At 70.5% G+C, this 57,671-nt stretch carries 48 protein-coding genes (1 of these 48 running past the window's edge); 20 read left to right on the top strand and 28 right to left on the bottom strand.

From position 1 onward, the window contains the following. Positions 1-734: the 3' portion of an SDR family NAD(P)-dependent oxidoreductase gene (locus ACSDR0_RS35010; RefSeq protein WP_435293217.1), read on the top strand. The gene continues 64 nt to the left of window position 1, outside the view; the window shows 734 of its 798 coding nt (coding positions 65-798); its start codon lies beyond the left edge, outside the window; the stop codon is at positions 732-734. 322 nt (positions 735-1,056) lie between these two features. Here ACSDR0_RS35010 and ACSDR0_RS35005 read toward each other — a convergent pair whose 3' ends face one another. Genes ACSDR0_RS35005 through ACSDR0_RS34995 form a run of 3 tightly spaced genes read right to left on the bottom strand, consistent with a single transcriptional unit; the run spans position 1,057 to position 3,618 of the window. After that, a complete protein-coding gene (locus tag ACSDR0_RS35005; RefSeq protein WP_435293244.1) occupies positions 1,057-1,251 on the bottom strand; it encodes a ferredoxin in 195 nt (64 codons plus the stop codon). Positions 1,252-1,256: 5 nt separating this feature from the next. Then, positions 1,257-2,450, bottom strand: a complete 1,194-nt coding sequence (locus ACSDR0_RS35000; RefSeq protein ID WP_435293216.1) for a cytochrome P450 — start codon at positions 2,448-2,450, stop codon at positions 1,257-1,259. A 25-nt stretch (positions 2,451-2,475) separates the two neighbouring features. Next, a complete protein-coding gene (locus ACSDR0_RS34995; RefSeq protein WP_435293215.1) occupies positions 2,476-3,618 on the bottom strand; it encodes a cytochrome P450 in 1,143 nt (380 codons plus the stop codon). 169 nt (positions 3,619-3,787) lie between these two features. Between ACSDR0_RS34995 and ACSDR0_RS34990 the strand changes: the two genes are divergently transcribed. Then, positions 3,788-4,969 (top strand): nucleotide disphospho-sugar-binding domain-containing protein, encoded by a 1,182-nt coding sequence (locus ACSDR0_RS34990; RefSeq protein WP_435293214.1) that lies wholly within the window; start codon positions 3,788-3,790, stop codon positions 4,967-4,969. 42 nt (positions 4,970-5,011) lie between these two features. Continuing rightward, the gene (locus ACSDR0_RS34985; protein WP_435293213.1) at positions 5,012-6,037 is read left to right on the top strand and encodes a methyltransferase; all 1,026 of its coding nucleotides are present in this window, start codon (positions 5,012-5,014) and stop codon (positions 6,035-6,037) included. Between the two features lie 287 nt (positions 6,038-6,324). On the opposite strand, the gene ACSDR0_RS34980 is transcribed toward ACSDR0_RS34985, so the two are convergent. The 6 genes from ACSDR0_RS34980 to ACSDR0_RS34955 form a co-directional block, all read right to left on the bottom strand. Beyond that, on the bottom strand, positions 6,325-7,020 hold the full coding sequence (locus ACSDR0_RS34980; RefSeq protein WP_435293212.1) for an SDR family NAD(P)-dependent oxidoreductase: 696 nt from the start codon (positions 7,018-7,020) through the stop codon (positions 6,325-6,327). After that, positions 7,017-8,543, bottom strand: coding sequence for a peptide MFS transporter (locus tag ACSDR0_RS34975; protein WP_435293211.1), 1,527 nt, complete (start codon positions 8,541-8,543; stop codon positions 7,017-7,019). Before ACSDR0_RS34975 ends, ACSDR0_RS34980 begins: the two co-directional genes overlap by 4 nt. Before the next feature lie 52 nt (positions 8,544-8,595). Then, positions 8,596-10,698, bottom strand: a complete 2,103-nt coding sequence (locus ACSDR0_RS34970; RefSeq protein ID WP_435293210.1) for a KedN5 family methylcobalamin-dependent radical SAM C-methyltransferase — start codon at positions 10,696-10,698, stop codon at positions 8,596-8,598. 130 nt (positions 10,699-10,828) lie between these two features. Next, positions 10,829-12,178 carry an acetyl-CoA carboxylase biotin carboxylase subunit gene (locus tag ACSDR0_RS34965; protein ID WP_435293209.1) on the bottom strand — a complete coding sequence of 450 codons (1,350 nt, stop codon included), beginning with the start codon at positions 12,176-12,178 and terminating at the stop codon, positions 10,829-10,831. After that, on the bottom strand, positions 12,153-12,695 hold the full coding sequence (gene accB / locus ACSDR0_RS34960; protein ID WP_435293208.1) for an acetyl-CoA carboxylase biotin carboxyl carrier protein: 543 nt from the start codon (positions 12,693-12,695) through the stop codon (positions 12,153-12,155). The genes ACSDR0_RS34965 and accB overlap by 26 nt, the downstream gene beginning before the upstream one ends. Further along, positions 12,692-14,365, bottom strand: a complete 1,674-nt coding sequence (locus ACSDR0_RS34955; RefSeq protein WP_435293207.1) for an acetyl-CoA carboxylase carboxyltransferase subunit alpha — start codon at positions 14,363-14,365, stop codon at positions 12,692-12,694. Before ACSDR0_RS34955 ends, accB begins: the two co-directional genes overlap by 4 nt. Positions 14,366-14,602: 237 nt before the next feature. On the opposite strand from ACSDR0_RS34955, the gene ACSDR0_RS34950 reads away from it, so the two are divergent. Next, on the top strand, positions 14,603-15,955 hold the full coding sequence (locus ACSDR0_RS34950; protein ID WP_435293206.1) for a nucleotide sugar dehydrogenase: 1,353 nt from the start codon (positions 14,603-14,605) through the stop codon (positions 15,953-15,955). 4 nt (positions 15,956-15,959) lie between these two features. Next, positions 15,960-16,940: an NAD-dependent epimerase/dehydratase family protein gene (locus tag ACSDR0_RS34945; protein ID WP_435293205.1), complete on the top strand. Its 981-nt coding sequence runs from the start codon at positions 15,960-15,962 to the stop codon at positions 16,938-16,940. A 23-nt stretch (positions 16,941-16,963) separates the two neighbouring features. On the opposite strand, the gene ACSDR0_RS34940 is transcribed toward ACSDR0_RS34945, so the two are convergent. Next, positions 16,964-18,094, bottom strand: a complete 1,131-nt coding sequence (locus ACSDR0_RS34940) for a DegT/DnrJ/EryC1/StrS family aminotransferase (RefSeq protein WP_435293204.1) — start codon at positions 18,092-18,094, stop codon at positions 16,964-16,966. A 390-nt stretch (positions 18,095-18,484) separates the two neighbouring features. On the opposite strand from ACSDR0_RS34940, the gene ACSDR0_RS34935 reads away from it, so the two are divergent. Both ACSDR0_RS34935 and ACSDR0_RS34930 read left to right on the top strand, forming a co-directional pair. Beyond that, entirely contained in the window at positions 18,485-19,099 is a 615-nt protein-coding gene (locus ACSDR0_RS34935; protein WP_435293203.1) for a class I SAM-dependent methyltransferase, read from the top strand. A gap of 11 nt (positions 19,100-19,110) precedes the next feature. Further along, positions 19,111-20,103, top strand: coding sequence for an amidohydrolase family protein (locus ACSDR0_RS34930; RefSeq protein WP_435293202.1), 993 nt, complete (start codon positions 19,111-19,113; stop codon positions 20,101-20,103). 474 nt (positions 20,104-20,577) lie between these two features. On the opposite strand, the gene ACSDR0_RS34925 is transcribed toward ACSDR0_RS34930, so the two are convergent. Then, positions 20,578-21,138, bottom strand: a complete 561-nt coding sequence (locus ACSDR0_RS34925; protein WP_435293201.1) for a hypothetical protein — start codon at positions 21,136-21,138, stop codon at positions 20,578-20,580. A 429-nt stretch (positions 21,139-21,567) separates the two neighbouring features. On the opposite strand from ACSDR0_RS34925, the gene ACSDR0_RS34920 reads away from it, so the two are divergent. The 3 genes from ACSDR0_RS34920 (at position 21,568) to ACSDR0_RS34910 (ending at position 25,174) form a co-directional block, all read left to right on the top strand. Next, complete coding sequence (locus ACSDR0_RS34920; protein WP_435293200.1) at positions 21,568-22,632, top strand: methyltransferase; 1,065 nt, start codon at positions 21,568-21,570, stop codon at positions 22,630-22,632. Positions 22,633-22,810: 178 nt separating this feature from the next. After that, on the top strand, positions 22,811-23,830 hold the full coding sequence (locus ACSDR0_RS34915; protein WP_435293199.1) for an LLM class flavin-dependent oxidoreductase: 1,020 nt from the start codon (positions 22,811-22,813) through the stop codon (positions 23,828-23,830). Between the two features lie 327 nt (positions 23,831-24,157). Continuing rightward, on the top strand, positions 24,158-25,174 hold the full coding sequence (locus tag ACSDR0_RS34910) for an aldo/keto reductase (protein WP_435293198.1): 1,017 nt from the start codon (positions 24,158-24,160) through the stop codon (positions 25,172-25,174). Here the strand turns inward: ACSDR0_RS34910 and ACSDR0_RS34905 are convergent. Both ACSDR0_RS34905 and ACSDR0_RS34900 read right to left on the bottom strand, forming a co-directional pair. Further along, a complete protein-coding gene (locus tag ACSDR0_RS34905; RefSeq protein WP_435293197.1) occupies positions 25,104-26,297 on the bottom strand; it encodes a sensor histidine kinase in 1,194 nt (397 codons plus the stop codon). The two genes, ACSDR0_RS34910 and ACSDR0_RS34905, sit on opposite strands and share 71 nt — an antisense overlap. Further along, a complete protein-coding gene (locus ACSDR0_RS34900) occupies positions 26,294-26,947 on the bottom strand; it encodes a response regulator transcription factor (protein WP_435293196.1) in 654 nt (217 codons plus the stop codon). The genes ACSDR0_RS34905 and ACSDR0_RS34900 overlap by 4 nt, the downstream gene beginning before the upstream one ends. 88 nt (positions 26,948-27,035) lie before the next feature. On the opposite strand from ACSDR0_RS34900, the gene ACSDR0_RS34895 reads away from it, so the two are divergent. Next, entirely contained in the window at positions 27,036-28,406 is a 1,371-nt protein-coding gene (locus ACSDR0_RS34895; protein WP_435293195.1) for a S41 family peptidase, read from the top strand. 100 nt (positions 28,407-28,506) lie between these two features. Here ACSDR0_RS34895 and ACSDR0_RS34890 read toward each other — a convergent pair whose 3' ends face one another. The 4 genes from ACSDR0_RS34890 to ACSDR0_RS34875 are packed head-to-tail and all read right to left on the bottom strand — an operon-like array spanning position 28,507 to position 32,011. Further along, the gene (locus tag ACSDR0_RS34890; RefSeq protein WP_435293194.1) at positions 28,507-30,009 is read right to left on the bottom strand and encodes a hypothetical protein; all 1,503 of its coding nucleotides are present in this window, start codon (positions 30,007-30,009) and stop codon (positions 28,507-28,509) included. A gap of 60 nt (positions 30,010-30,069) precedes the next feature. Then, positions 30,070-30,318, bottom strand: coding sequence for a hypothetical protein (locus ACSDR0_RS34885; protein WP_435293193.1), 249 nt, complete (start codon positions 30,316-30,318; stop codon positions 30,070-30,072). A 37-nt stretch (positions 30,319-30,355) separates the two neighbouring features. Then, the gene (locus tag ACSDR0_RS34880) at positions 30,356-30,694 is read right to left on the bottom strand and encodes an ABC transporter permease (protein ID WP_435293192.1); all 339 of its coding nucleotides are present in this window, start codon (positions 30,692-30,694) and stop codon (positions 30,356-30,358) included. A gap of 57 nt (positions 30,695-30,751) precedes the next feature. After that, a complete protein-coding gene (locus ACSDR0_RS34875) occupies positions 30,752-32,011 on the bottom strand; it encodes an RNA-guided endonuclease InsQ/TnpB family protein (RefSeq protein WP_435293191.1) in 1,260 nt (419 codons plus the stop codon). A 32-nt stretch (positions 32,012-32,043) separates the two neighbouring features. Between ACSDR0_RS34875 and tnpA the strand changes: the two genes are divergently transcribed. From tnpA to ACSDR0_RS34860, 3 genes are all read left to right on the top strand, one after another. Beyond that, positions 32,044-32,472: an IS200/IS605 family transposase gene (gene tnpA / locus ACSDR0_RS34870; RefSeq protein ID WP_435293190.1), complete on the top strand. Its 429-nt coding sequence runs from the start codon at positions 32,044-32,046 to the stop codon at positions 32,470-32,472. 530 nt (positions 32,473-33,002) lie between these two features. Continuing rightward, positions 33,003-34,226 carry an SfnB family sulfur acquisition oxidoreductase gene (locus tag ACSDR0_RS34865; RefSeq protein ID WP_435293189.1) on the top strand — a complete coding sequence of 408 codons (1,224 nt, stop codon included), beginning with the start codon at positions 33,003-33,005 and terminating at the stop codon, positions 34,224-34,226. A 71-nt stretch (positions 34,227-34,297) separates the two neighbouring features. After that, positions 34,298-35,467 (top strand): LLM class flavin-dependent oxidoreductase, encoded by a 1,170-nt coding sequence (locus ACSDR0_RS34860; protein ID WP_435293188.1) that lies wholly within the window; start codon positions 34,298-34,300, stop codon positions 35,465-35,467. A gap of 13 nt (positions 35,468-35,480) precedes the next feature. Here ACSDR0_RS34860 and ACSDR0_RS34855 read toward each other — a convergent pair whose 3' ends face one another. Beyond that, positions 35,481-36,464: a helix-turn-helix transcriptional regulator gene (locus tag ACSDR0_RS34855; protein WP_435293187.1), complete on the bottom strand. Its 984-nt coding sequence runs from the start codon at positions 36,462-36,464 to the stop codon at positions 35,481-35,483. A 57-nt stretch (positions 36,465-36,521) separates the two neighbouring features. Between ACSDR0_RS34855 and ACSDR0_RS34850 the strand changes: the two genes are divergently transcribed. Both ACSDR0_RS34850 and ACSDR0_RS34845 read left to right on the top strand, forming a co-directional pair. Continuing rightward, on the top strand, positions 36,522-37,280 hold the full coding sequence (locus tag ACSDR0_RS34850; RefSeq protein WP_435293186.1) for a DeoR/GlpR family DNA-binding transcription regulator: 759 nt from the start codon (positions 36,522-36,524) through the stop codon (positions 37,278-37,280). Between the two features lie 150 nt (positions 37,281-37,430). Next, positions 37,431-38,600 (top strand): MFS transporter, encoded by a 1,170-nt coding sequence (locus tag ACSDR0_RS34845; protein WP_435293185.1) that lies wholly within the window; start codon positions 37,431-37,433, stop codon positions 38,598-38,600. Between the two features lie 68 nt (positions 38,601-38,668). Here ACSDR0_RS34845 and ACSDR0_RS34840 read toward each other — a convergent pair whose 3' ends face one another. Further along, complete coding sequence (locus ACSDR0_RS34840) at positions 38,669-42,115, bottom strand: AAA family ATPase (RefSeq protein ID WP_435293184.1); 3,447 nt, start codon at positions 42,113-42,115, stop codon at positions 38,669-38,671. A gap of 102 nt (positions 42,116-42,217) precedes the next feature. Between ACSDR0_RS34840 and ACSDR0_RS34835 the strand changes: the two genes are divergently transcribed. After that, positions 42,218-43,483: a GTPase family protein gene (locus ACSDR0_RS34835; protein ID WP_435293183.1), complete on the top strand. Its 1,266-nt coding sequence runs from the start codon at positions 42,218-42,220 to the stop codon at positions 43,481-43,483. A gap of 165 nt (positions 43,484-43,648) precedes the next feature. Here ACSDR0_RS34835 and ACSDR0_RS34830 read toward each other — a convergent pair whose 3' ends face one another. The 6 genes from ACSDR0_RS34830 to ACSDR0_RS34805 form a co-directional block, all read right to left on the bottom strand. Further along, entirely contained in the window at positions 43,649-45,214 is a 1,566-nt protein-coding gene (locus ACSDR0_RS34830) for a glycoside hydrolase family 13 protein (protein ID WP_435293182.1), read from the bottom strand. A gap of 40 nt (positions 45,215-45,254) precedes the next feature. Then, a complete protein-coding gene (locus ACSDR0_RS34825) occupies positions 45,255-46,235 on the bottom strand; it encodes a carbohydrate ABC transporter permease (protein ID WP_435293181.1) in 981 nt (326 codons plus the stop codon). A 16-nt stretch (positions 46,236-46,251) separates the two neighbouring features. Further along, a complete protein-coding gene (locus tag ACSDR0_RS34820; protein ID WP_435293180.1) occupies positions 46,252-47,169 on the bottom strand; it encodes a carbohydrate ABC transporter permease in 918 nt (305 codons plus the stop codon). A gap of 71 nt (positions 47,170-47,240) precedes the next feature. After that, on the bottom strand, positions 47,241-48,614 hold the full coding sequence (locus ACSDR0_RS34815) for an ABC transporter substrate-binding protein (RefSeq protein WP_435293179.1): 1,374 nt from the start codon (positions 48,612-48,614) through the stop codon (positions 47,241-47,243). A 498-nt stretch (positions 48,615-49,112) separates the two neighbouring features. Next, positions 49,113-50,147 (bottom strand): LacI family DNA-binding transcriptional regulator, encoded by a 1,035-nt coding sequence (locus ACSDR0_RS34810; protein ID WP_435293178.1) that lies wholly within the window; start codon positions 50,145-50,147, stop codon positions 49,113-49,115. A gap of 608 nt (positions 50,148-50,755) precedes the next feature. Continuing rightward, complete coding sequence (locus ACSDR0_RS34805) at positions 50,756-51,214, bottom strand: MarR family winged helix-turn-helix transcriptional regulator (protein ID WP_435293177.1); 459 nt, start codon at positions 51,212-51,214, stop codon at positions 50,756-50,758. A 135-nt stretch (positions 51,215-51,349) separates the two neighbouring features. Here ACSDR0_RS34805 and ACSDR0_RS34800 point away from each other — a divergent pair, with 135 nt between their 5' ends. The 3 genes from ACSDR0_RS34800 (at position 51,350) to ACSDR0_RS34790 (ending at position 54,805) form a co-directional block, all read left to right on the top strand. Next, positions 51,350-52,564 (top strand): MFS transporter, encoded by a 1,215-nt coding sequence (locus tag ACSDR0_RS34800; protein WP_435293176.1) that lies wholly within the window; start codon positions 51,350-51,352, stop codon positions 52,562-52,564. Between the two features lie 374 nt (positions 52,565-52,938). After that, positions 52,939-54,315, top strand: a complete 1,377-nt coding sequence (locus ACSDR0_RS34795; RefSeq protein ID WP_435293175.1) for an FAD-dependent oxidoreductase — start codon at positions 52,939-52,941, stop codon at positions 54,313-54,315. 202 nt (positions 54,316-54,517) lie between these two features. Next, complete coding sequence (locus ACSDR0_RS34790; RefSeq protein ID WP_435293174.1) at positions 54,518-54,805, top strand: Fe-S cluster assembly protein HesB; 288 nt, start codon at positions 54,518-54,520, stop codon at positions 54,803-54,805. 178 nt (positions 54,806-54,983) lie between these two features. Here the strand turns inward: ACSDR0_RS34790 and ACSDR0_RS34785 are convergent, their stop codons facing one another. The 3 genes from ACSDR0_RS34785 to ACSDR0_RS34775 form a co-directional block, all read right to left on the bottom strand. After that, a complete protein-coding gene (locus ACSDR0_RS34785) occupies positions 54,984-55,457 on the bottom strand; it encodes a hemerythrin domain-containing protein (RefSeq protein ID WP_435293173.1) in 474 nt (157 codons plus the stop codon). 152 nt (positions 55,458-55,609) lie between these two features. Then, positions 55,610-56,557, bottom strand: coding sequence for a TIGR03557 family F420-dependent LLM class oxidoreductase (locus ACSDR0_RS34780; protein WP_435293172.1), 948 nt, complete (start codon positions 56,555-56,557; stop codon positions 55,610-55,612). A 57-nt stretch (positions 56,558-56,614) separates the two neighbouring features. Next, positions 56,615-57,529, bottom strand: coding sequence for an alpha/beta fold hydrolase (locus ACSDR0_RS34775; protein WP_435293171.1), 915 nt, complete (start codon positions 57,527-57,529; stop codon positions 56,615-56,617). Positions 57,530-57,671: the final 142 nt, after the last annotated feature.

The following is a 57,671-nucleotide window of genomic DNA, read 5'->3' as shown; positions in this document are numbered from 1 at the left end:
ATCTCGCCGGCGCGTTCGCGGCCGAGGGCGCCAAAGTGGCGATCACGTACCACCGCAACAAGGACGGCGCGCTCCAGGTGGCGGAGGATGTCATCAAGCAGGGCGGAGAGGCTATCACCGTCCAGTACGACCTGACCGACCCCGAATCGATCCGCGCCGCGTTCGACACGGTCACCACGAAATGGGGAGGTGTGGACGTACTCGTCGTCAACGCCTCGGCCATTCCGGGGACGAAGGTCGACCCGGTCGCCTTCGAGGACATCTCCGTCGAGGAGTGGCAGTCGTCACTGCGCGCCGACGTGGAGGGCTCCTTCCACACCGTGCAGGCCGCCCTGCCGGGCATGAAGGAGCGGGGATGGGGACGGATCGTCTTCATCTCGGCCAACATCGTCCAGCGCGGCGGCGCCGGCGACGAGGCGTTCGTGGCGAGCAAGATGGCCATGCACGGCCTGAGCAGGACGCTGGCCACCGAGCTGGCGCCCGAGGGCATCCTCGTCAACGTCGTCGCCCCCGGCCCCACCGTCACCAAGGGATTCCTGGCGCGGGTTCCCGACGAGTACAAGCAGGACCTCGCCGGCAAGACCCCCGAGCAGATCAAGCGCTTCCTGAACAGGGGCAAGCCGGCCGGTCACATCTCCTCGCCACAGGACGTGGCCGGTATCGTCCTCTACTTCGCCTCCGCCACCAACGGCAACGTCACCGGCAGCGTGGTCCACGTCGCCGGCGGCAACTAGCGGCGGCCCGCGGCGGGGCGTGGCCCTGACCGGTACGGTCCGGGCGGGCCTGCCCGCCCCGGACTGACCGCGTGACCGCGTGGCCTCACGGCCGCGTCATCACGGCCGCATGGCCACGTGGCCTCACCGCCACATGGCTTCACCGCTTCACGGCCGGAGAACGGCTTCACAGCCGGAGAACGGTCTTATCGCTTCACGGCTTCACGGCCGGAGGGCCGCTGCGCGGCGGCTCCCGGCCTGGCACCTCCCCGGGACCGACGGCTCGACCGTCGATCCCGGGGATTTTTCATCCCTTTTCCCGCTCTGCGTCCTTCCTGCGTCCTCAGTCCCGCACCTCGATCGTCCCGGTGGGGCAGCGCCGCGCGGCGGCGCGGACCCTGTCGTGCAGCGCGGCCGGCGGCTCGGGGACGAGGACCAGCACGACGCACTCCTCCTCGTCCTGCCCGAACACCTCGGGCACCGAGAGCGCGCACAGCCCGCTGCTACAGCACTTCTCTGGGTCGACGGAGACGAGCATGGCGCTCACCAGGCGATCGGGATCTCGACGAGCCCCTCGATGAGGGTGCCCTCGGTGCGCTGCAGTTCCTCCGCCGGGATCGCCAGGCGCAGGGTCGGGAACCGCCGGAGCAGGGTCGCCAGCGCGATCTCCAGCTCCACCCGCGCCAGCGCGGCGCCGATGCAGAAGTGCGGGCCGACGCTGAAGGTGAGGTGGGGGTTCTCCCTCCGGGTGATGTCGAGGTCGTCGGGCCGGTCGATGACCCGCTCGTCCCAGTTCGCGGACTCCACCGCCGGGATGACCCCGGACCCCTTGGGGATCGTCACGCCGCCGACCACGATGTCCTCGGTGACGTAGCGCAGCATCGACAGCGAGCCGCTCATCAGCTTCCAGCGCAGCAGCTCCTCCACCGCGCCCGAGAGCAGCGACTCGTCCGCGCGCAGCAGCTTCAGCTGCTCGGGCTCGGCGAGCAGCTTGGCCACGGTCAGGCCGAGCTGGCTGGCGGTGGTCTCGTACCCGACGAGCAGCAGCAGCCGGCACCACCAGTGCAGCTCGTACTCGCTCAGCCGGGTGTCGTCCTCGTCGTGCACGTTGATCAGCGCGCTGACGAGGTCGTCCGCCGGGTTCTCGCGCTTGGCCTTGATCAGCGCGGCCATGTACTCGTTCAGCTCGCCCAGCGCGCCGTGGATCTGCTCCCTGGTGTACTTGCCCGTGGACAGGAAGTGGTCCGTCCAGCGGCGGAAGCGGTGCTGGTCCTGGGTCGGCACCCCCAGCAGGTCGCAGATGACGCGGATGCTGAGCGGGAAGGACAGCTCCTCGGACACGTTCACCGGCGGCGTCTTGGCCGCCATCGCGTCGATGAGCTCGTTGGTGATCTCCTGCACGCGCGGGCGGAGCCGCTCCACCCGCGTCGCGGTGAACGCCTTCATCACCAGCCGCCGCACCCGGGTGTGCTCGGGCGGGTCGGGGTCCATCTTCGAGTCCTGGAACATCATGTTGTTCTTGGAGACCCGGGGGGCGTCGGGGCGGTTCAGGTTGCGGCTGACCCGCAGGTCGGTCAGCACGCTCTTGACGTCCTCGTGCCGCGTCACCAGGTAGGCCTCGTCCCCGCTGGGGAGGACCACCCTCACCACAGGTTCGTCGCGCAGCGCGCCCAGCTCCTTGGGCACGGCCAGCGGGCCGGGGCGGCGGAACGGGTACGGGATGGGATTGGCGGTCATGGCTGCCTGCCTTCTGTTGAGTCGTTCACCACGCGACGGGAACCTCGCGGAACCCCAGGTCCAACGGGCTGTCGTGGTGGCGCAGCTCGCTCGCCGGAACGGCCAGGCGCAGCGTGGGCACCCTGCGTATCAGGACCTCCAGCGCCACCTGCAGCTCCAGCCTGGCCAGCGCCGCCCCCATGCAGAAGTGGGGCCCGGCGCTGAAGACGAGGTGCTGCTTGTCCGCCCGGGTGATGTCCAGCCGCAGCGGGTCGGGGAAGACCGTCTCGTCGAAGTTGGCGGACTCCAGGACCGGGATCAGCCCGGACCCCTTGGGGATCGTCACGCCGCCGATCTCGATGTCGTCGGTGACCAGGCGCAGCATCGACAGCGAGTGCCCCGCGATCTGGCACCGCAGCAGCTCCTCCACCGCGTCGGGGATCAGGGCCGGGTCCTCGCGCAGCAGTTCGAGCTGGTCCCGGTGGGTGAGCAGCAGGACGGCGCTGCCGCAGAGCTGCGTCGCCGTCGTCTCGAACCCCGCCAGCAGCAGGATCACACACCACACGTGGAGTTCGTGGGCGCTCAGCCGTCCGTCGTCCTCGTCGTGCACCCCGATCAGGGCGCTGATCAGGTCGTCGCCGGGGTTCTCGCGCTTGGCCTCGATCAGCTCTCCCATGTACTGCCACGCCTCGTTCAGCGAGCCGCGGAACCGCCCCTGGTCCTCGAGCGGCACCCCGAGCAGGCCGCAGATGACCTGGAGGGTGAGCGGCACGGCGAACGCCTCGTGCAGGTCGGCCGGCGGGGTCCGCTTGAGCAGGTCCGTGACCAGCTCCTCGGCCACCCGCATCACGTGCGGGCGCAGCGCCTCCACGCGGGTCGCGGTGAACGCCTTGGCCATCAGCCGCCGCATGCGCGTGTGCTCGGGCGGGTCCCGGTCGATCTTGGGGTTCTGGAAGACCTTCGTCTTCTGCTCGGTCATCCGCGGCGCCCCGGGCCGGTCCCGGTTGCGGCTCAGCCTGGGGTCGGAGAGCACCCGCCGGATGTCCTCGTACCGCGTCACCAGGAACGCCTCGTCCCCGCTGGGCAGCGTGACCCGGACCACCGGCTCCTTGCGCAGCGTGAGCAGCGCCTCCGGCGGGCCGGCCGCGGCCGGCCACTCGAACGGGAACTGCGGCGCCGAGGACTTCATGAATCGTCTCCCCATCGATGATGGATCACCGTGATCACCCCATCGTCGGGGGCGCCGCTTGAGGCCGGGCCGAGAAGCGCTAGAAGTGCGGGCGGTCGCCTCCAGCCGTCTTCTAACGGCCCCTGACATGGTGGGCGCAACCAAGCATGCGTGAGCAGGGAAGGTGCCTATGCGCGTCTTGTTCGTCACCACGAACTGGGGATCGCACTACTACCATCTCGTCCCGCTCGTATGGGCGATGCGCGCCTCCGGTCACGAGGTGTACGTGAGCAGCGAGCCCTCCTTCACCGACACGATCGTGCGCTCGGGGGCGACCGCCGTTCCGACGAGCCGGGACGTCGACCAGGCCGAGCTGAGGAAACGGGTGCTGGCCGACCCCCCTGACTGGCCGGAGGCCGCGCCGGAGGGCGTGTCCGACGAGGAGTGGAAGGGCGGCTGGCGAGACGTCTCGCGGCGGGCCTTCCCGATGTTCGCGGCGCTGGCCGGGGAGCTCGCCGACGACCTGATGCGGCACGCCCGCGCGCTGCGGCCCGACCTGATCGTGTACGAGCCGACCAGCTTCGCCGCCCCCCTCGTCGGCGCGGCGCTGGGCATTCCGGCCGTCCGGCACGTGCTGGGTGTGGACGTCATCTACATGGCGCGCAACATCGTGCCGCCGCTGCTCCGGCCGCTGGCCGAGCGGCTCGGCGTGGACGACGTGGACATCCTCGGCCAGGCCACGATCGACAACTGCCCGCCCAGCATGCAGCTGCCCTCCGAGGTCAACCGGATCATGACGCGCTTCGTGCCGTACAACGGCCCCGGGGCGTTGCCGGACTGGCTGCTCGAACCGGCGCCGCGGCGCCGGGTCTGCGTCAGCTGGGGCCTGTGCGCCTCCGACCGCGGCCGCGGCTTCCTGGTCCCCGATCTCGTCAAGGCGCTCTCCGACCTCGACGCCGAGATCGTCGTCACGCTCTCCGCGGCCGACCGCAAGAACCTGCGGGAGGGCGAGCTGCCGGACGACGTGCGGGTGATGGAGGCCCTTCCGCTGCACCTGCTGATGCCGACCTGCGGCGTGATGCTGCACCAGAGCGGGATCAGCACGATGCTGACGGCGCTGTACTACGGCGTCCCCCAGCTCGTCGTGCCGCAGATGCCCGACGAGCTCATGGAGTCCCGGCCGCTCATCGCCGCGGGCGCGGGCATCGCGGTGGCCCCGGAGGCCGATCTCGACACCTTCGCCGAGCGCGTCGCCGAGCTGCTCACCGTCCCCTCCTACCGCGACGCCGCCATCGGGCTGCGCGAGGAGATCCGGCGGCAGCCCGCGCCCACCGAGACCGTCAGGGAGCTCGAAGCCTTCGCCAGGACCTGAGCGTCCCGCCGTCCGTCAGCCTCGAATTGAAGGTGGTCAGCCGTGATCGAATCGAACCAGAAACCCGCGTCTCCCGCCGAGGCGGTCTTCCGCCTCTCCACCGGCATGTCCGCCGCGGCCATCGTCCTGGCCGCGGCCCGGCTCAGGATCGCCGACGCCGTCAGTGACGAGCCCATGGCCGTGAGCGACATCGCGGTCAAGCTCGGCGCCGACCCGGACGCCCTGACCCGGATGCTCCGCGCGCTGGCGGCCTTCGGCATCTTCCGCCAGGTCGATCCGACCACGTACGAGCACACCGATATGTCGCTGGCCATGCGCACCGACCATCCGGAGCGGGTGCACGACAGGCTGCTGACCGGCGGCGACTGGGGCTGGACGATGTGGAGCAAGCTCCCCCAGGCGATACGCACCGGGAAGAGCGCCTTCAAGGAGGAGTACGGCGCCGACTTCTTCTCCTACCTCGACGCCAACCCCGACGCCCAGGACATGATCTACCGGGGTGTGACCGCGTGGTCGGACCCGATGCTCCCGAGCATGGTGGACGCGCTCGACCTGACCGGGGTGCGCACGTTCGCCGACATGGGAGGCGGCAGGGGCGCCCTGCTGCGCCTGGTGCTCCAGCGGAACCCGCACATGAACGGCCTGCTCTTCGAGGACGAGCGGACGCTGCGCGTGGTGCTGGACGACCTCAGGACGGGTGAGCTGGCCACGCGGTGCCGGCTGGTCTCCGGAGACTTCTTCGAGAAGGTCGAGTACCCGGCCGACCTCTACTTCTTCAAGCTCACCCTGCACATGTACGACGACGAGTGGGTCGCGCGAGCCCTGCGCAGCTGCGCGGAGGCGGCGGCCCCCGGCGCCCGGATCGTCATCGCCGACCCCCTGCTGACCGATCCCCCGGTCCACCCGTTCGCGTCGAGCATGGACCTGCACATGCTCCTGGTCATGGGCGGGCGCGAGCGCACCGAGGACGGTTACCGGGCCGTGTTCGAGCGGGCCGGGCTGCGCTTTCGCGGCGTGACCCCCACGGAAGGCGTGCTGCACCTCGCGGAGGGCGAGGTCGTGGCCTGACATTCGAAAGCGGCGCACAGCGCGGCCGGCGGCCGGTCCCCCGCGATCATCGGGGGGCCGGCCGCCGGCCGTATGTCGTCGGGGGGCGCGCGTGTCACGGAGGGTCGGCCGTCTGCCGCGTGCCGCCCGGCAAGCGGGTGCGTCACGTCAGACACTGGGGGCCCTGGAAGCGCGGCGTCACGGAGGATCAGACACCCGGAAGCCCGGGAGGCGCGGGCGTCACGAAGGATCGGCCGCCCGACGCGTACCGCCCGGGAAGCACGCGTGCCGCCCAGGAGGCACGGGTGTCACCAGGGGATGGGCCGCCGGGCGCGGAGGAACGTTCCGGTGGGCCCGTCCTCGGGGAGCGTCGCCGCCCAGGCGATGTCCACCGCCGCGTCCCGCGGCGTCTGCTCCGCGCTCGGGTACATGCGCGTGCGCACCCTGCCGGGGTTGACCGCGTTCACCAGCACGCCGCGGTCGCGGGTCTCCCCGGCGAGCAGCACCGTGACGGCGTTGAGCGCGGCCTTCGACACCGAGTAGGCGGGGGCGCCGGGGAAGAGGCCGTTGCTGAACGCGCCGGTGCCGCTGGAGACCATGACGATCCGGCCCCAGCCCCGCTCCAGCATGTCCGGCAGGAACGCCTGGCTGACCCTCCAGGCGCCCACCGTGTTCACCCGCAGGTGCCGCTCGACCAGATCGGGCGGCACCGACGACGGGGACGTCCCGCCGTCGAGCAGGACGCCCGCGTTGTTGACCAGGATGTCCACCGCCCCGGCCCGTTCCCGGCAGCGGCGCACGCTCTTGTCGTCGGTGACGTCGAGCGCCACGGCCAGCGTGTCGCCGCCGATCTCGGCGGCGACACGCCCGGCCTCCCGCTCGTCCCGCCCCGCCACGACCACCCGGTGCCCCAGGTCTGCGAGGACCTCGCAGACCGCCCTGCCGAGACCGCGGTTGGCCCCCGTGACGAGGGCCGTTCTCCGCGGCGCCGTCGTCTCGCTCACGCGGGCCCGGTCTTGCCGGCGACGGGTCCGGTCCTGTCGGCGACGGGCCCGGTCTCGGCGGTGGGCTCAGCCTGGGCCTCTGCGGCGTTGGAGAAGCGCAGGCCGCGCCCGAGGCCGGCCACCAGGAGCCCGACGCAGACGACGAGCAGGCCCAGGCTCAGGTAGTAGAACTGGTCCGGTATCACGTCGGCGAGGTGCACGACCTGGCTGCCCAGACCGGCGCCGAGGGCGCTGAAGAGCCAGACCAGGCCGATGGTCCGCCCGATGAACGCCGAGGAGGTGACCTCCGCCGCCGCGGCGATTCCCACCGGGCCGATGATGACCTCGCCGCAGGCCACCAGGAAGAACACCGCCAGCAGCCAGAGGGCCGACACCTTTCCGCCGTCGGAGGCCGACGCGGCGGCCCCGTACATGACGACGAAGGCGGTGCCCACGAGCAGCAGCGCCGCCCCGAACTTGGTCGGCGAGCCGATCCTGTCGTCGAACCGCACCCACAGCCAGGCGAACACCGGGGCGGAGACCAGGATGAAGAACGGGATCACCGACTGGAACCAGCTTCCCGGCAGGGTGAAGCCGAACAGGTCGCGCTCGGTGGAGTTCTTGGCGAACAGGTTGAGCATCGACCCCGACTGGCCCGCCAGCATCCAGAACATGGAGAACGACAGCAGCAGCCAGAAGAAGGCGCGCAGCCGCCGCTTGCCGCCCTCGCCCATCGCGGGGTTGCGCGACAGCACCCGGAAGTAGACGAACGGCGCCGTCAGGGCGACGAGGCCGAAGGCCGCGACGAGATGCATGATGGTGAAGGTGCCGGCCACGACGTCCAGCGCGATCAGGGCGGCGAGCACCAACACGATCGTCACCGTCCAGCGGAGCACCTTCGCCCGCTCCCGGTCCCCGGCCGGATGCGGCGGCACCTTGCCGATCTCGCCGAAGTGCCGGCCGCCCATCGCGAACTGCGCGACGCCGAAGGTCATGCCGACGCCCGCGGCGGCGAACCCCCAGTGCCAGCCGAGGGTCTCCCCGAGGAGGCCCACCACCAGCGGGGCGATCAGCGCGCTGATCTGGATGCTGACGTAGAGGATGGAGAACGCGGCCTCGCGCCTGGCCCGCTCCCCCGTGCCGAAGAATCCGCTGATCAGCGCGAACATGTTGGGCTTGAGCAGGCCGGTGCCCAGCGCGATGAGCAGCAGCCCGAGGTAGGAGGTCGCGTCGCTCGGGATCGCCATGCTGTAGTGGCCGAGCGCGATCAGGATCCCGCCCCACAGCACCCCCCGCCAGGCGCCGAGGATCCGGTCCCCGAGCCAGCCGCCCGGAAGCGACAGCACGAAGACCAGGCCGATGTACGAGCCGTACATGGCCGACGCCTCGGTCATGCTCAGGCCCAGCCCGCCCTCACTCCTGTCGGCGGCGGCGTACAGCGTCAGGATCGCCATCATCCCGTAGAAGCTGAAACGCTCCCAGATGTCGGTGAGGAAGATGGTCGCGAACCACCGCGGATAGCCGAAGGTTGCTTTCGTACTCATTTCGATCTCCAGGCGGCATACTTGAGGGGGTGATCCTGATCGGTTCAGGAGTTCACGAACAGCCGCCGTGATCCCGGAGGATCGTCAGGTAGCGGTTCGGGTCGGTGGGGGTCGGGGCGAGCACCGGTTCGACGCCGTCGGGAGCCACGACCACGACGGTCTCGGTCCCCTCGGGGGACACGACCACGACGGTCTCGTCCCCGTCGGCCACGACCACGACGGCGGTCTTGGTCCTGGTGGCGGTGACCTGTTCCCGGGTCATGCCCATGAAGTAGACGATCTCCTCGTGGTTCGTCGTCTCCGCGAAGTTCTCGAATCCCGTCTTGTAGTAGAGGTCCACCCTGGTCGGCGCGGGCGACAGATCAGGCTCGCGGTCCGCGCGCAGGTCGGCGACGATCTCCGGGATGGGGAAGCCCAGCTCGACACCGGCCCGCATGTGATACTTCTCGCCCTCCACCTCGACCAGGGGCAACGGGACGGCGTCCTCCGCGGGGTCGTCCTCCCTGTGGTAGATCGGCCGGGTGAGCAGGTCGTACCGGAAGATCTCGTCGAGCACCGGGGTGACGTCGGCGGGAAGCACGGGACGCATCGACTCGCTCCACCATCGCTGGAGGAGCCGCATGGCGTCACCGCTGCCGTAGAGATAGCCCAGGGCGGGCCCGTAGGAGTCCTGGTCGGCGGCCGCCAGGGACTGCGCGGTCAGCAGCGGCGCGGCGCGCGGGTCGTCGGTCCCCTCGATCCACTCCTCGAAGTTGCGCAGGACCTGGGACTGCGTCATCCCGGCCAGCTTGAGGGCCGGGACCCAGAGGTGGCGCAGGATCATGTACTCCGCCATCAGCCGCGCCCAGAAGAGGAAGCGCTGCATGCGCTTGTTCTCTTCGAACGTCATCGTGTTGTGGCTGAGGACGTACTCGAAGTCGTCGGTGTCCCCGCGGACCGAGACGATGCCGTACTCCGCCTTCTTCTCGGAGTACTCCGTGTTGGGCAGCATCAGCAGCGGATACACCGCGATGCGCGAGACCTTGCGCGCCAGCCGGTCATACCCCTCGAAGAAGGTCTCGATGGTCTCTCCCGGCGCTCCCCACAGGAGCTCGGCGTAGCATTCGAGACCCTCCTCGCTCAGCCACGCGGCGAGGTCCTCCCAGGCGTTGACCTTCATGTTCTTGCGGTTCATCTCGCGCAGGGCGGTGTCGCTCAGCGTCTGCAGGGCCAGCGTGAACGAGCTGCGCAGCCCCGCCTGCTTCATCTTCCTGACGATGGAATAGAAGACCTTCGACTTGTTCTTGGCCCACGAGCTCTCCAGGGCCTTCGGGTAGCCGTATTTCCGGCGGATCTCGATCAGGTCGTCGACGAACTCCTCGTCGATCGGGAGCAGTCCGAAGTTGGCGTCGCACAGCGCGATCGTGTGCACGTTCATCTTCGCGAAAAGCTCCAGTTCGGCCCGGAGCCGTTCCCGGGAGAAGGCCCGGACCCGCTGTCCCGTCGCGCCGCCCCAGTAACAGAACGAGCATTTGTAGGGGCACCCGCGGTTGGTCTCCATGATGGCCACGTCGTACAGGAACTTCCCGTTCCCGTCGGTGAGCTCTATGGCGCCGCTGAGCACCGGGGACGGGATGACGTCGAGGTCGTCGATCCGTTCCCGCGCCGCCGTCGTCACCGTGTCGCCGGCCGCGTCCTTGAAGGAGATGCCGGTGATCTCGTGGAGATCGTGACGCGACTGGCCGTCCAGGTAGGCGTTGAGGAGCTCGCGGAAGACGAGCTCGCCCTCGCCGTTGACGATGACGTCGACCTCGGGGAACATCCCGAAGACCCGCTCGGCCTGGTTGGCCACGTGCGTTCCGCCGAAGACGACCCAGCCGTCGGGGTTCATCTGTTTGAAGGTCTCCGCGAGCGTCCCGAAGGCGCGGTAGTTCCAGCCCAGGACGGAGCACGCGAGAATGTCCGGCGGATCCCCCCGGAAGAAATCGGCGGCCATTTCCGGAAGAGTGACGGCTCCCCGGTAATTGCAGATCTTGATGTCCGCCCGGGCCGCTATCCGCTCGTCCGCGTAAGCGGTTGACTTGAGATATCCGGCCGCTAGCGGCATGGATTCAAGGGGCATTTCCCAGACGCCCTGCTGCAGAATATTTACGAGGATCCGACCATCAGCCTTCACGTAGATCTCCTAACGTGATCTACCCACTAAATGTCGACATGGTTTCATTTTCCGCTCGTCGAATCCTCGCGGGTACCTGGAATCGAACTGATACGACTATCGAGTGCGGCACCATCGGAGCCGACTTCACTCACCGCACATCCATTTCGTCGATCAGCGCGGTGGTGTGTTTCGCGGCCCGATAGACCGGGTGCTCCAGAACTTCCCGAAGAAAGTCGCGGGTCGTGCACACGCCCGGACCCTCGACATGGAACTCCCCGAGCGCGCGGTCCGCGCGGGCGATGGCCTGGCGCCGGTCGGGCGCCCAGACCACGACCTTGGCGAGCAGCGGATCGTAGTCCGGCGTCACCCGCATGCCGGATTCCCCGTGGGTGTCCACCCGGACGAAGGGCCCGGCCGGCGGCACGAATTTGTGGATGGTCCCCGGGGTGGGCAGGAACCCCCGGCGCGGGTCCTCGGCGTTGACGCGGCACTCGATGGCCACCCCGCGGGGGACGACGTCCTCCTGCCGGATGGTCAGGCCGTATCCGGCGGCCACGTGGAGCTGCTCGCGGACCAGGTCGACGCCGGTCACCATCTCGGTCACCGGGTGCTCCACCTGGATCCGGCAGTTGACCTCCATGGCGTGGAAGCCGTCCTCGTCGTCGACGAGGAACTCGTACGTCCCGGCGCCGGCGTAGTCGATGGCGCCTGCCGCCTGCACGGCGGCGGCGCAGATACGGTCCGCGAGCTCCCGGGACAGGCCGGGCGCCGGCGTCTCCTCGAGCAGTTTCTGCCGCCGCCTCTGCACCGAGCAGTCCCGTTCCCCGAGGTGGATCACGTTGCCGTGGCCGTCCCCGAGAATCTGCACCTCGATGTGGCGGGCGTTCTCCAGGAACCGCTCAAGGTAGACCCGGGAGTCACCGAACGCCGTCTGGGCGCCCGCCCTCGCCTGGGCGTACTCGCGTGCGAGGTCGCGGGGGTCGCGCACCACCCGCATGCCCCGGCCGCCGCCCCCGGCGACGGCCTTGATGATGACCGGGTAGCCGACCTCGGCGGCGATCGACCGCGCCTGCGCCAGCGTCGCCAGCGGCTTGGAGCTGCCCGGCAGGACCGGAAGCCCCGCCGCCGTGGCGATGTTGCGCGCCTCCGCCTTGTCGCCGAGCCGGGCCAGCAGCGCCGCCGAGGGCCCGATGAAGGTCAGCCCGGCGTCCTCGCAGATCTCGGCGAAGTCGGGGTCCTCGGACAGGAAGCCGTAGCCGGGGTGCACGGCGTCGGCCCCGACCTGCAGCGCCGCCGTGACGACCGCGGCGGGGTTGAGGTAGCTGCGGCGTGCCTCCGAGGGGCCGATGCGGATGGACTCGTCGGCGAAGCGGGCCACCGTGGAGTCGCGGTCGCTGTCGGAGCAGACCGCCACCGTGCGGATGCCGAGCTCACGGCAGGTACGCGCGACGCGCAGCGCGATCTCTCCGCGGTTAGCGATCAGAACCGTCGAGAACATGCGTTCCCCTCACCGTCGGCGACTCCGTGACCCGCAGGGGTTCGAGCACGAAGAGCGGCTCGCCGTACTCGACCGGGTCTCCGTTCTTGACGAGTACCTCGATCACGCGGCCGGGCCTGTCGGCCTCGACCGCGTTCATCAGCTTCATCGCCTCGATGACCGCCACCTGCTGGCCCGCCTCGACGATGTCGCCGACCTCGACGAACGCCCGGCTCTCCGGGGAGGGCGCGCGGTAGAAGGTCCCGACCAGGGGTGCCTCGAGCACCATGGCGTCGGACGGCGTCTGGAGGCCGGCCGCCGTCTGGACGGCCGCGACCGCCTGAACGGCCGCGATCGTCTGGACGGTCTGGACGGCGGAGGCGGGGGCCCCCGCCGTCTCCGGCCATTCGACCTCGACACTCATGTCGCCCACCTGTACCCGCACCCGCTTCAGGGGGCCGGGGGCCGTGCTGAGGATCTCGCCGGCCTGCCTGCAGAGCTCGCCGATGCCGTTGTGCCTGGTGTGATCGTCGGTCATGTGTTCCTCGCGTCCTCGTTGCCGTACCGGCGGAAGCGGCGCCGACGCCGTTCCACCAGTTCGCGGGGGGTCAGCCGGGTCAGCTCGTTCAGGGTCACGCAGAGCGCGGCGCGCAGCCGCTCCGCCGCCGCGGCGGGGTTCTCGTGCGCCCCGCCCGCGGGTTCCGGCACGACCGCGTCGATGACGCCCTGCCGGAGCAGGTCGCGGGCGTCGAGCCGCAGCGCCGCCGCGGCCCGGGGCGCCTCGGCCCGGTCCTTCCAGAGAATGGCCGCGCATCCCTCGGGGCTGATGACCGAATAGACGGCGTTGGCGCAGGCCAGCACCCGGTCCGCGACGGCCAGCGCCAGCGCGCCGCCACTGCCGCCCTCACCGGTGATCACCGACACGATCGGCACCCCGAGCCCCGACATCAGGCGCAGGTTCTCCGCGATCGCCCACGCCTGGCCGCGCTCCTCGGCCTCGACACCGGGATGCGCCCCGGGCGTGTCCACGAGCGTGACGACCGGGAGGCCGAGCTTGCCCGCCAGCCGCATCAGCCTGGCGGCCTTGCGATAGCCCTCGGGCAGCGCCATGCCGAAGTTGCGGGCGACCCGCTCGGCGGTGTTGTGGCCTTTCTGGTGCCCGATGAGGACGATCGGCCGCCCGTCGAGGCGGCCGATGCCGCCCACGATGGCGGGGCAGTCACCCGAGAGCCGGTCGCCCTTCAGCTCCTGGAAGTCGTCGAGCAGCTGGTAGACGTAGTCCAGCGTGGTCGGACGCTCCTCGTGCCGGGCGAGCCTCACCACCTCCCAGGGGTCCCGCTCGGGCAGTTCCTCGGGGTCGTGGATGAGCCGCACCGCCTCCGGCGCCTGGCCGGGAACGCCCGCCGGGCGTACCACGCCGAGCAGCGCGCCGAGCACGGGCCTGAGGGCGGAACGGGGGACCACCGCGTCGAGGAACCCCCGCGCCTGCATGAACTCCGCGCTCTGGAAGCCCTCGGGCAGCTCCTGCCGGATCGTCTGCTGGATCACGCGCGGCCCGGCGAAGCCGATGCGTGCCCCCGATTCGGCCAGGATCACGTCGGTCAGCGTCGCGAAGGACGCCGCCACGCCGCCGTAGGTGGGATTGGTGATGAGGGAGATGGTCAGGATGCCCGCCTCGTCCAGCTCGGCGAGCGCCTGGCTGGTCTTGGCCATCTGCATCAGGGAATAGGCGCCCTCCTGCATGCGCGCACCGCCGGAGGCGGTGACCAGGAGGAGGGGCGTACGCGTGCGCAGCGCCGTCTCGCAGGCGCGGACGATGCGCTCCCCCACCCCGACGCCGAGGCTGCCGCCGAGAAACCGGAAGTCCATGACCGCGGCGACCACGGGGTGATTCATGATCGAGGCGGTGACACAGGTGATGGCCTCGGCCGCCCCGGTGCGCTCCCGGGCCTGCCTCAGCCGGTCGGTGTAGGGGAGGGAGTCGGTGAACCCGATCGGGTCCTCGACGGTGACGGGGGGCTCGAAGGGCACGGCCGAGCCGGCGTCCAGCAGCTGCGCCATCCGCTGCGACGCGGTCAGGCGAGTGTGCGTCCCGCAGCCGGGGCAGACACCCAGATCGCGCTCGAACCGCTTGGCATAGATGAGTTCGCGGCACTCGGGACAACTGGTCCACTGTGCCGCTTCCTGCGCCTCCGTTTGCACATCCACGCCAGCAGCCTGATCCGCGGCTCTCCACGACCGCTGGTCGGCGGCTGTATCGCCCGCTCCCTGACACACCTCTCGCTCCACGGGTCTTCGAGCGGCCGTGGAGCACCGCCTTCGACACTTGGGCCTGTGTCCGCCAGGAACGTCGGATGGAGGCCGCGGCCGTGCGATCCGCCTCCGAGGGCGACACGCACGGCCGGCGGCCGGCGGCCCCGCACTCACACCGCAGGGAGTTCCTATATGCGCTTTCTTCCCGACTTTCGTGAGCCGAAGGTGGCGATCGTGGGCTTCGGCTGGGTCGGCTGCTGCCTCGGCGTCGCGCTGGCCGACCGGGGCCTGTACGTGACGGGCATCGACAGCAACCCCGACCTGGTCGCCGAGCTGAACGCGGGGCGGTGCCGCATCGCCGAACCCGGTCTCGCCGAGGCCCTGGAGAAGCTGCGGGACTCGTCCCGCCTGACGTTCGCCACCGGGTACGACGCGATCGAGGACGCCGATGTCATCGTCATCGCGGTCGGCACCCCCATCGCTCCCGACCGGTCGCTCGTCACCGCGCAGCTGGAGGAGGTCTGCGGGGAGCTCGCGCCACGGCTGCGGCGCGGGCAGCTGGTGGTGGTGAAGAGCACCGTCGCCCCCGGCACCACCCGGGAGCTCGTCCGGCCCCTGCTGGAGACGGGCGGGCTGGTCCAGGGGGAGGACTTCGGGCTCGTCTTCTGCCCGGAACGGCTCTCGGAGGGCAACGCCCTCTCCGAGCTGTGCGAGCTTCCCGTCATCGTGGGTGGCTGCGACCCCGACAGCACGCAGTCGGCGACGGCGTTCTGGAAGCGGGTACTCGGCGTCCCCGTCTGGGAGTACGCCTCACCCGAGGTGGCCGAGATCATCAAACTGGCCGACAACTGGTGGATCGACCACAACATCGCCATGGCCAACGACCTGGCCCGGTTGTGCGACGCCTTCCAGGTCGACGTCCTGGAGGTCATCTCGGGGGCCAACTCGCTGCCCAAGGGCAACAGCCACGTCAACATCCTGCTGCCCAGCGTGGGCGTGGGCGGCTACTGCCTGACCAAGGACCCGTGGATGACCTGGAGCGCCGCCCGCGGCCGCGGGGTGCGCCTCGAGACCATCGAGACGGTGCGGGCGGTCAACGACGCGATGCCCGCCTACACCCACGACACGATCGCGGCCGAGCTGTCCCTGGCCGGCTGGGACCCCGGCCGCGCGAAGGTCGCGATACTCGGCGCGGCCTTCAAGAACAACACCGGGGACCTGCGGAGCACGCCGGTCAAGCACGTCGTGGACGGCCTGCTCGCCGCCGGCACCACGGTGTCGATCTTCGACCCGCTCGCGGACCCGGACGAGCTCCGTTCCGTCATGGGCGTCGAGGGGACCGCCACCCTGGAGGAGGCGGTGGACGGCGCCCACTGCCTCGCCGTGCTCGCGGGCCACGAACCGTTCCAGCAGCTGGACTTCGCCGCGCTGCGGGAGCGCGTCTCATCGCCCTGCCTCGTCTTCGACGGGCGGGCCTACTACTCACGGGAGACCATCGCCGAGCTGCGACGGCTCGGCTTCGGCTACCGCGGAATCGGACGGTGACGCAATGTCCAAGATCGTTGTCACGGGAGGGTGCGGCTTCATCGGCGGCCACCTCGTCGAGCGCCTGGCCGGGACCGGGCACGAAGTGATCGTCTACGACACCTCGCCGCCGCCCCCCGACATGCCGCCCGGCGGCATGGACAGCGTCCGCTACGTCAAGGGCGACATCACCAGCGAGTCGTCCCTGGCGGCCGTCATCACCCCCGACGTCGACATGGTGTACCACCTGTCGGCCATGGTCGGCGTGGACCGCTACCTCCGCCAGCCGCTCGACGTCATCGACGTCAACGTGCTCGGCACCCGCAACGTCCTGCGGCTGGCGCTGGCCGCGGACGCCAAGGTGGTGGTGGCCAGCACCAGCGAGGTCTACGGCAAGAACCCCGAGGTGCCCTGGTCGGAGGACTCCGACCGGGTGCTGGGCGGCACCTCCACCGACCGGTGGACCTACTCCTCCAGCAAGGCACTCGCCGAGCACATGACGTTCGCCCTGGTCCGCGAGCACGGCCTGCGGGCCACCGTGGTGCGCTACTTCAACGTCTACGGCCCCCGCCAGCGGCCGGCGTACGTCGTCAGCCGCAGCGTCCACCGCGTGCTCAACGGGCATCCCCCGGAGATGTACGACAGCGGGACGCAGACGCGCTGCTTCACCTTCATCGACGACGCGATCGAGGGCACCGTCCGCGCCGCGGCGAGCCCGGCGGCACAGGGCGAGTGCTTCAACATCGGCTCGCACCAGGAGACCACCGTCGGGGAGGTCATCCGGCTGGTCGGCAGGGTCGCCGGGTTCGCCGGCAAGAACGACACCCTGGACACCGGCGTGGCCTTCGGGACGGCCTACCAGGACATCGAGCGGCGCATCCCCGACACGACGAAGGCCCGCACGATGCTCGGCTGGCAGTGCGCCGTCTCGCTGGAGGAGGGCCTCACCAGGACGGTCGAGTGGGCCCGGCGCAACCCGTGGTGGCTGCGCGGGCCCATCAACTGATCACCGTCCAGCCCCTCGGCTGATCACCATCCGGCCTTGATCGTGTCCACGATGTGCCCTCGGTCCTCGTCGGACAGCCACCAGCCGACCGGGATGCAGACCATACGCTCGACGACCTCCTCAAGGCCGGGAAGCAGGGACGCGTACGGGCGCAGCGCCGTGTGATGGTCGTTGCGCTCGTGCACCTGGCTCACCGTGATCCCGGCCTGGGTCATGTGCTTGACGAACGCGTCCTTACCCGAGACCAGCAGCGGGTAGGCCCAGAACGAGGGCTGCCGGTCGGGGGCGCGTTCGGTCAGCTCCACGCCGTCGGCGAAGGCCAGCTCGCGGTCGAAGAAGTCGGCGTTCTCCCGGTAGCGGCGGATCACCTCGTCGGTCCTCGCCAGGTTGGCCAGCCCGATCGAGGCGTTGATGTCGTTCATGTGGAACTTGTAGCCCCACTCGGGGATGTCGTCCCGGGTGAGGCCGCGCCCCGGGGAGCCCCGGTCGATCCCGAACCAGCGCAGCCGCCTGGCCTGCTCGTTCAGCTCCGCGGTGGGCAGCACCATGAGCCCTCCGTCGCCGGTGGTGAAGTGCTTGACCGCCTGGAAACTGAACACCGCGATGTTGCCGTGGTTGCCCAGGGGCGACCCCCGGTAGGTGGAGCCCCACGCGTGCGCGCAGTCCTCGATCACGGCGGGCCTGAAGCCGTAGAGGGCCTCCGCCTCGTCCAGGATGCCGCTCAGCCGGGCGAGGTCGACCGGATAGCCGGCGAAGTGCACCACCATGATCGCGCGGGTGGCCGGAGTGATCTTCCGGGCCAGGTCGTCGAGATCCACGTTCAACGTCATGGGGTCCACGTCGACCCACCGCGGCCGCAACCCGTTGGCGAGGATCGCCCAGTTGGTGGCGACCATCGTCAGGGGGGTGGTGAGCACCTCTCCCCCGCCCTCGCCCAGCCCGGTCCCGGCCGGATCCGTCACCAGGCGCAGGGCGAGGTGGAGGCCGGCGGTCCCGCTGTTGACCGTGGCCACGTGGGGATTGCCGATCCGGTCGCGCAGCGCCTGCTCGAATTCGTCGACCACCGGGCCCTGGCCGACCATCCCGCTGGTGAGGACCCGGCCCACGGCGTCGGGGGCCTCCTCGGACATCTGCACCTTCAGCAGCGGGATCACCGGTCTCTCCTCACGTGGTCGGGAACGGCATCGGATTTCCCCATCGCGTCCGGGAAGATCTCCGGCCTGGCCGGGAAATCGTCACCGGCCCCGAGCGCCTCGATCCGCATTTACGCACCTTCTTTCGCCGGGCCGCCACTGCCGCCAATAAAAGAATATGCCAGCGGCAAACGCAACAGGCAATCCCCTTTTGACCTGCCCGGCGTCCTCTCCCGCCATTCGAGCGCGACACCAACGAACATCGATCCCGCCTCCAGCGGGGCCTGCCATTATCGCGCAGTGCAGCCCGTTCACCGAAAGTGAATTAATTTAAACGGGCGGCCGAACGACCTTGCCCCGAAACCGATCCGACGACCACTGCAGAAGACGCCCATTGTAAAAGGGAGACCAATGCCTAAGTCATGGTCATACAGCTTCCAGTACAAGACCGGAATGGCCCGTTGGGCAGGTCGCCTGGGACTCGAACTGCGCGACCTGGTGCAGTCGGGCCGGATATCGCCGGAAACGCATCCCCGGGTCGTCGACCTGGGCTGCGGGCGCGGCGAGGCCGCCATCTACCTCGCCAAGCACGGGTTCCAGGTGGTCGGGGTGGACTTCTCCCCGGTCGCGCTGAACGAGGCGCGCGCAGCAGCCAGCCGGGCGGGGGTGAGCGACCGCTGCCGGTTCGTCAAGGGCGACCTGACCGCGTCACGCATTCCCGGCGTCGAGGGCCCGTTCGACGTGGTCACCGACCTGGGCACTCTCGACGACCTGAAGGGGGAGGACCGGGAGGCGATGGCCAGGACGATCAAGCGGCTGTCCGGGCCGGGGTCCCTGTACTACCTGTGGTGCGTCCACCACGACGGCAACCTCCCGATGAACCTCAAGGGCATCCTGCTCCGCCTCAACCCGAAACTGGTGCCGGGTGAGGAGGAGGCCCTCTTCGGCGACGCCTTCAAGATCGAGCGACTGCCCTCGCCGCCTCCCTCCTCGTACTTCGCCAGCTTCCTCATGACCCACCACTGAACGGAGAGAGCGTGACCGACAAGCGCGGCACCGGCGGCGCCGGCGGGTGGCGCATCGACACCCACAACCACGCCGTTCCGCCGAAGATGCAGGAATGGGCCGTGAAGGCCGGCATCCTGCCGCCGAACCAGTCGAGGTGGCCGACCTGGGCGCGCTGGAGCCTCGCCGCCACCGAGGAGGTCATGGCGGAGAACGAGATCGCGGCCGTGGTGACCTCCTCGCCCGCGCCGTTCGAGGTGTTCAGGGACGCCGCGCAGGTCAAGGAGGGCGCCCGGGTCATCAACGAGTCGCTGGCCGACCTGGTCAGGGAGCAGCCGGCCCGGTTCGGCTTCTTCGCCTTCCTGCCGCTGACCGATGTCGACGACGCCCTGGAGGAGACCGCCTACGCCCTCGACACGCTCGAGGCGGACGGTGTGCTCCTGCTGACGCACGTGGACGGCACGTACATCGGCGACAAGTCGTTCGAACCGCTCTTCGCCGAGCTCGACCGGCGGCACGCGGTGGCCCTGGTCCATCCGCAGTTCCTGCCCGGCGGCACGCCGCCGGGCATCCCCGACTTCATGGGCGACTTCCTCCTGGACACGACCAGGGCGGCACTGAGCCTGATGATCGGGGGAACCCTGGAGCGTCACGAGAACCTGTCGATCATCCTCTCCCACGGCGGCGGTTTCCTGCCCTACATGGCGGCCAGGATCGACTCCCGCTCGCACGACGAGGAGGGCATCGAGCCGGGGATCCTCCGCTCGTACGTGCGGCGCTTCTACTACGACACCGCCATGCCCACCTCCCCCTACGCGACGCCGTCGCTCCTGGGTTCCGCGGACCACTCGCGCATCCTCTACGGGACCGACTACAGCATGAGGGCGGCCGAGGCGACCCGCTACGTGACCCAGGAGCTGGTCCGCGACCCGCTGATCGGGCCCGAGCTGCACCGGCGAATCGAACGCGACAACGCGTTGCGCCTGCTCCCGACCCTGGCCAAGCGCATCGGCGCCGCCCTCTGACGTGCCTTCACGTGTCGTCGCGTGCGCCCGGGATGCCCGGCGATCTCCGATGGATCGGCGGAGCGTCCCGGGCCCGTTCGCGCGGGTCAACGGGATCGTCTCCGCGGGTTCGTTCACGCGGGCCGACGCGGCGCTCTCCGCGGGCTCGTTCACGCGGATCGACGCGGTGCTCCGCGGGTTGTTCACGCGCATCGGCGCGGTCGTCTCAGCGGCTCACGCGCATCGGCGCGGTCGTCTCAGCGGCTCACGCGCATCGGCGCGGTCGTCTGAGCGGCTCCTTCACGCGGACCGATGCGATGGTCTCCGCGGCTTTTCATGAATCCGCCGGCCCGGCGGCGTGGTCGCGTGCCGCCGGTCGCCGGGGCACGCCTCCGGCTCCCCGGGACGCGGGCGATCGGGAGTTCGCCGATCACGTGTGTTCGCCGTTGGTGCGGGGCGCCTCCGCACCAACGGCCTACCCCCAAGCTTCATGTGTCAGTAACGCACAGCGGTGACCTGCGACGACACGCTTTCGGACAGCGTACCGCCGGTGTCGTAGACGCTGCCGGTACCCGACGAGGTGAAGGTGTTACCCGTGACGGTGCCCGTGTGGGCGATGTCGAGGGTACCCATCCAGGTGCCGTCGGGCATGTACATGTGGTGCCTGAAGGTGAAGCTGAAGCGGGACGAGTTGATCGACCGCCACTTCCCCAGCCCCAGGTCCCTGATACGAGTGTTGGTGCAGATCACCGCACCGCTCTCGGTGAAGAGGAAGAGCCCTTTCTCCGGCGGGTTCCCGGCAGGGCCGGGAAAGGAGATGTCGACGTGCCAGGTCCCGGCGATCCGGTGGACAGTCCCTGTCGCCGGATCGGCGTTCACAGCGTCGGCGCCGATGAGTGCCGCCAGCCCCGCGGCCGGCGCGAGGACTCCGCCCTTCGCCAAGAGTTTTCGACGATTAATCGCCTGTGCCATTGCGCCTCCGAACTGGATGCTTCCCGCGACTTCCAGCCTGTTTCGGAAGTCGATTTCCGGGAATGATGGGAAGAATAGGGTCACCCCCTCTGGGACCGCTCGAAGGTCGCTGGTCTTCGAAGAGCCGCCGATCGTCCGCCGATGGCTCGTAGAATCCGAAACCGATCATCGCCAGGCCTTCGGCCAGCCATCTCACCGTCACGCTGCGTATTCGCCGCCAGCGGGCTCCGCTTCGCATCTGTCCTCCCGATGGGGAGACTCGGGCGCTCGCCCGGTCGTCATTGCCGAGATCGTGGCAACCCGCCCTCCAGGTTCGGTCGAGCGCCGCTGACCGAGGGTGCACATCGGGCCCGGCGGCACCGGTGGCGAGGATCGCTCGAACCGGTGGCGAGCGGATCTCCAGCGGCGGCTGCCAGCATCACGGCGGCACCGGTCTTCACCGCACCGGTCTCCGCGGCACCGGCGTCCCCGCGACGCGATGCGAACCTTCGCTCACACGATGGAGGGAACACCATGAACGAGCCCTCGCCCATGGCACTCGGCACCGCGCCGTTCAGTGACGACCGGCCCGACCAGGAGCAGATCCTGCTGATGCTGGCGGGCAAGTGGATATCGGGGGTGATCCACGTGGTCGCCCGCCTGGGCATCGCCGACCTGCTGGCCGACGGGCCGCGCACGGCGGACGACCTCGCCGAGGCGACCGGGGCGCACGCCCGCACGCTCTACCGCTTCCTGCGCGCGTCGGCCGCCGTGGGAGTGTTCGCCGAGCGGCCCGACGGCCGCTTCGAGCTCACGCCCAAGGCCGAGTACCTGCGCAGCGACGTTCCCGGGAGCATGCGCAACCTCGCCTACTTCTACGGCGAGACGACCGTGTGGAACTGCTGGGGACACGTCATGGACACGGTCCGCACCGGCGAGGCCGTGGGTCCCAAGCTGCGCGGCGGGAAGACGTGGTTCCAGTATCTGGAGCAGGACGCCCCGGAGTTCGCCGAGGTGTTCCACGGGTCCATGACCGCCCTCAACGACGCTCGCGCCCCGCGCATCGCCGACTCGTTCGACTTCGGCCGCTTCCCGGTCGTCGCCGACATCGGCGGCGGGCAGGGCCAGATGCTCTCGGCCATCCTGCGGCGCCATCCGTCGGTGCGCGGGATCCTGTACGACATCCCGACGGCGATCAAGGGTGCCCGCGAGCTCCTGGAACGCGAGGGCGTGGCCGACCGGGTCCACTGCGAGGAGGGCAGCTTCTTCGAGAGGATTCCCGGCGGCGCCGACGCCTACGTGCTGAAGGCGATCATGCACGACTGGAGCGACGCCGAGTGCGAGGGCATCCTGCGCCGGGTCCGCCGGGCCATCGGCGACAAGACGGACACCAGACTGCTGATCATCGACGGCGTGCTCCCCGAGCTCAACGAGTGGCACTACAGCAAGCTCATGGACATCGCGATGCTCGTCAACGACAAGGGCGCCGAGCGCACCGCCGTCGACTGGCGCCGGCTGCTGGAGGCGTCCGGGTTCGAGCTGGCCGAGATCCACCCGACGGCTCCGCCCCACTGCATCGTGGAGGGCAAGCCCGCCTGAGCCCGGTTCCGGCTCTCGCGTGGACGCCGGCGTCCGAGCCGGTCTCCGCCGTCCACGCGTTGCCGACCCCGGAGCAGGTACCTCACGCGTTGCCGACCCCGAAGCAGGTACCTCACGCGTTCCCGGACCCGGAGCGGGTACCCGCCGCCGATCGCCTCACCCCGAAGGAGCCACAGCGATGAGACTCGGTGTCAACCTCACCTACCGGAACGCCGTGCACGTGGCGTCGGAGGCGGAAAGCCTCGGCTACGACCTCGCGCTGGCACCCGAGGGGTACCGCTCCGACGCCGCTACCGTGCTCGGCACGGTGGCGTTGCGCACCCGGAACATCGACCTGGCGTCCGGGGTGTTCCAGATCCCCGGCCGGACCCCGGCGATGACGGCCCTGACGGCGTCGACGCTGGACACCCTCTCCGGCGGGAGGTTCCGGCTCGGTCTCGGCATCTCCAACCCCGACATCTCCGAGGGCTGGTACGGCGTGCCGTTCGAGCGGCCGCTGGGACGGACCCGGGAGTACGTCGAGATCGTGCGCCGCGCTCTCGACCGCGAGGAGGTGACCTACGAGGGAGAGCACTTCCAGCTACCGGCGCAGGGGTGCACGGCGACGCCCCTCAAGCTGTTCACCGAGCCCGTTCGTACCCGCGTCCCGATCTACCTGGCCGCGGTCGGCCCGCGGAACCTGGAGCTGGCGGGCGAGATCGCCGACGGGTGGCTGGGGGTCTTCTGCACCCCGGAGTCGCTGGCGCTGTCCGTCGGCCATCTTCGGAACGGGCGGATCCGCGCCGGCAGGGAGCTGGACGGTTTCGAGGTGCTTCCCGGCCTGCCGGTGGTCGTGAACGACGACCTGGACGCGGCCGTGGACGCGGTGCGCGGCTACGTGGCGCATTTCGTCGGCATGGGCGACCACAAGCGGAACTTCTACTACGCGCTGGCCGGGCGGATGGGATTCGAGCGGGAGGCCGCCTCGATCCACGAGCGGTACGCCGCGGGCGACCTCCGGGGCGCGCAGGCCGCCGTGCCCGCCGGTTTCGTCGACCGCGTGTCCCTGCTCGGCCCGGTCGCGCGGATCGCCGACCGGATGAGGGAGTACATGGAGAACGGTGCGACGACCCTGGTCGTCTCGCCCTTCGCCGCCACCGGCGAGGGACAGGCCGAGATCCTCCGTGCCGTCGTCGCCGCCCGCGAAAGCCTCTCCTGACCTGCGGCCGGCCCGTTGCCCGCCCTGGCGGAAGTCCGTTCGGTGCGCACCGTCCCGCGTTCGGTGCGCACCGTCCCGCGTTTACGCACCCGTCCCGCGTTCGGTGCGCACCGTCCCGCCGCTATCGTGGCCCTGCCGGGGCTGGTCTCACCGCGGCCTTCCTGGGCGCGCTCCGGTCTGCCAGGCTCGGGCCCGTGTTCGAGACGCCTGCGCGCGAGGCGGCCTGAGACGGCCGGCCCGCGAGTCGCCCGGCCCTGTTCCTGATGGGTGCCGGGGGCGCCGAGGGTGCGGCCTCTCGGGCACGACTTCCAGGAGAGGGGACCTTCCTTGCGTTACCGACCGCTGGGCCGGACCGGGCTGCGGGTGTCCGAGCTGTTCTTCGGCGCGATGACCTTCTATGAGCGCGACGGCTCCGGCGCGCCGCAGGCGTACCGGGACATGCTCGACGCCTACGCCGACGCCGGAGGCAACGTCATCGACACGGCCTCCGCGTACGGCGAGAGCGAGGAGATCCTCGGCGAGCTCCTCACCGGCCGCCGCGACCGCTTCGTCGTCGCCACCAAGTACACGCTCTCCCGCGACCGCGACGACCCGAACGCCGCCGGCAACCACCGCAAGAACCTCACCCTGTCCCTGGAGCGCAGCCTGCGGCGGCTGCGCACCAACTACGTCGACCTGTACTGGGTGCACCTGTGGGACCGCCACACCCCGGTGGAGGAGACGATGCGGGCGCTGGACGACGCCGTGCGCGCCGGGAAGATCCTCTACGTGGGCATCTCCAACGCCCCGGCGTGGCTGGTCAGCCGCGCCAACACCCTGGCGGAGTGGCGGGACTGGACGCCGTTCGCGGGCCTGCAGGTGCCGTACAACCTGCTCAGGCGCGACGTCGAGCGCGAGCTGCTGCCGATGGCCGAGGCGTTCGGGATGAGCGTGGCCGCGTGGGGGCCGCTCGCCGGCGGCGTGCTGTCCGGGAAGTTCACCGACGGGGAAGGCGCCGAAGCGTCCACCCGGGTCGATCCCACCTCCCTCACCGCCAGGGACCACGCGGTCGCGCGCGCCGTGCGGGAGGTCGCGGGCGAACTGGGCGTCACGCCGGCCCAGGCGGCGATCGCCTGGACCCGCGCCCGCTCCCCCGCCGTCCACCCGATCATCGGTGCGAGGGACGTCGAGCAGCTCGCCGACAACCTGGGCGCGATCGACGTCGTCCTTCCCGAGGAGGCGGTACGGCGCCTGGAGTCGGCGACGGGGTTCGAGGTGGGATACCCCGGTGACTTCATCGCCGAGTGCGAGGCCGGTCCGTGGGTGTTCGGCGCGGCGCCCACGGAGCCCCGCGTCCGGTCGTAGGGGAGCGGGGTGGCGTCGGCGGGACCTCCTGCCCCGGGTCCCGGTAACCGGCGAAGACCACGACGAGCTCCAGCCCGCCGCCCGGGTTGGGGCTCGCCCGTACGTCGGCCCCGTGCGCCTTCGCGATCGACGCGACGATCGACAACCCGAGCCCGGCCCCCTGCTTCCGGGTCGTGTGCAGCCGCCGGAAGGGCTCGAAGAGATCGCCGAAACGCTCTCCCGGCACTTCCGGGCCGGTGTTCCTGACGGTCAGGACCCCGTGGGAGAGCGTCACCTCGACGGTCCCGCCGGGATGGTTGTGGCGGACCGCGTTGTCGACGAGGTTGGTGACGAGCCGGTTCAGCAGGATCGGATCCCCGTCGACGACGAACGGTTCGGTCCGTGCCGTCACGGTGATGCCGTCCGAGCCTCCTTCTGCCAGGACGAGGCGTACCACCCGCTCCAGGTCCACCGGCTTCCTCGCGTCCAGGCCGTGTTCCGCCTGGGCCAGGACCAGCAGGGCGTCGATGAGGTTCTCGGTGCGGTGGTTGTGGAACAGGAGCTTGTCGCGGATCTCGCCGGCGTCCTCGGGGAGGCCGATCTCGATCGCCGCCCGCTGGACGGCCAGCGGGGTGCGCAGCTCGTGGGACGCGTTCGCGATGAACCGCCGCTGCCCCTCGACCGAGTGCTGGAGCCGGTCGAGCATCGCGTCGAACGTGTCGGCCAGCTCCTTCAGCTCGTCCTTCGGCCCGGTGAGCGCGATCCGTTCGTGCAGGTTCGACAGGGACAGCCGCCGCGCGGTGGCGGTGATCCGGTGGACGGGCCGCAGGATCCGCCCGGCGACCAGCCATCCGACGACCACCGACACCAGCGCCAGGATCCCGACCGTCAGCGTGGTCACCTCCCACTGGTAGGTGACCACGTCGTCCACCAGCTCGGGCAGCGGCGGCACCCGCCGCGGCCGGTCCGCCGGTATCCCCCGCATCGGTGCCGGTGGCGCCTCCGGAGACGCCACCGCGAACCGCGCGATCCGCGTGTCCAGCGCCTGCCGCAGCAGCAGGTTGACCGTGACGAGCAGCACGACCGAGGTCAGCAGGAACAGCCCGGAGTAGATCAGCGTGAGGCGCGTCCGGACCGTCGTCACAGCAGGTACCCCGCGCCGGGAATCGTCTGGATGCACGGCGGGTCGCCCAGCTTCGCCCGCAGGCGGCTGACCACGACCCGCACCACCGTCGTGAACGGGTCGGCGTTCTCGTCCCACGCCTCCTCGAGCAGCCGCTCGGAGCTCACGACCGCGCCGTCCGCCCTCATCAGCACCTCGAGGACGGCGAACTCCTTGAGCGACAGGTGCAGGTGCCTTCCGTCCCGCGACGCCTGGAGCCGGTGCGTGTCGACCACGATCCCGTGCCGCGTCAGCACCGGCGGCACCCTCGACAGGCTGCGCCGCCCCAGCGCCTTCACCCGCGCGACCAGCTCGGCGTAGTCGAACGGCTTGGGCAGGTAGTCGTCGGCGCCCATCCCGAGACCGGCGACCCGCTCCGGCACCGACGCCGCGGCCGTCATCATCAGGATCCGTGTACGGCTCCCGCTCGCCACCAGCTCACGGCACACGAGATCGCCGTGCACGTCGGGCAGGTCCCGATCCAGCACGAGAACGTCGTAGTCGTGCAGCGCCAGACGTTCCGCCGCGGCGGCCCCGTCGTACACCACGTCGACGGCCATGGCGTGGCGGCGCAACCCCACCGCCACGAGATCGGCCAGGTCGCGTTCGTCTTCGGCCACCAGAACCCGCATGCCGACGTTCCTACCCGAACCGGGGTAACAGCGGCGTTAACCAATCCGTTCACCGCCGCGCAACCCGCGTCCGGCCACGCTGGCGACCATGATCAGAACCCTCTGCGCCGCCGTCCTGGTGACGGCCTGCTCCGTGTCCGTGACCGCCCCGGCATTCGCGTCGGGTCCAGCGCCCCGGGCGAAGCCGTCGTCGGCGCCGGCCGCCGCCCCTGACGGGGACTGCGCGCCCATCACGGCGCCACCGCCGGAATCGGCGCCGCCGACCTCGGTGAACACGCTCCGGCAGGCGTACTTCTGCGTGCTGGACAACTACTACGGCGGCCCGGCCATGGACTCGAAGGAGCCGCTGAAGAACGCCCTCTCCGCCTACACCCGGGACCTGGTGCGGCGCGGCGCCGACCGGGCCGACCTCCGGCTGCCCGCCCTGACCGGCGACCGCGACAGCGACTGGGCCGCCTTCGCGAGGGTCCTGGGCACCGGCGACCCCGCCGCGCTGCGCGCCGCCATCACCGGCATGGTCGCCGGGCTGCACGACAACCACGCCCGCTGGGTCAGGCCAGCCCCGCCGTCGGAGGGCAGGCCGACGGGAACGGGCATCGTGGGCGCGTCCGCCATGCAGGGCCCGCAACTCGACCCGGCGGCCCGGCCGCCGCTGTTCATCACCCGCGTCCTGCCCGGCAGCCCCGCCGCCAAGGCCGACATCAGACCCGGCGACATCGTGGTCAAGGTCAACGGCGTACCGCCGTTCGTCGGGGACAAGGTGAACCAGGGCTTCGTCGACGCCCTCGCCGTCGACCCGATACGGATCACGCTCAAGCGCCCCACGACCGGACGGATCCGCACCGTCGAGCTCAAGGAGGGCCCCATCACACGGCAACCTCCGGCGGTGACGTCGAGGACGCTCCCTGGCGGCGTCGCGTACGTCCAGCTGCCCGGGTTCCACGAAGGCGCCGCCGACCAGGTCATCGCCAAGCTGGGGGGCAAGCCGAAGGCGGTGGTCCTCGATTTGCGCGGCAACGGCGGCGGATCGCCTCGCGAGGTGAGGCGGCTACTCGGCGCGTTCGCGCACGGCAAGGTCACCAGCTACTTCTGCCCGCTCAAGGGCGACTGCGTGCCCAACAGGACCGACGACAGCGTCCCGCTGCTCGGCCTGCGCCTGGTCGTCCTCACCGACCGCGGGTGCGCCTCGGCCTGCGACGACTTCAGCGCGGCCGTCAAGGGCAACGACCTGGGCACCCTCGTCGGGACCCGCACCGCCGGAGCCGTCTCCGGTCCCGCCACCGGATATCTGCTCGACGACGGCAGCGTCCTGCTCCTGCCCAAGGTCCGGCACCTGGGCCCCGACCGCGAGATCATCGACACGGTCGGGGTGCCGGTCGACCACTACGCCCCCATGACCGCCCTCGACCTGGCCACCGGACGCGACCCGGGCGTGGCCAAGGCGCTCTCGATCCTTTGACACGCTCCCCGGCCCGAAGGCCGGAGCATCGCGAACGATCCCGGTAGCTCCCGCGGTCCCCGGGTGGGCGCCCGTGCCCGCCCGGGGCGCCGTCAACGGCCTACCGCGGAACGGGCCGGTAAACGATCTTCTTGGTGGACCGGCCGGGGAAGACCACGACCAGATGCTCCTCGAAATCGGCCGCCTCCCGGGCGTAGACCCGCAGCCGGTAGCGTCCGGCGCCCTTCACCGCCAGGTTGGGCAGGCGTGCCCCGGCGCCCTCGTCGCCACCATCGGAGTACCGGGGCACCCCGAGATGGCCGCTGCGGCTGACGATGCCGACCTCGGCCACCTGGTCCCAGCCCCTGAGCCTCGGCGGCGGAGCCGAGCCGAACGCCTTCACGGTCAGGCACATCGGCTCGTTCTCGCCGTAGGTCATCACGGCCGCCGAGCTGCCGACGGCACCGACGAACCCGTCGTCCACGGCCACCTCGAAGGCGCCGTCCTCGGAGTCGTCGTCGAAGTCGTAGACGTGGTAACCGCCGCCCTCGGACAGGAGGTACGCGGCCGTCCCCTGCCGCCTGGCCCGCAGCCCCGGCCACGGGTCGGCGCAGCGGGCGTTCGTCTCGGCGACGTATTGCGGGACGGCCGGACGCGCCTCGGCCCCGGAACGCGACGGGCCGGGCTCCCGCGCGGCGATCGCCCCGGAACATCCGGGACACTCCTCCGCCCAGCCGCCGTAGGCGAGGCGGGGTGTCTGCTCGGGCTGGATCACCACGAACAGCGGCAGGAGCACGGCCGTCGCCAGGACCGCCCTGGGCGGAGCGGGCGGCCTGCCGCCCCGGGAGGCGACCGGCGTGCGGGATTCGGCGAGCTCGTGGGCGGAGCGGGCGAGCCACACCGTGTTGAAGACGTTGAACTCCCCCACCAACTGGCCCAGGACCAGAGGGGTGAGCAGAGGGAGGAGGTGGGCGGCTATGCCGATCAGCGGGGTCGCCAGCGACAGCAGCAGGGCGATACGGCCGATCGTGACCGTGGCGGCGCTCCAGCGGCCGTCCTCCCGCTGGCCGATGAGGATCATCACCTGCCAGGCCAGAGCGGCCACGCCGAGGAACAGCAGCATCCGGGGCATGAGCACCCCGGAGATCTCCTCCAGCGCGCTCACCACCATGGCCACCAGGCTGAGCCCGGCGAAGATCAGGGCGACCGCCCGGAACCGCCCCGAAGCGCCGGTGAGGATCAGGACGAACAGCACCTGTATCGGGCCCCACACGACCAGGCCGATGATCTCGCCGAGGACGCCGGGAATCGACCCGATCGGCAACCAGAGGATCAGCAGGCCGGCGACGGCCAGGTAGAGCAGGCACCGCAGCCAGATCACCCGCCGGTCGGCCAGCCTGCCCTCGCGCGAAACGACGGTGAAGACCTGCCAGAGCATCCAGGCTTTCAGCACGAGGAGCGGGATGAGCCCCGGGGCGCCTCCGGAGGAGCCGTCGTCGGGGAAGTCCTGGAACGATTCGTCCTGCGGAGACCATACGACGGCCAGCCAGAAGGCCTCGATGTCGTCGGTGACGACACCGACCACTGCGGCGACGGCCGCGGACACCAGATAGAGCCCAACCACAAGTGACCCTAAATGGCGCCGAAACATACCAATCTCCTTCTTGCGACAAGAAGCAAGATCTTAGAGGTTGATCGTCCGGCTCTCCCCCTCGATCCTGGCGTGGATCGAGGAGATCATGGCTCCGTTCCCGCCGGTCATGCCCCCCATCACCTTCGGCGCCTCGACGACCGCCGTTCTCTCCTCCGTGTCGCCGAAGTCGAACCACGCGAACTCGCGGAAGCCGAGCGCCGGGTCCGGGGACGTGCGCGTGCACGATCGCCGGTCGGCTGACGGCCCGGTCGGGGAACGATGTCCACGATGGATTGTCACCCGCGCGATCGCGGACACCGTCACGCGGCCGCGGCCTTTAGAACCTGTCCTGGACGACGCGCCGCTCGACCAGTCCCAGTACGGCGTCGGCGGCCTTGCCGAGCAGGGCCAGCAGCAGGATGGACAGCAGGAGGATGTCGGTGCGGCCGGTGTTCTGGCTGTCGATCAGCAGGAAACCGAGGCCCATCGAGGAGGCGATGAGCTCGGCGGCGACCAGGAACAGCCGCCCCTGGGCCAGCCCCAGCCGGAGGCCGGCGAACACCGCGGGCGCGGCGGAGGGAAGCCGGATCCGGACGAGCAGTCTCACCCCGCGCAGGCCGTAGGCCCGTCCCGCCTCCACCAGGTGTGGATCGACGTGCGTCAGGGCCGTGAACACCGTGGTTTGAACTCCTCCCCGGCCTGAAAGGCCGGAGATTCTCCCGTCGCGTAGCGGTTAAGCGGCGCGCGGAGGTTGACGCTTCGCAGACCGGGCAGCCCCGAGGTCTCCACGTCCTGACACCACAGTTCCTGCGGCGTTGCGAATGTTGATCGCGGCGTTGGTGTCGGCGTGGCCGGTCCACCCGCACGCGGGGTTGGCACACGAGAACCGGGTGCCGTCACGGGAGGCCGTGTCGCGGTGCCCGCACCGGTGGCAGGTCTGCGACATGCCCGGGGCGGGGACCTTCACCACCAGCCCGCCGCGATCACGGGTTTTGTACTCCAGCAGGATGAGCGTGCGGCCCCATGCCTCGCCGGTGATGGCACGGTTCAGCCCTGCCTTTTGCGTCACATTCCGGCCGGGTTGTTCGATCGTGCCCCTGGCAGAGCGGACCATGTTCGTAATTTTCAGATCCTCCACCACGACCACGCTGAAGGTGTCGGCGAGTTCGCCGGTGGTCTGGTGCTGCCAGTCGACGGCTCGGCGCTTGGCTGTCGCGCGGAGCCTGGCTATCTGGTCGTAGGTGCGGATCAGTCGATGAGAGGTCCGCTGTCCGGGGGTGTGGGCAGCGCGCTGGCGGGCGGATTTCTTCTCCAGGCGGCGCAGGTGTTCACGCTCACCGCCGGTAAGCCAGGGGCCGTGTTCACGCACGGTCTCGTCCGACAACGCCAAGGCGACGGTGATCCCCCGGTCGATCCCCACGGCTGGACCGGGATGGGTGTCCATAACCGCAGCGGCCATGGTCTGGGTCCGGAACACGATCTGCCAGCCGAAGGCGTCCTTGACCAGCCGGGCTCCGGTGATCCGCCCGGCCGGGCCGCCCTTGGTGACGCCGGGCAGGTCCTTGGTCCACCGAAACCGCACCCGCCCGACCTTGGGCAGGTTGATCGCACCCCAGCGCCGGTTGACCCGCTTGATCTGCAGGTCGCGGGCCTGGGGCACATCGACGGCTGGGCGGGATCGGAACCGTGTCTTGAACGTCGGGCGTTTGGCGGGGTGATCAGGGTTGAAGAAGTTCGCCCACGCCTGCCGGTAGGTCTTCAACACCGCCTGAGCCGCCTGGGCGGGCAGTTGGCCCATCCAGTCGATCTCATGACGAGCCGCCCGGATCGCCTCGTCGCACTCCTTCAACGTCGCGAACCGGCCTTGGCGGAAGGTGAAGTACTCGTGCAGCAGGTTCCACAGCGCGCGGGCGGTGTGCGCCTGGCCGTCCAGCACCGCCACCTGGGCCGCGTTCAACTCCAGGAGGGCCACATGCGCCCGCGTCTGCTTCACCCTCCCCACACCTTGATCGTATCATTTGGTTTATGTCACCGAGATGGAAACCAAACCCAGATGTGCGCACCGGACGGCACGTCGTCTACCACCTCCACGCTCATTTGGTTTTCGTCACCAAGTACCGGCGGGGGGCTTTCACCGACCCGATGCTGGTCCGATGCGAACAGATCATGCGGGAGGTCTGCGCCGACTTCGAGGTCGAGCTTCGCGAGTTCAACGGCGAGGACGGCCACGTCCACCTGCTGGTCCACTATCCGCCCAAGGTCGCCTTGTCCAAGCTGGTCAACTCGCTGAAGGGGGTTTCGGCTCGGATGCTGCGCAAGGAGTTCGGCACCCATGTTCGCAAGTACCTGTGGGGTGACCATTTCTGGTCCGGCTCCTACTTCGCCGGGTCGGTTGGTGGGGCCCCGCTGACCGTGGTCAAGCAGTACATCGAGCAGCAAAACCGGCCGGTCTGATCGGGGTGGACGCCGGTTCGCCTGGCGGCGAATCGACTGTTCTTGCCCCGCTACGCGGGACAGTCCCTCCCCCCCCCGGCCTGAAGGCCGGAGCACTACGGACGAAACCGGTAGACGGGAAAGAACGCGCCGATCACCACCAGGACGATCTTCAGTCCCTCGCCGATGCCCAGGCCAGGGAGGGAACGGCTCGTCGAGCAGCACCCCCGGCTCGCGGGCCAGCGCCAAGGAGGAAAAGTAGGTATAATTGTCGACCTTTTCCACTGACGGATGATCTCGAGACCCGCCGGCAATCCAGAGGGGTCCGCGAGGCCGTGCGCGCCCGACGCGACAACCTCAGACGACCTCGCCACTCCCGGACGGCGCGACACGCGGCGCGCGACGCGACGTACGGGCGACGCGCGTTCGCGAGCGGCGATCCGGCCACCCGGCCGTCTGTCATGAAGTCGCACGTCACCAAAGCAGATATTGCCTACCTTTTATGCAGGAATTAGGGTGATCCTAACGTAACGTGCAGAACGGACACCAGTATGAGTATCGACAGCACAACGTCCCAGGCCCCTGGCCCGCCGGGGGCGCATGTGATCGCCGATGACGCCGAGGCGGTCGCCACGGCCCGCGCGCTGGCGGCCGAGTTCGCGCCCGGCGCCGCCCAGCGGGACGCCGAGCGGCTGCTGCCCGTCGGAGAACTGGACCGGCTCTCCGCGAGCGGGCTGCTCGCGATCACCGTGCCGCGCGAGCACGGCGGCGCGGACGTGAGCGCGGAGACCCTCTCCGACGTGGTGCGCCTGCTGGCCGCCGCCGACCCGAACATCGCGCAGATCCCGCAGAGCCACTTCGTCTACGTCAACGTGCTCCGCCGCCAGGGCACCCCCGAGCAGCGGAAGTTCTTCTTCGGCGAGGTGCTCGCCGGCGCCAGGCTCGGCAACGCGCAGTCCGAGGCCGGGACCAGGCACGTGCAGGACTACCGCACGCGGCTGGTGCCCGACGGCGAGGACGGCTTCCTGCTGCGAGGGGTCAAGCACTACAGCACCGGCGCGCTGTTCGCGCACTGGATCCCGGTGCTGGCCAGGCGCGAGGACGAGACGCTGCACGTGGCGTACGTGCCCAGGGACGCCGACGGGCTGACGGTGATCGACGACTGGGCCGGGATGGGCCAGCGGACCACGGCCAGCGGCACCGTGCGCCTCGACGACGTGCGCGTGCCCGCCAACCGCGTGGTGCCGCACCACCTGACGTTCACCGGGCCGCAGCTCCACGGCGCGGTGGCCCAGTTGCTGCACGCCGCGATCGACGTGGGCATCGCGGGCGGGGCACTGGCGGAGGCGCTGGAGTTCGTCCGCACCAAGGCGAGGCCCTGGTTCGAGAGCGGGCTGGACAGCGCCGCGGAGGACCCGCTGATCATCCAGCGGGCGGGCGAGCTGGCGATCAAGGTGCGTGCCGCGGAGGCGCTCCTCGCCGCGGCCGGCCGGGAGGTGGACGCCGCGGCGGCGGACCTGACGGAGGAGTCGGCCGCCGCCGCCTCCATCGCGGTGGCCACCGTGAAGGCGTACGTCGACCCGGTCGCGGTCGAGCTGGGCAGCGCGGTCTTCGAGCTGGGCGGCACCCGCGCCAGCCTGGGCGGGCTCAACCTCCACCGCCACTGGCGCAACGCCAGGACGCACACGCTGCACGACCCGGCCCGCTGGAAGGTCCAGCACATCGGCCGCTACGTGCTCAACGGACGGCTTCCACCCCGCCACGGCCTGCTCTAGCGCGTCTCGCCGGCAAGGCGGCGAGACGGCACAGCGGTACGGCGGCGACCGACCACGACTACGGAAGTGCGATGACAAACCTGACGTTCCACTGGTTCCTCCCCACCTACGGCGACAGCCGCGACATCGTCGGCGGCGGCCACGGCCTGCCCGCGGGCGCGGCCGGCGGCGCTCGCCCGGCCACGCTCGCCTACCTGCGGCAGATCGTGCACGCCGCCGAGCAGCTCGGCTTCGTCGGCGCGCTGACGCCGACCGGCGCGTGGTGCGAGGACGCCTGGCTGACCACGGCCATGCTCACCGAGACCACCGAACGGCTGAAGTTCCTGGTCGCGTTCCGGCCGGGGCTGGTCACGCCGACCCTGGCCGCGCAGATGGGCGCCACCTTCCAGCGGCACTCCGGCGGGCGCCTGCTGCTCAACGTCGTCACCGGCGGCGAGAGCCACGAGCAGCGCGCGTACGGCGACTTCCTGGACAAGGACGCCAGGTACGCGCGGACCGACGAGTTCCTGCACATCGTGCGGGCGCTGTGGCGCGGCGAGAGCGTCGACTTCGCCGGGGAGCACCTGAGGGTCGAGGACGCGAGGCTGAACCGGGTGCCCGACCCGGTGCCGGACATCTACTTCGGCGGATCCTCCCCGGCCGCGGGCCGGGTCGCGGCCCGGCACGTGGACGCCTACCTCACCTGGGGCGAGCCGCCCGCCGCGGTCGCCGAGAAGGTCGCCTGGGTGAACGGCCTGGCCGCGGCCGAGGGCCGCACGCTGCGGCAGGGCATCCGGCTGCACGTGATCAGCAGGGACACCGGCGACCAGGCGTGGGCACAGGCCCGCAGGCTGCTCGACGGCATCGACCCGGCCACGATCGAGAAGGTGCAGGCGGGCCTGGCCCGCAGCGAGTCCGAGGGCCAGAAGCGGATGCTCGCCCTGCACGGCGGCAGCCGCGACGGGCTGGAGATCTCCCCCAACCTGTGGGCCGGCGTCGGGCTGGTACGCGGCGGCGCGGGCACCGCGCTGGTCGGCAGCCACACCGAGGTGGCCGACCGTATCGAGGAGTACGCCCGCCTGGGCATCACCGAGTTCATCATGTCCGGCCACCCGCACGTGGAGGAGGCGTACTGGTTCGGCGAGGGAGTACTGCCGATCCTGCGCGAGCGCGGCCTGTGGGAACACCCCGCGGCGGCGCCCGGAGCGCCGGGCGCGCACGAGCCTGCCTCGATCCCGTTCGCGTCCACCGGGGGGAGTTGAGCGACGGCCGGGATCAGCCGGGGTCGGCGCCGTACAGCGTGGCGAGGCCGGCGACGGTGGCGGCCATCCGCTCGCGCAGCTCGGGCGGCTCCAGCACCTCGATGTCGGCGCCCAGGCGCAGCAGCTGCCAGTGGGCGTGCTTGCTGGACTCGGTCGGCAGGCGCAGCACGACCCAGCCGTGCTCGTCGGGCGGGCCGGCCTCGGCGAGCGCGGCCTCGGCGATCTCGGCGCCCACCGTGTAGCGCAGCATTCCCTCGGTGCCTGGCGCCATCCGCACCACGGCCTCGCCGGTGTGCATCCGCTCGCGGAAGTCGGCGGTGTAGGCCCGCCAGAAGACGGACAGGTCGAAGTCGGCGGGGCGCTCGAAGTGCCCCTCCGCGAGCTCGGCGCTCACGATCCGCGACACCCGGTAGGTGCGCGGCCCTCCCTCACCGGCGGACGCCACCATGTACCACGCCCCGCCCTTGAGGACCAGGCCGTACGGGTGGGCTAGGCGCTCGACGTCGCGGGGGCCCCAGCGGCGGTAGGTCATGCGCAGCGGGCGCTGCTCCCACACCGCTTCGGCGACCTCCCCCAGGAAGGGGGCCGCGTCGGTGTCGCGATACCAGCCGGGGACGTCCAGATGGAAGCGCTCGCGCATCCGCGCGGCGTGGAAACGCGGCTCGGGGGGAAGCGCGGCGAGCATCTTGAGCTCGGCGTTGGCCGCGACCTCGGCCAGCCCCAGGTCGGCGGCGGGACCGGGCAGCCCGGCCAGGAACAGGGAGGAGGCCTCCTCCGCGGTCAGGCCGTTGAGGCGGGTGCGGTAGCCGTCCAGCAGGCGGTATCCGCCGACGGGGCCGCGGTCGGCGTAGACCGGCACCCCGGCCGACGACAGCGCCTCCACGTCGCGGTAGACCGTGCGGACGGAGACCTCCAGCTCCCCGGCCAGCTCGGTGGCCGTCATCCGCCCCCGGGTCTGCAGGAGCAGCAGGAGTGAGAGCAGCCGACTCGCGCGCATGACGGCCATTGTCACGCACGTTTGCCAACCTCACATAGTCCGTGTTCAAATGAACACGTGGAAAGCAACAATCGCATTCGCGCGATCATGTCGGCGCTGCGCGCCAGCGACGCCGTCTCGGTCGCGGAGCTGGCGGTCGAGCACGCGGTCTCGGAGATGACCATCCGCCGCGACCTCGACGAGCTCGCCCAGCAGGGCGTGGTCAGGCGGATCAGGGGCGGCGCGGTGAGCCTGCTGCTGCGCGGGGAGGAGCCGCCCTTCGGGGTGCGCGAGCGCGAGGCGGTGGAGGCCAAGCGGCGGATCGCCGCCGAGGTCGGGGCCCTGCTCGCCGACGGGGAGGCCGTGCTGCTCGACAGCGGCACCACCTCCCTGGAGATCGCGCGCGTGATCCACGACCGCCGCCTGACGGTCCTGCCGCTCTGCCTGCAGACGGCCACCGAGCTCAGCTCGGCCTCCCGGATCCGCCTGGTGCTCCCCGGGGGCGAGGTCCGCCCCGGCGAGCTGAGCTTCACCGGCCCGCTGACCGAGAGCGCCATCCGCTCCCTGCGCTTCGACACCGCGGTCATCGGCTGCTGCGGCCTGTCCGCGAAACACGGTCTCACCGCCCACGACCTGCTCGACGTCGCCGTCAAACAGGCGGCAATCGCCTCCGCCCGGCGCGTGATCGTGGCCACCGACTCCGGCAAGTTCAGCCGCACCGCGTTCGGCGCGGTCTGCGCGCTGGACCGCCTCGACATGGTCGTCACCGACACCGCGCTGCCCCCCGCCGAGCACGACGCCATGATCGCGGCAGGCGTCACCGTCCGCACCGTCTGAGCCAAAGTCGCCCAAGCCATACTGTTTGAGGCGCAAAGTCCGGTTCGTGCTGCCCTGCCGGGATGCCGGGATCCGTGCCGGGCGACATGCCGAAGGCACGCCGCCCGCCCGCTCTCCCCGATCCACAACCTCTGACTGGAGCCCTCCCCCATGCACGTCACCACCCTCGACCGGACCGCGCTGCTACGCGGCCGGGTGGCGGTCTACCTGCTCTTCCTGCTCGCGGGCATGGCCATCGGCACCTGGACGGCGCGCATCCCGTCGATCAAACAGGGGCTGGGGCTGAGCGACGGCGAGCTCAGTGTCGGGCTTCTCGGCATCGCCGCCGGGGCGATCGCCGGCATGCAGGTGGTCGGCCGCCTGGTCGACCGCTACGGCAGCGTCAAGGTGATGCTGCCCATGGCCTTCGCGCAGGGCCTGGTGCTGATCCTGCCCGCCCTCATGCCGAACCTGGTGAGCCTGGCCATCGCGCTGTTCGCCTTCGGCGCGGTGCACGGCACGCTGGACGTGGCGATGAACGCCAACGCCGTCGAGATCGAGCAGGCCACGGGCCGTCCGATCATGTCGTCCTTCCACGCCGTGTTCAGCATCGGCGGCTTCCTCGGCGCCGCCACGGGCGGGCTGCTCGCCCAGGCCGCCCTCAGCCCGGGGGCGACGTTCACCGCGGTCGCCATCGTGATCGTCGCGCTCGCGCTCTGGGGCGCTCGCTGGGCACTGCCCCTGACCGCGCAGGCCGCCCCCACCGGGGCGGGACCGGCGTCCGGCGGGGGCGGCGGGACGCTCCTGCTGGGCGTCCTGGCCTTCTGCTGCATGATCGGCGAAGGGGCCGCCGCCGACTGGAGCTCGGTCTACCTGAGCGAGAGCCTCAACAGTTCCGACGGATTCGCCGCGGCCGCCTACGCCGCCTTCTCGATCATGATGACGGCGGGCCGCCTCGCGGGCGACAGGCTGGCCACCCTGATGGGGCCGGTCAACCTGGTGCGCGCGTGCGGGGCGCTGGCAGCCTCCGGGCTCGGCCTGGGCCTGCTCGCCGACCACCAGGTCGCCGCGGTGATCGGTTTCGGCTGCTTCGGGGCCGGCCTGTCGTGCATCGTCCCGCAGGTCTTCTCCGCGGCCGGCAGGCGCGACCCGGCCCGGGCCGGGAAGGCGCTGGCCCGGGTGGCGAGCCTGGGCTACGTGGGTTTCCTCAGCGGCCCCGTGCTGATCGGTGGCGCCGCCGAGCTGATCGGCCTGCCCCGCGCGCTGGCCGTCCCCGCCCTGCTGGCCCTCTTCGTCGCGCTGGCCGCGAGGGCGCTCAGGACCCCTTCCTTTACAAAGTAGATTCAATACCGGGGATCATCTCCGGACGGCCCGCGGCGGATCGGCGTGGATCGCGGCATGGACGCGGATCACAGGAGTGACCGTGCCCGGGCCGCGACCCCGGCCATGCCCAGGCGCTCGGCCAGGCGCAGCGCGCGGCGGAGCAGGCGGGCGACCTCCTCCCCCACCTCCCCGGCCTCCCCGTCGGCCCCCGCCCTCCCGGAGCCCTCCCTGCCGGAAATCTCCCCGCCGGGGCCCGCCCCGCCGGAACTCCCGCCGCCGGAGCCTGCCCCCTCGGAGCCCTCCGCGGCCTTCCCTGAGGCGTCTCCCGCGGCGTCCGTGCCGACCCGCAGGCGCGACAGCGCCCTGGCACGGTCGAGGTGGAGGTGCGCGATCAGCGGTGAGGCGGCGTCGGCGAGCAGGAGCGCCTCACCGAAGCACCGCAGCGCCTCCTCGGCGTCCCCCTCCGCCAGCGCGAGCAGCCCGAGATAGCGGTCCGTCGGCCCCAGCAGGATCGTGGGCCACCCGGCGAGCGCGATCTGCCCCCGGTGGGCCGACAGGCGCTCCCGCACGAGGGCACCGCACCGCGACAGCTCGGGACCACCGTGGCCCGCCTCGACGAGAAGCGCGCACGACTCGGCCAGCAGGGCCAGCGTCGGGACCGACCACCCGTCCGGCGGCAGCGCGCCGAGATCGGAGGTCTCGCGGAAGAACGCCCTCAGCCGGTCCCTCGCGTCCTCGTGCCCGCCGATCTCGCAGAGCGCCAGGATGAGCGCCGCGCGCCAGATCGGGAAGTACTCGTACTCGACCACCTGCCTGGCGAGCCCGGAGCCGAAGAGCTCCCCCAGCCGTCCCTGCTCGCGCAGCAGCCAGTAGTGCTGCCCGATCAGCGTCTGCCGCAGGGTGTCCGCGGAGACCGTCTCGCCCTCGCTCTCCCCGTCGAGCCGCCGCCACGCGGCCAGGACGCGCTCCTCGGCGCGGCCGAACTCCCCGTGCCACACGTCCATCAGCGTGTCGAGGGTGTTCTGCAGCCAGGAGCCGAAGACCCGGTGGTTACGCGCGACGTGCCTGCGGTGACCGGCCACGGTGGCGGCGGCCTCTCTCAGGCGGCCCAGCCGGAGCTGGTCGATCGTGAGGGCGACCATGGCCTCGCTGCGAAAGTGCGCGGACGCCGCCTCGATGCTCGCCTCCCGGAGCCGCTCGGCGATGCCCAGCAGCTCCCCCGGCGGCGCGAAGTCGTACAGGCCCCACCTGCACTCGTTCAGCACCTCGCAGCGGATGAGCGGCCCGGCCCCGGACTCCTCCAGCTCGCGCAGCGTCGCGCGGGCCAGTTCCACCCCGGGCCGCAGGCCGGCGTACGTGGGGTCGAGGCTGTCGCTGACCGCCATCGTCAGCTTGTGGGCGAGGTGCGCCTGCAGTTGCAGGCGCAGCGGGACCGCCTCGTCGCCGGCGTCGTCGCGGAGCGCCTTCAGGCCGCCGCCCAGCACGTGCAGCAGCTGCCGGTCGACCTGCCCGGGGGCCGACCAGCGGCGTGCCAGCCTGATCGCCGCCACCGCCGCGAGCCTCGGCAGCCTCTCGCCGTCGCGCTGGGCCCGCAGGTACAGGCGCTCGGCCTCCTCCAGGTCGCCGGCGTCGTTGCGCGCGTCTCCCAGCGTGATCAGCAGGCTGACCCGGGTCTCGGTGTCGCACCGCAGCCCCAGCCCGGCCAGCGCCCACGCGATCGCCCCCTCGGTGGCGAAGCCGCGCTGCTGCGCCCGCGCGGCGCCGAGGCAGGCCGCGGCGACACGCTCCTGGGACAGCCCGCTCCCCGCGCCGCGGGCGTGTTCGGCGACGCGCACCGGCAGCGCCGGGTCGATCCAGCCGTCCCCGGTCGTCCGCGCCATCCGCTCGTCCAGGATCTCGAACGCCCGGCGGTGCAGTTCCATGGCCAGTGCCGGGTGGCGCTTCAGCTCCTGGAGCAGGCTCTCCCTGGCCGTGTCGTGGCCGAAGCGCAGCCCCTGGTGGTCCAGGATCGTCCCGGCCGTCACGGCCACCGCGCGCCTGCGGTTCGCCTCCTCGGCGTCCAGCTCCAGCATGCCCGCGACGAGGTCGGGGTCGATCTCCCGGCCCAGCGCGGTGACGGCCGCGGCGGCGAGCCAGCGGAACATCGGGCTGGAGGCGGTGTCGTGCCGCGGGAGGTCGCGGGGCAGCCCACCGGCCTCGGTGATCCGGCACAGCTCCAGCGGCAGCCCCCCGGTCTCGTCCACGGCCCTGCCGGTCTCCGCGCGTGTCGGTTCGCGTCCCCACGTGGCGCCCAGCCACTCCGCCACCTCCGCGACCCCCAGCCGGGACAGGGCCAGCACGTCCATCCGCCCCCGCCACCGCGACGGCTCGGAGCGGTCGGTGAGCACGAAGCCGACGGGAGCGTCCCCGATGGCCTCCCGCACGTTGTGCAGCAGCTCCTCGGCGTCGGAGCGGAGCAGGTGGGCGTCGTCGAAGGTGACCAGGAGACCGGCACCGGCGGTCAGGCGCAGCAGGGAGACCAGGAGGGCGACCAGCCGCCGCGGGTCGCGTTCGTGGCCGGGTCCGCCGAGCGAGACGAACAGGCCCGCCGACATCAGCCCCTCCAGCGTCTCGCGCTCCTCGGTGCCGAGCGGGACGGCCGGGCTCGACAGGTCGCGCCGCAGGTCCTCCCAGAGGGTCCCGACCAGCACCCGCCACGGCTGGAGGTCGCCGAGCTCCTGGCAGGTGACGGTCACCATGCGCACCCTCGGCGGCAGGAGCACGGCCAGCTCCTCCACCAGCCTGGTCTTGCCGACTCCGGAGACTCCGCAGACGGCCAGGGCCACCGGCTCCCCGCGTTCGAGCCGCCCGGCCAGGGCGGAGAGCAGCAGGACCTCGTCCCTGCGGCCGATCAGGGACCGCGGGCCCCCGTGACCGTAGGCACGCCCGTAGGCACGCCCGTAGGCGCGGGCGGCGGGGGGCAGCGAGGGCGGGCGGCCGAGGCCGTGCCCGCGCAGGGCCAGCAGGTCCTGTGCCCGGCCCACCGCGTCGTCCCCGGGGGAGATCGCGCCGCGCCGCTCGATCATCTCCCTCGCGGTGACCGCCCCCTCGTCGCGCAGCGCGATGAGGAAGCGCAGCAGCCACAGCGGCCCGCTGTCTCGCTGCCCGTCGGCGACGGCCTCGCCGGCGAGGAATTCCGCGTCGCCCAGGAGGTCGAGCCGGATGGCCACGCGGGCGACGAGCCTGATCAGCTCCCGGCGCTGCTCTCGCAGCCTGGCGTGGTAGCCCTCGCAGACCCTGGGCGGGATCCACGCGCCCGCCAGCGACGCGAAGGGGGCGCCGGACCACTCCCCGAGGGCCTCTCTCAGCGTCCGCAGGGACGCGGCGAGGTCGCCGCGTTCCAGCAGCGTGCGCCCGTCGCGCAGGTACGCCTCGAACCGCCGCGTGTCGACGGTGGCGGCGAGGCGGCCGGGCGCGTCCTCGACCAGCTCGTAGACGTGCGAGCGCCTGGCCCGCGGGATGTCCAGCCCACTGCCGCGCAGCAGCCCGCGCAACCGCGAGACGGGGGCGCCACCTCCACGTGCCTGCCCGCGGCGGGTTCCGACAGCCCGGAGGCGAGGGCGGCCGGGGAGATCGGGCCGCGGGCGGAGACCAGCATGGCCAGCGTCTTCGCCAGCTGCGGGTTGATCTCCTGCGGCACCCCGTCGATCACGATGTCCACGGCACCGAACAGCCTGATCTCGAAGCTCGCCACATCCACCGCCCGGGAGGGTCAATTCATGTTTTTTCCGGCGACGGCTCCGGCTGCAAGGTCATCGCAAGGTTGTTCGCCACATTGTGGAGATGAGCGCGGAAAGCAGCTGGAAGCGCTCGACAACGATGCCACAGGAGACGACCTCATGGCCAAGATCGAGGATTTTTCCATGGGCCCGCCGGGCAACGGCCACCCGAAAAAGGCCAGAGAGAATATTCGGCGCGAAAGAAGTGCCGGATCAGATAAACCACTAAGTGCGGCAATAATGGGACAAACGGGAGTGGGTAAGACGTCGCTCCTGAATTGCCTGTTCGGCACCGACCTCGCCGTCGGCGACGTCCGGCCGGTCACCCGGATACCGGAACCGGTCTCGGTGCCCGGCGCCTCGGGCCACATGCTGACCTTCTGGGACATGCCGGGGATCGGCGAGTCCGGCGACGCCGACGAGACCTACCTGGCCATGTACCTGGAGAGGCTGATCCAGTGCGACGTCGTCATCTGGGCCTTCCACGCCGACAGCCGCTCCACCGCCTATGACGAGCAGTGCCTGCGCAGGCTGCTCGACGGCGTCGCGACCGAGACGCGGCGGCTCATCATGAGCAAGCTGACCTTCGTCCTCACCAAGGCGGACATTTTGACGCCGCCCCCGTGGATCTTCGACATGCGCGGGGAGCGGGGCACCTTCGGCCCCGGCGGGGCGCTCCTGCGCCGCCTGGAGGAGAAGGCCGCCCACTACGAGAGGGTCTTTCTCGAATCCCGCGGGGACGTGCTTCTCACGAGCACCTACGGCACCGGGGAGTTCACCGTCTCCGACGAAAGGCTTCATTTCGACCGTCGCGGTGTCCACTATCGCGGCTATTTCTCCCAGCGGCTGTGCGACGCGTACTCGGAGCGCCATCCGGCGCACAGGGAGGTCTTCTCCCGTTTACGCGACAACCACCGGGTGCTGCCCTGTTCGGCGCTGTTCAGGTTCAACCTCTCGCGGCTGATGACCGGCATCGTCAACAGGCTCGGCCCCACGGCCGTCTTCCGCTTCCGGCGCCTTCTCCAGGACGTGGAAGAGCTCGCCGACGTGCCGGTGGCCACGGCGCGCACGTACGGCAACATGATGATCTGGGACGGCGAGCGCGGCGCCAAGGCGTTCGACCTCACCGAGATCCCCCTGTGAGGAGCCGTGCGGAGACGGCGCCCCCGCCGGGAGGGGGATACGGCGGGGCGAGACCTCACAGGTGGCCGGCGCCCCTGACCGGCCGGACGGGGTCCGGCCGGCCAGGGGCGCCCGGAGCCGCCGGAACGCCGGCGGCCCCGAGTCGGGTGTCCCGGGGGACGGGGGTCAGACCGTACGGAGCCAGACCGCGGTGTCGGAGGGGAGCAGGTTCCCCTCCAGCGGGCCGCTGGTCAGCAGGACCGACTCGTGCTCCGGCAGGGACGCCGGCTCCACGCCGAGGTTGACCACGCAGATCAGGCCCGACTCCCGGCGGAAGGCCAGCACCCCGTCCTGCGCGTCCAGCCAGGTCAGCGTGCCGTCACCGAGCAGCTCGCGGCGCAGGTGCAGCCCGGCGCGGTAGAGGGTGAACATGGAGGTGGGGTTGGCGGCCTGCGCCTCGGCCGTCAGGGCCTTCCACTCCAGCGGCTGCGGCAGCCACGTCGACCCGGTGCCGAACCCGAACGGCGGCTCGTCACCCGACCACGGCAGCGGCACCCGGCAGCCGTCGCGGCCGTGGTCGGTGCGGCCCGAGCGGACCCAGATCGGGTCCTGGCGCAGCTCGTCGGCGATGTCCTCGACCTCCGGCAGCCCGAGCTCCTCGCCCTGGTAGACGTAGAGGCCGCCGGGAAGCGCCATCGCCAGCAACGCGGCCGCGCGTGCCCTGCGCTCGCCCAGCACCGGGTCGGAGGGCATGCCGTGCTTGCGGTCGGCGTGGCTGAAGGAGGTGTCGGCCCTGCCGTACTTGGTCACCGGCCGGGTCACGTCGTGGTTGGACAGCACCCAGGTGGGGGGCGCGCCCAGCGGGATGTGCGTGGCCAGGGTCAGGTCGATCGACCCGCGCAGCGCGGCCGCGTCCCAGGTGCACGCCAGAAAGTCGAAGTTGAACGCGGTGTGCATCTCGTCGGGACGCAGGTACTGGGCGAACCGCTCCTGGTCGGGCAGCCACACCTCGCCGATCAGGATCCGGTCGTCGTACTCCTCGGCCACCCGGCGCCAGCCGCGGTAGATCTCGTGGACGCCGTCGAGGTCGGTGTAGGCCTCCTCGCCTCCCTGGCTGTCCATGTCCTTGACCAGCAGGGCGGCCGAGTCGATCCGGATGCCGTCCACGCCCCGGTCGAACCAGAACCGCAGCACGTCGTGGAACTCCTCGACGACCTCCGGGTTGTCCCAGTTGAAGTCGGGCTGCTCGGGGGCGAACAGGTGCAGGTACCACTCGCCGTCGGCGATCCGGGTCCACGCGGGGCCACCGAAGATGGACTTCCAGTCGTTGGGAGGCAGCTCGCCGCTCTCCCCCCGCCCCGCGCGGAAGTGGAAGCGCTCCCGCTCGGGTGAGCCGGGTCCGGCCTCCAGCGCCTGCAGGAACCACTTCTGCTGGTCGGAACCGTGGTTGGGGACGATGTCGGTGATCGTCTTGATACCCAGGGCATGCGCTTCGGCGATGAACTCCTCCGCCTCGGCGAGCGTGCCGAACGATGGCTCGATGTCACGGTAATCGGCCACGTCGTACCCACCGTCGGCCATCGGCGACGGGTACCAGGGGTTGAGCCAGATCGCGCCGACGCCCAGGTCGGAGAGGTACGGCAGGCGCGCGCGGAGTCCCGCGAGGTCGCCGATGCCGTCGCCGTTGCCGTCGGCGAAGCTCCGGAGATAGACCTGGTAGATCGCGGCTCCCCGCCACCACGTTTCGGACATGCTGGAACAACTCCTTAGTAGTTGTCAGTGGGTGACGAGGTCAGCCCTTGAGGCTGCCGGCGGTGAGACCGGCCATGATGCTGCGCTGGAAGATGAAAAAGACGATCATCGTGGGGATGCTCGCGATCACCAGCGCGGCGATCAGCACGTTCTGCGGCATCTGCGCCGAGAGCGAGGCGATGCCCACGCTGATCGTCATCTTGTCCCCGTCCGGCAGCACCAGCAGCGGCCAGACGAAGTCCTTCCAGACGTTGACCACGGAGAGGATGGACACCACTCCGAGGATCGGCCTGGAGACGGGCAGCACGATCGACCAGAGGATACGCGCTGGTGAGGCGCCGTCGATCTGGGCGGCCTCCAGCAGTTCCTTGGGGATCGAGTCGAAGAAACGCTTGAGCAGGAAGATGAAGAACCCGTTGGCCGCGGCGGGAAGCCAGATCACCCAGGGGGTGTTCAGCAGGTCCCAGCCGAAGATCGGCATGTCCTTGACCGTCAGATAGGCGGGCAGCAGGATCACCATCGGCGGGATCATGAGCGTGGCCAGCATCAGGCCCAGGACCAGGTTGCCCAGCACCGGCCGCAGCTTCGACAGCGCGTAGGCGGCCGAGACGTCGATGGCGAGCGTGAACAGCAAGGCGCCGCCGGCGTAGATGACGGTGTTGGTGAGGAAGGTCCCCAGCTCCAGCTGGTCCCACGCCTCGACGTACACCCCGAAGTCGAACGACGACGGGAAGAAGCTCGGCGGGATCTGGGCGAGTTCCTCGGAGGTCTTGAGCGCGCCGGTGACCATCCAGTAGAGGGGGAACACGAACACGGCGGTGAAGAGGAGCACCACCGCGGTCAGCACGATGCGGTAGATCCACCGGCCGTGCGGGGTGGTGAGGGTGTGCGGGGAGACCAGGCTCCGGAACTCCCTGGCCGGCTCCTTGGACCTGCGCGGCCGCCCGGTCTTCTTCGCGGAGCCCCGCTCCGGCGGCCGGGCGGGAGCCGGGCGACTTGGTTGAACGGTGAGGTTCGACATCGGCTCAGCTGCCTCCTTAGCTCTGGTTGTCCCGCGACAGGCGCAGGTAGAAGGCGGAGAACACCATCAGCACGACCATGAGCATCAGCCCGAGCGCGCCTCCGGCGCCGAAGTCGCCGAAGTTGAAGGCGTACTGGTACATGAGGTAGGCGACGGTGAGCGTCGCGTTCTCCGGGCCGCCGCCGGTGAGCAGGTACGGCTCGATGAAGACCTGCATGGTCGCCACGATCTGGAGCAGCAGCATCACCAGCAGGATGAGCCTGGTCTGCGGGATCGTCACGTGCCAGACCCGCTTGAAGAGCCCGGCGCCGTCCAGCTCGGCGGCCTCGTACAGCTCGCTGGGGATGCTCTGCAGCGCGGCGAGGTAGATCAGCGTGCCGGTTCCCAGGTTCATCCAGGTGGAGACGATGACGAGGGAGATCAGCGCGGTGTCGGTGGAGTCGAGCCAGCTCAGGGCCGGCAGGTGCGCCAGGTCCAGGATCTGGTTGAACAGGCCGGCGCCCGGATCGTAGAACCACTTGAACAGCAGCACCCCGACGGCGGGCGGCAGCATCACCGGGAGGTAGACGATGAACCGCAGGTAGGCCCGCGCGTGCCGCAGCTCGTTCAGGACGATCGCCGCGACGAACGGGACGACGTAGCCGAACACGAGCGCCAGGCCGGTGAAGGCGAGGGTGTTGAGCCACGCCTGGACGAACGCCGAGTCCTCTGTCACGGTACGGAAGTTGTCCAGGCCGACCCAGGTGGGGTCGTCGACGAAGTTCGTCTGCTGGAAGCTGAGCAGGACCTCCCTCACCATGGGGTACCAGGAGAAGAAGGCGAAACAGATCAGCGCCGCGCACAGGAACCCGTAGGCGGTCAGGTTGCGCCGCAGCCCTCGCCGGAACGCTCCTGGCTTTCGCCGCCGTGGACCTTTCACGGTCATTGTGGTCATCGGTTGACTCCCGATATCAACATGGGTGTCGGGGTGCCGGCCGACGGGCCGGCACCCCGGGTGTCAGAAGGTCAGCTCGACTTCGCCAGCACCTTGTTCGCCTTGGCCTCGGCGTCGGCCAGGAGCTTGTCGATGTCGGCGTCCTGCCTGGTCAGCACTGCGGACATGGCCACGTCGAGGATCGCGTAGAGCTCCTGCGACTTCGGCGGCTCAAGCTTGTTCTGGATGGCCGCGGAACCCTCCACGAAGGGGGTGAAGTTCTCCACGGGCACGGTGGCGTTCGCCTTGCGCAGCTCGGTGATCTCCTTGCCCGGCGCGGTGTCGCCGTACAGGTCGGGGATCGGCAGGCCGACGGGGCGGCCCTGCTGCTTGCTGCGCGCGTAGTTGAACTGGCCCTGGCCGGGGGTCAGCTCGTGGAACTCCAGCCACAGCATGGCGGCCTTGATCTTCTCGGGCGTGGCCTTGGGGTTGATCATGTAGCCGTCGCCACCGCTGAGCGAGGCCTTGGCCTCGGGCAGGGCGGTGACCCCGTAGTCCTCGAACTTGCCCTTGAAGTCGTTGTTGACGGCCTGGACGACGTCGGGGGCGCCGATCATCATGCCGAGCTTGCCGCCGCCCATCATCCGCATCAGGTCCTCCCACTGGAGGAGTTGCTTGGCGCCCATGCTGTTGTTGGTCCAGCGCATGGTCTTGAGGTTCTCCAGGACGGCCTTGCCCTCGGGGCTGTTGAAGGCCGCGGCCTTGCCGTCGGGGGTGACCATCTCGCCGCCGCGCCCGTAGAGGGAGGCCGCGAAGTGCCAGCCGCCGGTGTTGCCGGCGCTGTACTCACCGAAACCGACGTGTCCGGGACCGAGGGCGCTGATCTTCTTGGCGGCCTCCTGCACCTCGGCCCAGGTCTTGGGCGGTGCGGCGGGGTCGAGACCGGCCTGGGTGAAGAGCTTGCGGTTGTAGACCAGGCCCATGGAGTAGTTGTTCCTGGGCAGGCCGTAGAGCTTCTCGCCCTCCTTGAAGGTGGCCAGGACGTCGGGCCGGATGTCGTTCAGCAGCTTGATGCCGCCGACGTACGGGGTGATGTCGGCGGCCTGGCCCGCGGCGATGATCTTCTTGATGTCGGTGAAGTAAACGTAGAAGACGTCCTCCATCGAGCCACCGGCCAGCTTCGCCTGGAAGGTGTCCGGGTTGATGCAGGGGAAGGCGTCCTTGCTGTCGATCGTGATGTGCGGGTGCAGCTTCTTGAACGCTGCCACGTCCTCGTCCCAGGCGGTCCGCTCCAGCGGGTTGCTCTTCGGCGGCTGGCAGCCGACGGAGATCGTGACCGGAGCGTCGGCCCCGGCGGCACTCGGCTTGGTTTCCGCGGCCTGGGATCCGCTGTCGTCGTTGCCGCAACCGGCGGCGGTGAGCGCGATGGCTGCGGCGAGCAGCATCGAGAGCTTGGGGGATTTCATCCGAGGCACTCCTTGGCGGGTCGGTTGCGAGAAACATATAGAGGCGTGCAGGAAGTAGCAAGAGCCCGTCAATTCAGATGCAAAAAAGTGACAGTGATCGCTCGGCCATCTTCCGGTAACACCCCCGCCGCGAGCGAGAACCCCTTCCCACCTGCGGCTACACGCACATGACACAGAGTGGAGTCATCCACTTGCAGGAAGATGCTTGATGACGTCATCTTCCTGTCGAAATTTTTAGAGGAGATCGTCCGGGAGAGGCCGAAGCCGGACACGGCGCAGGTCAAGGGGGCGGGCACCGCGCGGGCGGGGAGCGGGGCGGGTCCGACCTGGTCGGGCCGGGCGAGCGGGCCGGGCGGGCGGGCCGAACGGATTGGGCCGAACGGGTTGGGCCGGACACATCAGGCCGGCCGATCAGGCCGGACGGACCGGACCGGACGGATCAGGCCGGTCAGGACAGACGGACGGATCGGACCGGACCTCCGGCGGAGGGCGGGCCGGTCAGGCGGGAATGGCCCTGGGAAGCGCCGGCGCGGTGGAGGCGCGGACCACGAGTTCGGGGTCGAACAACAGCTCGCCCCCGGGCAGCGCGGCGGCGTCGATCTGGGCCACCAGCAGGTCCACGGCCGCGCGGCCCATGGCCTCGATCGGCTGGCGCACCGTGGTCAGCGGTGGGTCGGTCCGGTTCATCATGGCCGAGTCGTCGTACCCGATCACCGAGACGTCGCGCGGCACCGCCAGCCCCTCGCGCCGGGCGGCGCGCACCGCGCCGAGCGCGAGCAGGTCGCTGCCGCAGATCAGGCCGGTGACGCCGCGCCGCACCAGCCGGGCGGCGGCGGCCTGACCGCCCTCCATCGAGAACATGGCGTGCTCGACGAGGTGGTCGCCGAAGTCCATGCCGTGGACCCGCGCGTAGGCGGCGAAGGTCTCCAGCTTGCGGCGTGACGGCATGTGGTCGGGAGGGCCGAGGACCATCCCGACACGCTCGTGGCCGAGGGCGCGCAGGTGCCCGGCCGCCATCTCGGCGGCGGTGACGTCGTCGCAGGAGACCTGGGAGAAGCCGAGTTGCCCGACCGAGGCGTTCACCAGGACGGCGGGCAGGCGCCGCTCCAGGATGCGCCCGTAGTGATCGTGGGAGGCGTCCCCGTCGGCGTACGCGCCACCGGCGAAGACCACGCCCGAGACGTGCTGGGCCAACATCAGGTCGACGTAGTCGGCCTCCTGCAGCCCGCCCGAGGTGCGCGTGCACAACACGGAGGTGAACCCCTGCTGGGCGAGCGCACCGCCCACGACCTCGGCGAACGCGGGAAAGACCGGGTTGTGCAGGTCGGGGAAGACCAGGCCGATCAGGCGGGCGCGGTCGCGGTGCAGCCGGGTCGGGCGCTCGTAGCCGAGGGCGTCGAGCGCCGTCAGCACGGCGTTCCTGGTCGACTCGGAGACGCCGCGCCTGCCGTTGAGCACGCGACTGACCGTCGCCTCGCTCATCCCGACCCTCTTGGCCACCTCGGCAAGCCTCCGCGTCATGCCCGCAAGCATACGGCGGTTTTCGCAAGTGTTTACATCGTTTTTGCGGACCGATGTCATACCGGATCACGAGGATGACGCGTTATGACGGTGCGAGATGAGAGCTTCGTGCCCCGGTGGAGGTGATTGCCGGACCTTAACGGGCCTGCTCACGCACGCCTTCCGTCCGGTCCCACCCACCCGCGGACCTGGAGGAATCCACTCGACGTCCAATCCACGACAGCGCGAAACCAGCTCCGATCAATTCCTTGCGATGTATGAATGAAATATTGCAGCTATCTGTTCGTCATCTTATGGTTTTTGTATCACCTGATTCTGCCCCTCTGTCAAGAGGGCAGCATCTCAAGCCGCCCCACCCGCGTCCGGACGGCGTCCCCGCAGCGTCCCCATAACGTCCCGGCGACGCCTTGAAGAGCCCGGCGCGCCTCCCCTCCCCCGCGTGGCGGCGCCGTCTACTCCCCCGGTCGTGCGCCCGGCCCTGCCGCGATGGAGGCGGTTTCGCTCAAGCCGAACATCGCCAGGCAGGTGGCCGCGCCGCCGAGGCGGCGGGCTCCGCCGTGTATGCCGAAGGCGGCTCCGTCACACCGGGACGTATCGTTGCGGCCGGCACCCGTGTGGGGTCACACGGGTGTTCCGAGCTCTTCGACGGCCCTGACCAGAGGGGCGAGCCCAGGGTTCTTCACGGCTTCGTCGAGCGCCTCACGCAGGGCCGCGTCGTTGGTCGGGCGGGCCTCGGCGAGCAGTTTCAGGCCGGATTCGCTGACGTTGGTGTAGATGCCGCGCCGGTCGGTCGGACACAGGTAGCGCGAGAGAAGCCCGCGGTCCTCCAGGCGGGTGACCAGTCGAGTGGTGGCGCTCTGGCTCAGGACGACCGCCTCGGCGACCTGCTTCATCTGCAGGTGACCGCCCGGGCCGTCGTGCTGACGGCTGAGGACGTCGAGGAGCGAGTATTCGCGCGTGCTCAGGTCGTGCTTCGACTGCAGGGCCCTTTCGAGGTGGGCCTCGATTCTGTCGTGCAGCAAGGAGAGCGCGCACCAGCCCTGGGCGGGCGCGGTGAGCTGGGGGTCGGTGGCGGTCATCTGCGGCTTCCTCCTGCGGGCGGCGTAACTCCAGGATAGGACACCGGCGAGATAGCCAGCGTTTGCATCTATTAACTTATGCAACTATTGTTGCCGCCTGTAAAGTGCACAAGCAATCTTTTGGAAGGCAGGCCCGTGCCTCTCGCACTCCTGGCTCTCGCCATCGGGGCCTTCGGTATCGGAACCACCGAATTCGTGATCATGGGGTTGCTACCTCAGGTCGCCGGTGACTTCGGCGTGTCCATCCCCACCGCCGGCTGGCTGGTCACCGGCTACGCGCTCGGTGTCCTCATCGGCGCCCCGCTCATGACGGTGCTCGGCACAAAGATGTCCCGCAAGCGCGTGCTGCTGCTGCTGATGGCCCTGTTCATCGCGGGCAACGTGCTGTCCGCCATGGCTCCGACCTTCGGCGTCATGGTGACCGGACGACTGGTCTCCTCCCTGGCCCATGGCGCGTTCTTCGGCATCGGTTCGGTCGTCGCCGCAGACCTGGTCGCCCCTGAGAAGAAGGCCGGCGCCATCGCCATGATGTTCACCGGCCTGACCGTCGCCAATGTCGTCGGCGTTCCGCTCGGCACGTTTGTCGGCCAGTCACTGGGCTGGAGGACCACGTTCTTCGTCGTCGCCATGATCGGTGTCATCGGCCTCGCAGGTGTCGCCAAGTGGATCCCCGAGATGCCCAGGCCCGAGGGCGTGCGTCTGGGCCACGAGTTCGCGGCCTTCCGCAACACCCAGGTGCTGCTCGCCATGGCGATGACCGTGCTCGGTTTCGGCGGGGTCTTCGCCGCCATCACCTACATCGCACCCATGATGACCGAGGCCGCCGGCTTCGCCGAATCCTCCATCACCTGGCTGCTCGTCCTCTTCGGCCTCGGCATGGTCGTCGGCAACCTCGTCGGAGGCAGGTTCGCCGACCGCGCCCTGATGCCGATGTTGTACGTGTCGCTGGGCGCCCTCTCCCTGGTGCTCGCCCTGTTCACGGTCACCGCCCACAACAAGATCACAGCAGCCGTCACCATCACCCTGGTCGGAGCCCTGGGCTTCGCGACCGTGCCCCCTCTGCAAAAACGCGTCCTGGACCAGGCCTCCGGCGCACCCACCCTGGCCTCGGCCGTCAACATCGGCGCCTTCAATCTCGGCAATGCGCTTTCCGCATGGCTCGGCGGGCTCGTCATCGCGGCCGGCTTCGGCTATACCTCCCCGAACTGGGTGGGTGCCGGTCTCGCCGCCGCCGCGCTCGTCCTCGCGGTCCTCTCCGGCGCCCTGGAGCGCCGTGACATCCGCTGCGAGAACCCCGTCGCCGCCGACGCGGCCTTCGAACCGGCCCACGTCGTCACCGAGCGCCATTGACACACCGCCCGGCTCTGTTCTCCCACGAATCACACCACTGCGCCGGCCCCGTGACATCCGAGGCCGGCGCAGCGTGATGTCGGCGCTCCGTCCCAATGCCGCGGGGAGGGTGTCGACCCCATGGCCCTTGTTCACCACAAGACCAAGGCCGTGATCAAAGCGCCGCTGAGCACCCTCCGGAAACCGCGGGCCAAGGTGGAACGCCGGCTTAGGGGCCGCCCGGATCACGCGGAGCCGCACGGATCGTACGGAGCCGTCCGGATCACGTGGAAGCGCACAGATCGCGTGGAGGCGCACGGCGCGGCGGGAGGCCGTTTGAGCGCGTCCAGGGGAGGAAGCCGTACCATCGGCGGTCCACAGGGGGGATGGAAGCGATGGCGGAACGACTGGTGGTGATCGGCGGCGACGCCGCGGGGATGAGCGCGGCCTCACAGGCCAGGGACCGGCGCGGGCCCGACGACCTGCGGATCGTCGTCTTCGAGAAGGGCTCGCACGTCTCCTACTCGGCCTGCGGGATCCCCTATCTCGTGGGCGGGGAGGTGGCCGAGGTGGAATCCCTGATCAGCCGGCGCCCGGAGGTGTTCCGCGACGAGCTGGCCGTCGACGTGCGGCTGCGCAGCGAGGTCGTCGAGATCGACCTCGACCGGCGCGCGGTGGCCGTGCGCGGCGACCGGGGCGGCGCCCCGAGCTGGGAGCCGTTCGACCAGCTCGTGATCGCCACCGGCGCCGTACCCGACCGGCCCCACCTGCCCGGCGCCGACGCCGAGGGGGTGTACGGGGTGCAGACCCTGGACGACGGCATCGCGCTGCTGGGGGCCCTGGAGGAGAAGCCCCGCAGGGCGGTGGTGGTCGGCGGGGGCTACATCGGCCTGGAGATGGCCGAGGCGCTGGTGCGGCGCGGGCTGGAGGTCTCGCTCGTCGACGCCGCCGAGCAGCCGATGGGCACGCTCGACCCGGACATGGGCGCCCTCATCGCCGGCGCCCTGCGCGACCTGGGGGTGGAGGTGCACCTCGGCGAGCGCATCGAGTGCTTCGAGGAGTCCGGAGGGCGGGTCCGCGCGGCACGCACCGAGAACCGGACCCTGCCCGCGGACCTGATCGTCCTGGGTCTCGGCACCCGGCCGAACAGCGCGCTGGCCGAGGCCGCGGGCGTCCCCGTCGGCGAGACCTCGGGGATCAGGACCAACCGGCGGATGCGGACCCCGGTGGAGGGTGTCTGGGCCGCCGGCGACTGTGTCGAGACCTTCCACCGGGTCTCGCGGCGGCCGGTCGCGATCGCGCTCGGCACCCACGCCAACAAGCAGGGACGTGTCACGGGCATCAACATCGGCGGCGGGTACGCCGCCTTCCCCGGCGTCGTGGGCACCGCGGTGTCCAAGATCTGCGAGTACGAGGTGGCGCGCACCGGCCTGACGACCGCGGAGGCGGTGGAGGCCGGATTCGAGCCGGTCGGCGAGGTCGTGGAGTCCACCACGCGCGCCGGATACTACCCCGGCGCCCGCAAAATGAAAATCAAGATGATCGCCGACCGGGGAACGGGCCGCCTGCTGGGCGCCCAGATCGTCGGCCAGGAGGGCGCGGCCAAGCGAATCGACGCCCTGGCCGTCGCCCTGTGGCACGAGATGACGGTGGAGGAGATGACGGGGCTCGACCTGTCGTACGCTCCCCCGTTCGCCCCGGTGTGGGACCCCGTCCTGATCGCCGCGCGCAAGGCGGCCGAGCGCGTCGACCGGCTCGACAGGGGCGCCTGACCCGCCTGCCGTACCGCCTCGCCCGCCCCCTCGGATCGCCGATCCGTCCCGTGCGTCGCGAGGTGGCTCCCGCCCGGCGGGGCGGGCATCCCACATGATCGTCGGGCCGTGGCCCTCGCGAGAAAATCCGGGGAGATGGTTGGGCCGGGTGAGAGCGGGCAAGGGCGAAGAATCCAAGGCCCGATACCGACAAGGAGGAGCAATGCTCACATTGACGGACACGGCAGCCCAGGTAATCCGGGATCTCAGCTCGCAGGTGACGGACTCCCCGGATACCGGGGTTCGCATCTCATCCCAGAGCGACGGAACCGGATCGCTCGTGCTCTCGATCGCGGAACACCCCGAGTCCGCCGACAAGGTGGTGGAGTCGGAAGGAGCACGTATCTTCCTCGACCCGCAGGTCGTGGACATGCTCGACGACAAGTCGCTGGACGCCGACGTCGACGAGGGAGGCGGCGTCGCCTTCCTCGTCACCGAACAGCCTCACTGACCACCCCGGGACATGACCGGCACGCGGGCCCCGGCCCCCTTGAAGGGGGCCGGGGCCCGTGCGTGCGCGGACGCCCCCTCTCGTGCGGCGACGGCCCGAGGCCCGTGCCGCGCGCAAGAGAGGACGTCGCCGTCAGAGGCCGGGTCTCCCCGCGCCCCGGGCGGGCGGGCAGGGAGGGTCAGGAGCGGGCGCTGCTCAGGGCGAGCGGGTTCCTGGGGGCGGCGGGCCTGGCCTTCTCCATCTCCTCGCCGAGCTCCTGGAGCCTCTTGCGTCCCATGGCCTCCCGCACCTCCGGGAACCACTCCTCTTCCTCCTCCTTGACGTGGTGGCGGACGTTCTCGATCAGCACCGTGACCTTGGCGTCGAACCGCTCGTCCTGGGGGTCGAGCTCGACCAGCTCGGAGAGCATCCAGACCACCACGTGGTGCTCCTCGACGCTCTCCAGGATGTGGTCGGAGGTCGCGGGCACGCCCTCGCGGGCGGCCGGGTAGAAGATCTGCTCCTCGATGTGGGCGTGGACGGTGAGCTCCTCGATGATCTGGTCGACGAGGTCCCGCTTCTTCTTGTACGCCCGCTCGCCCGCGCCCTCGAACTCCTTGAACAGCTTCTCGACGGTCTTGTGGTCGTCCTTCAGCAGAACGATCGCGTCCATTCTTCTCCTTCTTTCGGCATATCCGGTGTTGTCAGGGATTGAGAAGGACCTTGACGGCCCCGTCCCGTTTCTTCTGGAAGATCTCGTAGCCGTGCGGCGCCCGGTCGAGAGGCGGCCGGCGAGTGGCCAGGTCCATGACCGCCAGGGGGATCTCAGCGCAGGCGGGGCAGGACCTCCTTGGCGTAGAAGTCGAAGAAGGCGTCCTGCTCCTTGCCGATCTGGCTGATGTAGACCTCGCCGAAGCCCGCGTCCACGTACTCCTTGATCGCGTTGACGTGCACCTCGGGGTCGGGGCCGCAGGGGGCGGCGATCTCGTCCTCGGTGACCATCTCGGCGAGCTCCTCGAAGTGGCGGGGCAGTGGCAGCAGCTGGGAGGCCTCGCCCTTGATGCCCTGGGTGGGCCAGATCCGGTGCGCGGTTCTGCGGCCGGTGGCCTCGTCGGCGGCGTGGCAGACCTTCAGCCCGCCCTGGGAGGGCTTGCCCGCGCCGCCGGCCTTGTGGAACCTCTCCACCAGCTCGGCGTTCGGGGCGGTGCAGATGTAGCCGTCGGCGATGCGCCCGGCCAGCTGCACGGCCTTGTCCCCGAAGGCGGACATGTAAACGGGCGGCGGCTCGTCGGGAAGGGTGTACAGCCGGGCGGTGTCGATCCTGTAGTGGGCGCCCCGGTGGGTCACCAGCTTCCCGCTCCACAGTTTCCGCATGAGATCGACCGCCTCCTCGAGCATCTCCAGCCGCTCGGCGGCCGGGGGCCAGCGGGAGTCGACGATGTGCTCGTTGAGCGCCTCACCGGTGCCGACGCCGAGCCGGAACCGGCCGCCGGACAGCGCCGCGCTGGTGGCGGCGGCCTGCGCGATGATCGCCGGGTGGGTGCGGATCAGCGGGCAGGTGACGGCGGTGGTGATGGGCAGCGAGGTCGCCTCGGCCACCGCCCCGATCACCGACCAGACGAACGGGCTCTGGCCCTGCACGTCCAGCCAGGGATGGAAGTGGTCCGATATCCACAGGCCCTCGAAGCCCGCCCGCTCGGCGAGCTTGGCCTGCCGGACGAGTTCGGCCGGGCCGTGTTCCTCGCTCGACAAGAAGTATCCGAACTTGGTCATTTCCCCTCCCCTATCACCTGAGCTGCGGCGACGTCTCCATTACCCCGTCCACGAAGATCAAACGAGGGGATGTGACGGAGCGGGGTCCGGCGCGGGCGTGACCTCCTTCGCGACCTCCCCGAGGAAGCGGCGCAACTCGGCGGCGAGCTCGGCCGGGGCCTCCTCGGCGATGTGGTGGCCCGAGTCGACGGAGCCGCCGCGAAGATCGTCGGCCCAGTCGCGCCAGATCTCCAGCGGGTCGCCGTAGAGATCCTCCATGTCGTCGCGGGCGGCCCACAGGAACAGGACCGGGCAGGCGATGCGGCGGCCCGCGCGGCGGTCCACGTCGTCGGCCGCCCTGTCGACACCGAGCCCGGCCCGGTAGTCCTCGCACATCGCGTGGACGGTGGCCGGGTCGTGGATCGCCCGCCGGTAGTCCTCGTAGGCCTCGGCGCCCATCGTCTCGGCGGTCGCCCCGTACCAGGCGTCGGGGTCGGCGTTGATCACTCGCTCGGCGGGCCTGGACGTCTGGCCGAGGAAGAACCAGTGCCACCAGGCCTCCGCGAAGCGGGCGTCGGCGCGGGCGAGCACCTCCCCGATCGGCACCCCGTCCATGACGACGAGACGGGTGACGGCGTCCGGGTGGTCCATGGCCAGGCGCTGGGCCACGTACGTGCCCCGGTCGTGGCCCACGACGGCGAACCGCTCGTGGCCCAGCGCGCGCATCAGGGCCAGGCAGTCCCTGGCCATCGCCCGCTTGGAGTAGGGCTCGTGGTCGGCGGTGGTCTCGGGTTTGGACGACCGCCCGTAGCCGCGCAGGTCCGGGCAGACCACGGTGTGACCGTCGGCGAGCGACGGCGCCACCCGGTGCCAGGTGGCGTGGGTGCGGGGGTGGCCGTGCAGGAGCAGCACCGGCGGCCCCGAGCCGCCATGCCGCACGAACAGCTCGGCCTCGCCCGTTCCCACCCTCTCCTCCGCGAATCCCTCGAACACCTCGCGGCTCCTCTCCTCCAGGCCAGTACGGCCAGGCCAGTCAGTACAGCCGGGCCGGTCAGTACGGCCAGGTCCAGTCGCGGATCTCGGCCGGGTCCTCGCCGTGCTCGCGGGTATGGGCGCGGGCACGCAGCCGCGCGTC

It is taken from the genome of Streptosporangium sp. G11 (assembly GCF_051192615.1).
Classification (GTDB): Bacteria; Actinomycetota; Actinomycetes; order Streptosporangiales; family Streptosporangiaceae; genus Streptosporangium.
This window is presented reverse-complemented; position numbering and strand designations above follow the sequence as displayed.

What these genes read in the sequence shown, in the direction of transcription:
- ACSDR0_RS35005 (WP_435293244.1), bottom strand. Translation starts at nt 1,251, where the DNA reads ATGCTCGTCTCCGTCGACCCAGAGAAGTGCTGTAGCAGCGGGCTGTGC.
- ACSDR0_RS35000 (WP_435293216.1), bottom strand. Translation starts at nt 2,450, where the DNA reads ATGACCGCCAATCCCATCCCGTACCCGTTCCGCCGCCCCGGCCCGCTG.
- ACSDR0_RS34995 (WP_435293215.1), bottom strand. Translation starts at nt 3,618, where the DNA reads ATGAAGTCCTCGGCGCCGCAGTTCCCGTTCGAGTGGCCGGCCGCGGCC.
- ACSDR0_RS34990 (WP_435293214.1), top strand. Translation starts at nt 3,788, where the DNA reads ATGCGCGTCTTGTTCGTCACCACGAACTGGGGATCGCACTACTACCAT.
- ACSDR0_RS34975 (WP_435293211.1), bottom strand. Translation starts at nt 8,543, where the DNA reads ATGAGTACGAAAGCAACCTTCGGCTATCCGCGGTGGTTCGCGACCATC.
- ACSDR0_RS34965 (WP_435293209.1), bottom strand. Translation starts at nt 12,178, where the DNA reads ATGTTCTCGACGGTTCTGATCGCTAACCGCGGAGAGATCGCGCTGCGC.
- accB (WP_435293208.1), bottom strand. Translation starts at nt 12,695, where the DNA reads ATGACCGACGATCACACCAGGCACAACGGCATCGGCGAGCTCTGCAGG.
- ACSDR0_RS34950 (WP_435293206.1), top strand. Translation starts at nt 14,603, where the DNA reads ATGCGCTTTCTTCCCGACTTTCGTGAGCCGAAGGTGGCGATCGTGGGC.
- ACSDR0_RS34945 (WP_435293205.1), top strand. Translation starts at nt 15,960, where the DNA reads ATGTCCAAGATCGTTGTCACGGGAGGGTGCGGCTTCATCGGCGGCCAC.
- ACSDR0_RS34935 (WP_435293203.1), top strand. Translation starts at nt 18,485, where the DNA reads ATGCCTAAGTCATGGTCATACAGCTTCCAGTACAAGACCGGAATGGCC.
- ACSDR0_RS34920 (WP_435293200.1), top strand. Translation starts at nt 21,568, where the DNA reads ATGAACGAGCCCTCGCCCATGGCACTCGGCACCGCGCCGTTCAGTGAC.
- ACSDR0_RS34915 (WP_435293199.1), top strand. Translation starts at nt 22,811, where the DNA reads ATGAGACTCGGTGTCAACCTCACCTACCGGAACGCCGTGCACGTGGCG.
- ACSDR0_RS34900 (WP_435293196.1), bottom strand. Translation starts at nt 26,947, where the DNA reads ATGCGGGTTCTGGTGGCCGAAGACGAACGCGACCTGGCCGATCTCGTG.
- ACSDR0_RS34895 (WP_435293195.1), top strand. Translation starts at nt 27,036, where the DNA reads ATGATCAGAACCCTCTGCGCCGCCGTCCTGGTGACGGCCTGCTCCGTG.
- tnpA (WP_435293190.1), top strand. Translation starts at nt 32,044, where the DNA reads ATGTCACCGAGATGGAAACCAAACCCAGATGTGCGCACCGGACGGCAC.
- ACSDR0_RS34865 (WP_435293189.1), top strand. Translation starts at nt 33,003, where the DNA reads ATGAGTATCGACAGCACAACGTCCCAGGCCCCTGGCCCGCCGGGGGCG.
- ACSDR0_RS34860 (WP_435293188.1), top strand. Translation starts at nt 34,298, where the DNA reads ATGACAAACCTGACGTTCCACTGGTTCCTCCCCACCTACGGCGACAGC.
- ACSDR0_RS34855 (WP_435293187.1), bottom strand. Translation starts at nt 36,464, where the DNA reads ATGCGCGCGAGTCGGCTGCTCTCACTCCTGCTGCTCCTGCAGACCCGG.
- ACSDR0_RS34845 (WP_435293185.1), top strand. Translation starts at nt 37,431, where the DNA reads ATGCACGTCACCACCCTCGACCGGACCGCGCTGCTACGCGGCCGGGTG.
- ACSDR0_RS34835 (WP_435293183.1), top strand. Translation starts at nt 42,218, where the DNA reads ATGGCCAGCGTCTTCGCCAGCTGCGGGTTGATCTCCTGCGGCACCCCG.
- ACSDR0_RS34830 (WP_435293182.1), bottom strand. Translation starts at nt 45,214, where the DNA reads ATGTCCGAAACGTGGTGGCGGGGAGCCGCGATCTACCAGGTCTATCTC.
- ACSDR0_RS34825 (WP_435293181.1), bottom strand. Translation starts at nt 46,235, where the DNA reads ATGTCGAACCTCACCGTTCAACCAAGTCGCCCGGCTCCCGCCCGGCCG.
- ACSDR0_RS34820 (WP_435293180.1), bottom strand. Translation starts at nt 47,169, where the DNA reads ATGACCACAATGACCGTGAAAGGTCCACGGCGGCGAAAGCCAGGAGCG.
- ACSDR0_RS34815 (WP_435293179.1), bottom strand. Translation starts at nt 48,614, where the DNA reads ATGAAATCCCCCAAGCTCTCGATGCTGCTCGCCGCAGCCATCGCGCTC.
- ACSDR0_RS34810 (WP_435293178.1), bottom strand. Translation starts at nt 50,147, where the DNA reads ATGCTTGCGGGCATGACGCGGAGGCTTGCCGAGGTGGCCAAGAGGGTC.
- ACSDR0_RS34805 (WP_435293177.1), bottom strand. Translation starts at nt 51,214, where the DNA reads ATGACCGCCACCGACCCCCAGCTCACCGCGCCCGCCCAGGGCTGGTGC.
- ACSDR0_RS34795 (WP_435293175.1), top strand. Translation starts at nt 52,939, where the DNA reads ATGGCGGAACGACTGGTGGTGATCGGCGGCGACGCCGCGGGGATGAGC.
- ACSDR0_RS34790 (WP_435293174.1), top strand. Translation starts at nt 54,518, where the DNA reads ATGCTCACATTGACGGACACGGCAGCCCAGGTAATCCGGGATCTCAGC.
- ACSDR0_RS34785 (WP_435293173.1), bottom strand. Translation starts at nt 55,457, where the DNA reads ATGGACGCGATCGTTCTGCTGAAGGACGACCACAAGACCGTCGAGAAG.
- ACSDR0_RS34780 (WP_435293172.1), bottom strand. Translation starts at nt 56,557, where the DNA reads ATGACCAAGTTCGGATACTTCTTGTCGAGCGAGGAACACGGCCCGGCC.